Annotated in this window: 57 protein-coding genes and 1 other RNA gene (2 of these 58 cut by a window edge); 34 read left to right on the top strand and 24 right to left on the bottom strand. The window is 63.3% G+C overall.

Going from position 1 to position 54,929, the window contains the following annotated elements:
* The 4 genes from QPW08_RS11940 to QPW08_RS11955 form a co-directional block, all read left to right on the top strand.
* Positions 1–470: the 3' end of a hydrolase gene (locus QPW08_RS11940; RefSeq protein ID WP_284126035.1), read on the top strand. It extends 730 nt beyond the left edge of the window; the window shows 470 of its 1,200 coding nt (coding positions 731–1,200); the start codon falls outside the window, past its left edge; the stop codon is at positions 468–470.
* On the top strand, positions 467–1,483 hold the full coding sequence (locus tag QPW08_RS11945) for an arginine N-succinyltransferase (RefSeq protein WP_284126036.1): 1,017 nt from the start codon (positions 467–469) through the stop codon (positions 1,481–1,483). Before QPW08_RS11940 ends, QPW08_RS11945 begins: the two co-directional genes overlap by 4 nt.
* Positions 1,484–1,592: 109 nt before the next feature.
* A complete protein-coding gene (locus QPW08_RS11950; protein ID WP_284126037.1) occupies positions 1,593–2,843 on the top strand; it encodes an N-succinylarginine dihydrolase in 1,251 nt (416 codons plus the stop codon).
* 119 nt (positions 2,844–2,962) lie between these two features.
* A complete protein-coding gene (locus QPW08_RS11955) occupies positions 2,963–3,217 on the top strand; it encodes a hypothetical protein (protein ID WP_284126038.1) in 255 nt (84 codons plus the stop codon).
* Between the two features lie 45 nt (positions 3,218–3,262).
* Here QPW08_RS11955 and ssrA read toward each other — a convergent pair.
* The 3 genes from ssrA to mscL all read right to left on the bottom strand — a co-directional run bounded on the left by ssrA (position 3,263) and on the right by mscL (position 4,889).
* Positions 3,263–3,618: a transfer-messenger RNA gene (ssrA, locus tag QPW08_RS11960) on the bottom strand.
* Positions 3,619–4,320, bottom strand: a complete 702-nt coding sequence (locus tag QPW08_RS11965; RefSeq protein WP_284126039.1) for a CPBP family intramembrane glutamic endopeptidase — start codon at positions 4,318–4,320, stop codon at positions 3,619–3,621.
* 137 nt (positions 4,321–4,457) lie between these two features.
* Complete coding sequence (gene mscL, locus QPW08_RS11970; protein ID WP_284126040.1) at positions 4,458–4,889, bottom strand: large conductance mechanosensitive channel protein MscL; 432 nt, start codon at positions 4,887–4,889, stop codon at positions 4,458–4,460.
* A 133-nt stretch (positions 4,890–5,022) separates the two neighbouring features.
* On the opposite strand from mscL, the gene QPW08_RS11975 reads away from it, so the two are divergent.
* The 6 genes from QPW08_RS11975 (at position 5,023) to QPW08_RS12000 (ending at position 9,333) form a co-directional block, all read left to right on the top strand.
* The gene (locus QPW08_RS11975; protein ID WP_284126041.1) at positions 5,023–5,628 is read left to right on the top strand and encodes a LemA family protein; all 606 of its coding nucleotides are present in this window, start codon (positions 5,023–5,025) and stop codon (positions 5,626–5,628) included.
* Positions 5,625–6,434 (top strand): TPM domain-containing protein, encoded by an 810-nt coding sequence (locus tag QPW08_RS11980; protein ID WP_284126042.1) that lies wholly within the window; start codon positions 5,625–5,627, stop codon positions 6,432–6,434. Before QPW08_RS11975 ends, QPW08_RS11980 begins: the two co-directional genes overlap by 4 nt.
* A complete protein-coding gene (locus QPW08_RS11985) occupies positions 6,434–7,237 on the top strand; it encodes a TPM domain-containing protein (protein WP_284126043.1) in 804 nt (267 codons plus the stop codon). The genes QPW08_RS11980 and QPW08_RS11985 overlap by 1 nt, the downstream gene beginning before the upstream one ends.
* 3 nt (positions 7,238–7,240) lie before the next feature.
* Positions 7,241–7,915 carry a TPM domain-containing protein gene (locus QPW08_RS11990; protein WP_284126044.1) on the top strand — a complete coding sequence of 225 codons (675 nt, stop codon included), beginning with the start codon at positions 7,241–7,243 and terminating at the stop codon, positions 7,913–7,915.
* A 93-nt stretch (positions 7,916–8,008) separates the two neighbouring features.
* Entirely contained in the window at positions 8,009–8,551 is a 543-nt protein-coding gene (locus QPW08_RS11995; RefSeq protein WP_284126045.1) for an NUDIX hydrolase, read from the top strand.
* Entirely contained in the window at positions 8,551–9,333 is a 783-nt protein-coding gene (locus QPW08_RS12000) for an SDR family oxidoreductase (RefSeq protein WP_284126046.1), read from the top strand. The genes QPW08_RS11995 and QPW08_RS12000 overlap by 1 nt, the downstream gene beginning before the upstream one ends.
* Before the next feature lie 195 nt (positions 9,334–9,528).
* Here QPW08_RS12000 and QPW08_RS12005 read toward each other — a convergent pair whose 3' ends face one another.
* The gene (locus QPW08_RS12005; RefSeq protein WP_284126047.1) at positions 9,529–9,741 is read right to left on the bottom strand and encodes a PspC domain-containing protein; all 213 of its coding nucleotides are present in this window, start codon (positions 9,739–9,741) and stop codon (positions 9,529–9,531) included.
* Positions 9,738–9,857, bottom strand: coding sequence for a recombination protein F (locus QPW08_RS12010; protein WP_284126048.1), 120 nt, complete (start codon positions 9,855–9,857; stop codon positions 9,738–9,740). The genes QPW08_RS12005 and QPW08_RS12010 overlap by 4 nt, the downstream gene beginning before the upstream one ends.
* A 376-nt stretch (positions 9,858–10,233) precedes the next feature.
* Here QPW08_RS12010 and recF point away from each other — a divergent pair, with 376 nt between their 5' ends.
* Positions 10,234–11,319, top strand: a complete 1,086-nt coding sequence (recF, locus tag QPW08_RS12020) for a DNA replication/repair protein RecF (protein WP_284126050.1) — start codon at positions 10,234–10,236, stop codon at positions 11,317–11,319.
* Between the two features lie 103 nt (positions 11,320–11,422).
* Here the strand turns inward: recF and QPW08_RS12025 are convergent, their stop codons facing one another.
* Entirely contained in the window at positions 11,423–12,154 is a 732-nt protein-coding gene (locus QPW08_RS12025) for an arylesterase (RefSeq protein ID WP_284126051.1), read from the bottom strand.
* 14 nt (positions 12,155–12,168) lie between these two features.
* Here QPW08_RS12025 and QPW08_RS12030 point away from each other — a divergent pair, with 14 nt between their 5' ends.
* Complete coding sequence (locus QPW08_RS12030; protein WP_284126052.1) at positions 12,169–12,891, top strand: ABC transporter ATP-binding protein; 723 nt, start codon at positions 12,169–12,171, stop codon at positions 12,889–12,891.
* Positions 12,888–15,413: an ABC transporter permease gene (locus QPW08_RS12035; RefSeq protein WP_284126053.1), complete on the top strand. Its 2,526-nt coding sequence runs from the start codon at positions 12,888–12,890 to the stop codon at positions 15,411–15,413. Before QPW08_RS12030 ends, QPW08_RS12035 begins: the two co-directional genes overlap by 4 nt.
* Positions 15,414–15,476: 63 nt before the next feature.
* Here QPW08_RS12035 and QPW08_RS12040 read toward each other — a convergent pair whose 3' ends face one another.
* Positions 15,477–15,881 carry a DUF805 domain-containing protein gene (locus QPW08_RS12040; protein ID WP_284126054.1) on the bottom strand — a complete coding sequence of 135 codons (405 nt, stop codon included), beginning with the start codon at positions 15,879–15,881 and terminating at the stop codon, positions 15,477–15,479.
* 162 nt (positions 15,882–16,043) lie between these two features.
* Positions 16,044–18,638: a TonB-dependent receptor gene (locus tag QPW08_RS12045; protein ID WP_284126055.1), complete on the bottom strand. Its 2,595-nt coding sequence runs from the start codon at positions 18,636–18,638 to the stop codon at positions 16,044–16,046.
* A 233-nt stretch (positions 18,639–18,871) separates the two neighbouring features.
* Here QPW08_RS12045 and QPW08_RS12050 point away from each other — a divergent pair, with 233 nt between their 5' ends.
* From QPW08_RS12050 to QPW08_RS12060, 3 genes are all read left to right on the top strand, one after another.
* On the top strand, positions 18,872–19,306 hold the full coding sequence (locus QPW08_RS12050) for a phage tail protein (RefSeq protein ID WP_284126056.1): 435 nt from the start codon (positions 18,872–18,874) through the stop codon (positions 19,304–19,306).
* A 99-nt stretch (positions 19,307–19,405) separates the two neighbouring features.
* Positions 19,406–21,229, top strand: coding sequence for a translational GTPase TypA (gene typA / locus QPW08_RS12055; protein WP_284126057.1), 1,824 nt, complete (start codon positions 19,406–19,408; stop codon positions 21,227–21,229).
* Positions 21,230–21,371: 142 nt separating this feature from the next.
* A complete protein-coding gene (locus QPW08_RS12060; RefSeq protein ID WP_284126058.1) occupies positions 21,372–21,563 on the top strand; it encodes a hypothetical protein in 192 nt (63 codons plus the stop codon).
* A 59-nt stretch (positions 21,564–21,622) separates the two neighbouring features.
* On the opposite strand, the gene QPW08_RS12065 is transcribed toward QPW08_RS12060, so the two are convergent.
* Positions 21,623–22,399 (bottom strand): SDR family NAD(P)-dependent oxidoreductase, encoded by a 777-nt coding sequence (locus tag QPW08_RS12065; protein WP_284126059.1) that lies wholly within the window; start codon positions 22,397–22,399, stop codon positions 21,623–21,625.
* Between the two features lie 68 nt (positions 22,400–22,467).
* Here QPW08_RS12065 and QPW08_RS12070 point away from each other — a divergent pair, with 68 nt between their 5' ends.
* Positions 22,468–23,457 (top strand): DUF4424 family protein, encoded by a 990-nt coding sequence (locus QPW08_RS12070; RefSeq protein ID WP_284126060.1) that lies wholly within the window; start codon positions 22,468–22,470, stop codon positions 23,455–23,457.
* 103 nt (positions 23,458–23,560) lie between these two features.
* Positions 23,561–23,911: a hypothetical protein gene (locus QPW08_RS12075; RefSeq protein ID WP_284126061.1), complete on the top strand. Its 351-nt coding sequence runs from the start codon at positions 23,561–23,563 to the stop codon at positions 23,909–23,911.
* A 104-nt stretch (positions 23,912–24,015) separates the two neighbouring features.
* On the opposite strand, the gene QPW08_RS12080 is transcribed toward QPW08_RS12075, so the two are convergent.
* Both QPW08_RS12080 and QPW08_RS12085 read right to left on the bottom strand, forming a co-directional pair.
* Positions 24,016–24,732: a zf-HC2 domain-containing protein gene (locus QPW08_RS12080; RefSeq protein ID WP_284126062.1), complete on the bottom strand. Its 717-nt coding sequence runs from the start codon at positions 24,730–24,732 to the stop codon at positions 24,016–24,018.
* Positions 24,729–25,220 carry an RNA polymerase sigma factor gene (locus QPW08_RS12085; RefSeq protein ID WP_284126348.1) on the bottom strand — a complete coding sequence of 164 codons (492 nt, stop codon included), beginning with the start codon at positions 25,218–25,220 and terminating at the stop codon, positions 24,729–24,731. The genes QPW08_RS12080 and QPW08_RS12085 overlap by 4 nt, the downstream gene beginning before the upstream one ends.
* A gap of 79 nt (positions 25,221–25,299) precedes the next feature.
* On the opposite strand from QPW08_RS12085, the gene QPW08_RS12090 reads away from it, so the two are divergent.
* The 5 genes from QPW08_RS12090 to QPW08_RS12110 all read left to right on the top strand — a co-directional run bounded on the left by QPW08_RS12090 (position 25,300) and on the right by QPW08_RS12110 (position 30,375).
* Positions 25,300–26,547: a S8 family serine peptidase gene (locus tag QPW08_RS12090; protein ID WP_284126063.1), complete on the top strand. Its 1,248-nt coding sequence runs from the start codon at positions 25,300–25,302 to the stop codon at positions 26,545–26,547.
* 116 nt (positions 26,548–26,663) lie between these two features.
* A complete protein-coding gene (locus QPW08_RS12095) occupies positions 26,664–27,551 on the top strand; it encodes a hypothetical protein (RefSeq protein WP_284126064.1) in 888 nt (295 codons plus the stop codon).
* 235 nt (positions 27,552–27,786) lie between these two features.
* A complete protein-coding gene (putP, locus tag QPW08_RS12100; protein ID WP_284126065.1) occupies positions 27,787–29,259 on the top strand; it encodes a sodium/proline symporter PutP in 1,473 nt (490 codons plus the stop codon).
* Between the two features lies 1 nt (position 29,260).
* Complete coding sequence (locus QPW08_RS12105) at positions 29,261–29,629, top strand: VOC family protein (RefSeq protein ID WP_284126066.1); 369 nt, start codon at positions 29,261–29,263, stop codon at positions 29,627–29,629.
* Positions 29,630–29,706: 77 nt separating this feature from the next.
* The gene (locus QPW08_RS12110) at positions 29,707–30,375 is read left to right on the top strand and encodes an extensin family protein (protein ID WP_284126067.1); all 669 of its coding nucleotides are present in this window, start codon (positions 29,707–29,709) and stop codon (positions 30,373–30,375) included.
* Between the two features lie 3 nt (positions 30,376–30,378).
* On the opposite strand, the gene QPW08_RS12115 is transcribed toward QPW08_RS12110, so the two are convergent.
* The 8 genes from QPW08_RS12115 to QPW08_RS12150 all read right to left on the bottom strand — a co-directional run bounded on the left by QPW08_RS12115 (position 30,379) and on the right by QPW08_RS12150 (position 37,190).
* Positions 30,379–30,999 (bottom strand): response regulator transcription factor, encoded by a 621-nt coding sequence (locus tag QPW08_RS12115; RefSeq protein WP_284126068.1) that lies wholly within the window; start codon positions 30,997–30,999, stop codon positions 30,379–30,381.
* A gap of 186 nt (positions 31,000–31,185) precedes the next feature.
* Positions 31,186–31,926 carry a proteasome-type protease gene (locus QPW08_RS12120; RefSeq protein ID WP_284126069.1) on the bottom strand — a complete coding sequence of 247 codons (741 nt, stop codon included), beginning with the start codon at positions 31,924–31,926 and terminating at the stop codon, positions 31,186–31,188.
* A 35-nt stretch (positions 31,927–31,961) separates the two neighbouring features.
* Positions 31,962–32,777: a transglutaminase family protein gene (locus tag QPW08_RS12125; protein WP_284126070.1), complete on the bottom strand. Its 816-nt coding sequence runs from the start codon at positions 32,775–32,777 to the stop codon at positions 31,962–31,964.
* Positions 32,777–33,721: an alpha-E domain-containing protein gene (locus QPW08_RS12130; RefSeq protein ID WP_284126071.1), complete on the bottom strand. Its 945-nt coding sequence runs from the start codon at positions 33,719–33,721 to the stop codon at positions 32,777–32,779. The genes QPW08_RS12125 and QPW08_RS12130 overlap by 1 nt, the downstream gene beginning before the upstream one ends.
* A 13-nt stretch (positions 33,722–33,734) precedes the next feature.
* Positions 33,735–35,162 (bottom strand): circularly permuted type 2 ATP-grasp protein, encoded by a 1,428-nt coding sequence (locus QPW08_RS12135; RefSeq protein ID WP_284126072.1) that lies wholly within the window; start codon positions 35,160–35,162, stop codon positions 33,735–33,737.
* 56 nt (positions 35,163–35,218) lie between these two features.
* Entirely contained in the window at positions 35,219–36,004 is a 786-nt protein-coding gene (locus QPW08_RS12140; protein WP_284126073.1) for an esterase/lipase family protein, read from the bottom strand.
* 65 nt (positions 36,005–36,069) lie between these two features.
* Positions 36,070–36,657 (bottom strand): DUF3617 domain-containing protein, encoded by a 588-nt coding sequence (locus tag QPW08_RS12145; protein WP_284126074.1) that lies wholly within the window; start codon positions 36,655–36,657, stop codon positions 36,070–36,072.
* Entirely contained in the window at positions 36,657–37,190 is a 534-nt protein-coding gene (locus QPW08_RS12150; RefSeq protein WP_284126075.1) for a DUF3617 domain-containing protein, read from the bottom strand. The genes QPW08_RS12145 and QPW08_RS12150 overlap by 1 nt, the downstream gene beginning before the upstream one ends.
* A gap of 110 nt (positions 37,191–37,300) precedes the next feature.
* Between QPW08_RS12150 and uvrB the strand changes: the two genes are divergently transcribed.
* Positions 37,301–39,484 carry an excinuclease ABC subunit UvrB gene (gene uvrB, locus QPW08_RS12155; protein WP_284126076.1) on the top strand — a complete coding sequence of 728 codons (2,184 nt, stop codon included), beginning with the start codon at positions 37,301–37,303 and terminating at the stop codon, positions 39,482–39,484.
* Here the strand turns inward: uvrB and QPW08_RS12160 are convergent.
* Positions 39,481–40,029: a hypothetical protein gene (locus QPW08_RS12160; protein ID WP_284126077.1), complete on the bottom strand. Its 549-nt coding sequence runs from the start codon at positions 40,027–40,029 to the stop codon at positions 39,481–39,483. The two genes, uvrB and QPW08_RS12160, sit on opposite strands and share 4 nt — an antisense overlap.
* A gap of 129 nt (positions 40,030–40,158) precedes the next feature.
* Between QPW08_RS12160 and QPW08_RS12165 the strand changes: the two genes are divergently transcribed.
* Both QPW08_RS12165 and QPW08_RS12170 read left to right on the top strand, forming a co-directional pair.
* Positions 40,159–41,655 carry a S10 family peptidase gene (locus QPW08_RS12165; protein WP_284126078.1) on the top strand — a complete coding sequence of 499 codons (1,497 nt, stop codon included), beginning with the start codon at positions 40,159–40,161 and terminating at the stop codon, positions 41,653–41,655.
* Positions 41,655–42,215 (top strand): hypothetical protein, encoded by a 561-nt coding sequence (locus QPW08_RS12170; protein WP_284126079.1) that lies wholly within the window; start codon positions 41,655–41,657, stop codon positions 42,213–42,215. The genes QPW08_RS12165 and QPW08_RS12170 overlap by 1 nt, the downstream gene beginning before the upstream one ends.
* On the opposite strand, the gene QPW08_RS12175 is transcribed toward QPW08_RS12170, so the two are convergent.
* Positions 42,166–44,241, bottom strand: coding sequence for a protein-disulfide reductase DsbD family protein (locus QPW08_RS12175; protein ID WP_284126080.1), 2,076 nt, complete (start codon positions 44,239–44,241; stop codon positions 42,166–42,168). The two genes, QPW08_RS12170 and QPW08_RS12175, sit on opposite strands and share 50 nt — an antisense overlap.
* Before the next feature lie 47 nt (positions 44,242–44,288).
* Here QPW08_RS12175 and QPW08_RS12180 point away from each other — a divergent pair, with 47 nt between their 5' ends.
* Positions 44,289–45,503 carry an FAD-dependent monooxygenase gene (locus QPW08_RS12180; protein WP_284126081.1) on the top strand — a complete coding sequence of 405 codons (1,215 nt, stop codon included), beginning with the start codon at positions 44,289–44,291 and terminating at the stop codon, positions 45,501–45,503.
* A gap of 9 nt (positions 45,504–45,512) precedes the next feature.
* On the opposite strand, the gene QPW08_RS12185 is transcribed toward QPW08_RS12180, so the two are convergent.
* From QPW08_RS12185 to hemC, 3 genes are all read right to left on the bottom strand, one after another.
* Complete coding sequence (locus tag QPW08_RS12185) at positions 45,513–46,424, bottom strand: hypothetical protein (RefSeq protein ID WP_284126082.1); 912 nt, start codon at positions 46,422–46,424, stop codon at positions 45,513–45,515.
* Positions 46,425–46,490: 66 nt separating this feature from the next.
* Positions 46,491–47,081 carry a uroporphyrinogen-III synthase gene (locus QPW08_RS12190; RefSeq protein WP_284126083.1) on the bottom strand — a complete coding sequence of 197 codons (591 nt, stop codon included), beginning with the start codon at positions 47,079–47,081 and terminating at the stop codon, positions 46,491–46,493.
* A gap of 86 nt (positions 47,082–47,167) precedes the next feature.
* Positions 47,168–48,097 (bottom strand): hydroxymethylbilane synthase, encoded by a 930-nt coding sequence (gene hemC, locus QPW08_RS12195; RefSeq protein ID WP_284126084.1) that lies wholly within the window; start codon positions 48,095–48,097, stop codon positions 47,168–47,170.
* Positions 48,098–48,142: 45 nt separating this feature from the next.
* Between hemC and tsaD the strand changes: the two genes are divergently transcribed.
* From tsaD to QPW08_RS12230, 7 genes are all read left to right on the top strand, one after another.
* The gene (tsaD, locus tag QPW08_RS12200) at positions 48,143–49,177 is read left to right on the top strand and encodes a tRNA (adenosine(37)-N6)-threonylcarbamoyltransferase complex transferase subunit TsaD (RefSeq protein WP_284126085.1); all 1,035 of its coding nucleotides are present in this window, start codon (positions 48,143–48,145) and stop codon (positions 49,175–49,177) included.
* Complete coding sequence (locus QPW08_RS12205) at positions 49,174–50,169, top strand: NAD(P)H-dependent glycerol-3-phosphate dehydrogenase (protein WP_284126086.1); 996 nt, start codon at positions 49,174–49,176, stop codon at positions 50,167–50,169. Before tsaD ends, QPW08_RS12205 begins: the two co-directional genes overlap by 4 nt.
* 35 nt (positions 50,170–50,204) lie before the next feature.
* A complete protein-coding gene (locus tag QPW08_RS12210) occupies positions 50,205–51,686 on the top strand; it encodes a lipopolysaccharide biosynthesis protein (protein WP_284126349.1) in 1,482 nt (493 codons plus the stop codon).
* Positions 51,687–51,771: 85 nt separating this feature from the next.
* Positions 51,772–53,574, top strand: coding sequence for a vWA domain-containing protein (locus QPW08_RS12215; protein WP_284126087.1), 1,803 nt, complete (start codon positions 51,772–51,774; stop codon positions 53,572–53,574).
* Positions 53,575–53,615: 41 nt separating this feature from the next.
* Complete coding sequence (locus QPW08_RS12220; RefSeq protein ID WP_284126088.1) at positions 53,616–54,356, top strand: OmpA family protein; 741 nt, start codon at positions 53,616–53,618, stop codon at positions 54,354–54,356.
* A 1-nt stretch (position 54,357) separates the two neighbouring features.
* Positions 54,358–54,495: a hypothetical protein gene (locus QPW08_RS12225; protein WP_284126089.1), complete on the top strand. Its 138-nt coding sequence runs from the start codon at positions 54,358–54,360 to the stop codon at positions 54,493–54,495.
* Positions 54,496–54,497: 2 nt separating this feature from the next.
* On the top strand, positions 54,498–54,929 hold the 5' portion of the coding sequence (locus tag QPW08_RS12230; protein ID WP_284126090.1) for a helix-hairpin-helix domain-containing protein. The gene runs 81 nt beyond the window's last position; 432 of the gene's 513 nt are visible here — the first part of the coding sequence; the start codon lies at positions 54,498–54,500; its stop codon lies off the right edge, out of view.

The raw sequence follows: 54,929 nt of genomic DNA on the forward strand, positions 1-54,929 counted from the left end.
GCCCGGTCAATCCGGCCAAGATCGAAGGCGGCGCGGCCAACAACGTCGTGCCAGACAACGCCGTGTTGCGCTTCAACATCCGACCCAGGGAACCGAGCGCAGGCGAACGTTTCGAAGCCGGGCTGCAGGCGCTGATGGCGCAGGTGCGCCAAGCGCATGAAGTATCCGTCGACCTGCATGGCGGCGTCACCCGTCGTCCCAAGCCCGTCGATCGCCGCGCGCAGAAACTGTTCGATCTCGTGCGCGACTGCGGCGCGGAGCTGGGCCAGCATATCGACTGGCAATCGACCGGCGGTGTGTGCGACGGCAACAATATCGCTGCCTGCGGTGTACCCGTGGTCGACACCATGGGCGTCCGCGGCGGCAAGATCCATTCACCAGACGAATTCATGATCGTGCCCAGCCTGAGCGAGCGAGCGGCCCTCTCGGCCCTCGTCCTGCACCGGCTGGCATCGGGAGAAGAGCTTTGAGTTTTCGCCTGCGCGCCGCGCGCCTCGACGATATCGAACCGCTATATGAAATGGCCAAGCTGACAGGAGGTGGTTTCACCAACCTGCCGGCCGACCGCGATGCGCTCAGCGCCAAGCTCGAACGCTCGGCCAGGGCTTTCGCCAATGAAGGCGACGAGCTGTGTGACGAGCAATTCGTGCTGGTGCTGGAAAATACCGAAACCGGCGCGGTGCGCGGGACCTGCCAGATGATGACCCAGGTCGGGCAGCGCTGGCCGTTCTACAGCTATCGCCTCAACACGCTGACGCAGTATTCGAACGAGCTCGACCGAACCGTGCGGGCCGAACTGCTGAGCCTCGTCACCGACCTCGAAGGGTCCAGCGAAGTCGGCGGGCTTTTCCTGCATCCTAATGAGCGTGCCGGGGGCCTCGGACTGCTGCTGGCGCGCAGCCGCTACCTGTTCATTGCCATGCACCGCAGCCGCTTCGCCGACCGCATCCTGGCGGAACTGCGCGGGATCATCGACGAGCGTGGCGGTTCGCCGTTCTGGGACGGGGTGGCCGGGCGCTTCTTCGGGATGAGCTTCCAGGAAGCGGACTATTTCAACGCCATCAACGGCAACCAGTTCATCGCCGATTTGATGCCCAAGCACCCGGTCTATGTCGCCATGCTGGACGAGGAAGCGACCAAGGTCATCGGCCTGCCCCACCCCACCGGCCGCGCGGCGATGCGGATGCTGGAGAACGAGAACTTCCGCTTCGATGGCTATGTCGACATCTTCGACGGCGGCCCGACCATGATCGCGCGGACCGACGATGTGAAGAGCATCGCCGAAGCGCGCCCGACGGCGGTTTCAAGCACCGAACTCGACATCGGCGAACGCGCCATCATCGCCACCGGTACGCTCACGACCTTTCGCAGCGCCTATGGCATGCGCGATTTCCAGGACGACGGGAGCGTGCACATCGACGCGCGCAGTGCCGAAGCGCTGGGCGTCAAGGCAGGCGACGAAGTGTGGAGCGTGGCGCGCTAAGGTTTCTTTCGTCATTGCGAGGAGCGCAGCGACGAAGCAATCCAGAGACGGAGCGGACGAAGCCCTGGATTGCTTCGCTTCGCTCGCAATGACGGAATAGGGTAAGGCTATGCCGCTGCAAGAAATCAACTTCGACGGCATCGTCGGCCCCTCGCACAATTACGCTGGCCTCAGCCTCGGCAATATCGCCAGCGCCAGCCACAAGGGCGATCCGAGCTATCCGCGCGCGGCGGCGCTGCAGGGCGTGGCGAAGATGCGCGGCAACATGGCGCGCGGGCTGGCGCAGGGGTATTTCGTGCCGCTGCCCCGCCCCAACGCCTTGCTGCAAGGGCGCCTCGCGCTCGACGGAACCGAGGCACCCGCGTTGCGCGCTGCGCCATGGTCCGCCTCGAGTATGTGGACAGCCAATGCCGCGACAGTCAGCCCCGCGCCCGATACGCGGGACGGCAAATGCCACCTGACGCCGGCCAATCTCGTTACCATGCTCCACCGAGCGCAGGAATGGGTCGACACAGCGCGGCAGTTGGTCGTCGCTTTCGCCGACAAGGATCACTTCGTGATGCATTCCATCGTGCCGGAGACCTTTGGCGATGAAGGTGCGGCCAACCACATGCGCCTTTGCGAAGGGCACGGCAGCCCCGGCGTCGAAGTGTTCGTCTATGGCAAGCCGGGCGGGAAGTTCCCCGCCCGCCAACACGAACAGGCCAGCCGCCTCGTCGCGCGCTCGCACTTGCTCGATCCTGCGCGCTGTGTCTTCATCGAGCAGAACCCGGCTGCGATCGAGGCCGGCGCATTCCACAACGATGTCGTCTCAGTCGCCAACGAACGCGTCCTGTTCACCCACCAGGAAGCATTTGCCGACCAGCAGGCGGCCTACGACGCGATCCGCGCAGCTTTCCCGGCGCTGGAAGTGGTCGAAGTGCCCTCCAGCGCGGTGAGCCTCGCTGAAGCGATCAAGACCTATCTCTTCAACGCGCAGCTGCTGACCCTGCCCGATGGCAGCATGGCGCTGATCGTACCCGAAGAGTGCCGCGAGAGCAGTGCAGTGTGGAACTGGTGCCAGTCGATGATGGCCTCCAACGGCCCGATCCGCGAAGTCATCCCCGTCGATGTGCGCCAGTCGATGGCCAATGGTGGCGGCCCGGCCTGCCTGCGGCTGCGGGTAGTGGCGGACCCCGCCACTGTCGATCAACGCTTCATGCTCAGCGAAGCGCGGGCCGAGCAGCTGGAGAAGGTCATCGCCGAGTGGTGGCCGGAACAGATCGACCCCGCCGATATCGGTAATGAGGCGTTGGCCGATGCAGTTGTGATGGCCCGTGCCAAGCTGCTGGAATCGCTTGACCTCAGCATTCTGGGTTAACGCGCTTGCTGCTCCGTCGGCAGCGTTTACAATCGCTCTTACGTTAACCATTGCATCCCGCAGCACGCCGTAACTGGCACGCTGGTTGCAGATACACCTGTTAACGATTGAGAGGGTCCATGTTGCGCAAAGTCGGCCGGTTGTTCGTCATCAAGAATCGCTTCGAAGCGTTCCTGATCATCTATGCCCTGGCTCTCGGCGCAATGGAGCGCGGCTCCGCCTATCTCACGCAATTTCCCGGCACCGGCGGCCAGCTGCTGTTCTGGGCCTGCAGCGGCGCGGTGTTCCTGGCCGGCGCGAAGATCCTCGACGCCCTGCGCTACGAACGCGAACGGGCGGAGAGCGAGCGGCTCACAACCGAGCAAACCGTCTGAAGGATTGGGTGGGGAGATTCTGTTGCTAGCCTCTCCCCGGGGCCCCGGTATCCGTTCTGTTGCCCGGTCGGTCCAACCGCGCTTTAGCTTTGTAACTTCAGGGCGTTAGCCCATCGGGTTACGCAGCGAGAGCGAGTGCTTCGTTATCGTTGGCACTTGTGTGTTTTGAACAGTTTTACGGGGTACTCAGCCCGGGTGAAAACAATGCCTTTCAACACACGTCGATCCTAGTTCGGCCCCGTCAGGAAACGCCATCAAGCATCTGCTTTCAGGCGCTTTTTGGTGGAGCCGCCGGGTACTGCCCCCGGGTCCGTTGTGTCTATTACACACCGCAGTTTATCACCATAGCCCGCCGAAACGAGCACGTCTGATATAGGCGATTTCACCTTAATGTGAAGTGATCAGCTGAGGAAACGCGACGTCTGGGCGATCGAGTTTGCAATGCCGTGCGCAAAAACCAGCGGCAGGATGTTGCGTCTGCCGATCCAGATGTAGATCAATCCGAACAGCAGCCCGATCAGGCCGGTCACGATCGCGCCATGCATCCCTTGATAGTAATAATGCCGATAACCGAAGAATATCGCTGCGAGTACGACTGCCGCGATACTGGCTCCGCGCGACCCGCCTAGCGCCGCTTCGCCATTGGTGATGATGAATGCGCGGAACAACAATTCTTCAAAGAATGATCCGTGCGTCCAGACCAATGCCATGACGGTGAGATAACCGACCAGGCTGCCCTTGACGAAATCGAACCTTCCGCTCGCTCCGATATCGGGGAAGAAATGCCCGGCAATTGCACTGCCACCTCCTGCAACAACCAGGAAAACACCGAAGATCGCTGCTGTCAGGCCAAACGTCTTGAGCCAACTTTCCGGCCAACGCAGCCCAAGATCACTCCAGGAAGAACCCCGCCGGAACAGCAAGAACGTGGCGACAACCATCGCCGAGAAGGTCGAGGCAGGGCCGGCATATACAACGGAAATGGGGAGCAGGCTCTGCTTTACCCCGACCAGCACTGTGATGACGACCAGCAGGTCGATCAGCGCGCCGGACCTAGTCGGAACCTCTGCCCCAACACTCATCGTCTTGTTTGTCATAGCCATGCGCTCGCCCTAGGCCCAATGGCTCCAATCGTGTGTGCCTCTATGCAGACAGTCGTGCACGGGCGACCAACGACTGGAAAATTGCGACACGGCAGGATGAATTGCCCGGCGACCATGCTGCCACCGGGCCCAACGGCCTACTTCTTCAGCAGGTCGCGAATCTCGGTCAGCAGCTCGGTATCGGTCGGGCCGGCCGGCGCTTCTTCCTCGGCAGGCTTTTCGAACTGAGCCTGCACCTTGTTGGCATAGCGCACCAGCAGGAAGATGATGAAAGCGAGGATCACGAAGTTGATGATCGTCGTCAGCAGCGCGCCATAGCCGATCATGGCCGCGCCCGCTTCCTTCAGCGCGGCATAATCGGTGGTCGACCCTTCATAGCCTTCGGGCACACTCAGCAGGATGAAATTGTTGGCGAAGTCCGCTCCGCCGAACAGATATCCAACCACCGGCATGATAACATCGCCCGTCAGCGAGGTCACGATTGTACCGAATGCCCCGGCGATAATCACCGCCACCGCCAGGTCCATGACATTACCCTTGGCGATGAACTCCTTGAATTCGTTCAGCATGTTGCACTCCCCTTGAATTGTATGCTGCCCGTCTGTCATGACGTCTCGCAATTGCCAAGGGCTGACGTTGTAACTTGAACCGATGCGCGACTGTCCTATATTGGCAACACAGTAATTTTCTGGGGAGACTCCAATGAACCTTCGCTCCGCGTTTCGCTCGGTCATCCTTGGCCTGGGCGCGCTTTCGCTTGCTGCTTGCGGCATCAACTCGGTCCCGACCAAGGAAGAGGCCGCCAAGGCCAAGTGGGCCGATGTCGAAGCCCAGTTCCAGCGGCGCGCCAACCTCATCCCCAATCTCGCCGAGGTTGCCAAAGGTGCGGGTGAAAACGAGCGCGCCATCCTGACCGAAGTGACAGACGCTCGCGCCCGTGCGACCAGCGTCAACGTCACCGCCGACGATCTTGGCGATGCCGCGAAGATGGAAGAATTCGCAGCCGCGCAGGCACAGATGAGCCAGGGAATCGGACGCCTTCTGGCGAGCTTCGAGGCCTATCCCAATATCCAGTCGACTCAGGCGTACCTCACGCTGCAGAGCCAGCTGGAGGGGACCGAGAACCGCATTGCGGTGGCCCTGCGCGACTATAACGAAGCGGTTCGCGACTATAACACCACCATCCGCACCTTCCCCGATACGATCGGGGCCAACATCATCCACGGCGCGGAACCGATGGTTCCCTACAAGGCGACTACGGAAGGGGCAGAGGAAGCGCCGCAGCTCGACATGACTTCCGGGAATTGATCCGCTTGAACCCTTTGCGCCAGCTGCTGGGCTTGTGGCTTTTCGCCCTCGCCACAGCCGCTGGTGCGCAGGATTTTCCTGAGCTTACCGGCCGGGTTGTCGATGCGGCGGAGATTTACCCTGACGGCGACGAACCCGCGCTGGTAGCCAAGCTCGAACGGGTAGAAATCGAAACCGGCAAGCAGTTCGTCATCGCCACAATCCCCGACCTGCAGGGCTATGACATCGCCGACTTCGGTTACCGGCTTGGGCGTCACTGGGGCATTGGCGATGCAGAGCGCAACGATGGCGTCCTGCTGATCGTCGCGCCGAACGAACGCAAGGTGAGGATCGAGGTCGGCTACGGGGTGGAAGGCGACCTGACCGACGCTTGGAGCGACTACATCATCCGGAGTGCCATCATACCGGAATTCAAAGCTGGCGACCTGCCCGGTGGGATCGATGCCGGTGTCGACGGGATCATCGCCCGCATCGCGCCAGAGGAAGGGGTAGCGCTGGCGTCATCACCTCCCGCGAAAGATGACGACGACATTGGTACACTGGCCTTCATTGTCGTGATGTTCGTACTGGTGTTCGTGATGCCGTTTGCACTCTTCGTCGTTCCGCTGATGATCTTCGCCAAGCTCTATCCAAAGCGGTACAAGAAATGGAAAGCCAATGCGGCCAAGTCACGCGCGCGGGCCGTGCGTGTCCGCGCCGGCGGATCGTCGCGGTCGTTCAGCAGCAGCCGCAGTTTCTCGAGCAGCAGCAGTTTCTCCGGCGGCGGCGGATCGTTCGGCGGCGGTGGATCGAGCGGGAGTTGGTAATGCAATTTGTGTTGAGAGCCCTTGCCCTGTGCGCGCTGGTCTTCAGCGTACCGGCGATGGCGCAGAATTTCCCTGAACTGACAGGGAGGGTTGTTGACCAGGCAGATATCATTCCCGCCGATGTAGAGGCCCGGCTGGAAGCAAAGCTGGAGGCGCTGGAGGCCCAGTCCCAGCGGCAACTCGTCGTCACGACGATCCCCGACCTGCAAGGTTATGACATCTCCGACTACGGCTACCGGTTAGGCCGGGAATGGGGCATCGGCGATGCGGAGCGCAACGACGGCGCCCTGCTGATCGTCGCGCCCAACGATCGCAAAGTGCGGATCGAAGTCGGCTATGGGCTGGAAGGCTATCTCACCGATGCGCTGTCCTCGCTCATTATCCAGAACCAGATCCTGCCACGTTTCCGCGATGGCGACATGCCGGGCGGGATTGTCGCCGGGACCGACAGCATTATCCAGCAGCTGCAACTGCCGCCGGAAGAAGCGCAACGTATCGCGGCGGAGGCCAGCCAGTCGCGCAAGAGCGATGGCGGATTTCCCATCGGCGCGCTGATCTGGCTGGGCTTCATCTTTTTCTTCTTCATCCTGCCGATGTTCTCCGGGCGTGGGCGGCGCAGGCGCTATCGCAGCGGCGTTGGTGGCGTGGTCGGCGACATCATCCTGTGGGAAGCCGGCAAGGCAATCGGGCGCGGCATGTCGGGCGGCGGGAGCAGCTGGGGCGGCGGTGGCTTCAGCGGAGGCGGCGGCTTTTCCGGCGGCGGCGGTTCATTCGGAGGCGGCGGCGCCTCAGGGGGTTGGTAAGACATGGCGTATTTGACTGAGGCGCAACACACGATCGTCACCAGCGCGGTGGCAGAAGCAGAAGAAACCACCTCGGGAGAGATCGTGACGGTGCTCGCAGACCGGTCGGACGGCTACTCCGATGTGATCCTGCTGTGGGCGGCGGTCATATCTTTCTCTGCGATGAGCCTGTTCGCGCTGTTCCCCCAGCCTTTCACTGACTTCTACGACGGGCTGTTCGGCGGATGGGAGCATGAATGGACCACCGGTGAACTCGCCAGCTTGACCATTGCGCTCGGCCTGATCGCCTTTGCGGTGAGCTGGGCGCTGCTGGCTTGGAACAGGCTGACCTTCCTGTTCGTCCCCGGACCGTTGAAAACCGCCCGGGTTCACGCCCAGGCGGTCAAACACTTCAAGGTCGGGGCCGAGCGCCGCACCACCGGTCGCACCGGGATCCTGATCTACCTCTCCATGCGCGAACACCGCGCGGAGATCGTCGCCGACGAGCCAATTGCCGAACTCGTCAGTGCCGATGTCTGGGGTGAAGCGATGGCCGACATGCTTGTGGAGATCAAACAGGGCAAGATCGCCGAAGGCATGGCCGCCGGCGTGCGCGATGTCGGCAAGGTGCTGTCCGAACACTTCCCGCGCAGCGACGATGACGAGAACGAGTTGCCGGACAGGCTGATCGAGGTGTGATCCCCTCTTGACCCGTTCGTCCTGAGCCTGTCGAAGGGCCTCGGACCAAGCCAATCGTACTTCGACAAGCTCAGCACGAACGGATTTCTTAGAATGGACCCTGATGCCAACCTGCCCGAAGAGATCATGTGGCAGGGCAAGTTCGTAACCGCCAAGCGCCGCGGCCGGTGGGAATATGCCGGTCGCGCGCGGGGTATTCGCGCCGCAGCGATCATCGCTATCGATGACGAAGGACATGTGATCCTCGTTGAGCAATACCGCGTGCCGCTGGGCAAGATGTGCCTCGAGATTCCGGCCGGCTTGATCGGCGACCACGAAGGCGAGGAAGACGAGGATGCCACCTCCGCCGCCATCCGCGAGTTGGAGGAAGAGACCGGCTATCGCGCCGAACGGATGGAGGTCCTGGGCGAATTCTATTCCAGCCCCGGCATGGTCAGCGAAGCCTTCACCCTGTTGCGTGCGCACGGGCTGATCAAGGTCGGCGAAGGCGGCGGCACAGAAAGCGAGGACATCACCGTCCACCGCGTAAAGTTCAGCGACCTGCCGCAATTCGTTGCAGAGTGGCGTAAACGCGGCCACGGGGTAGACGTACGCATTGCCATGCTGATGGCACCACAGTTTTTGGGAGAGATTTGATGGCGGGACGTGTTGCGGGGAAAATGGCGCTGGTAACCGGTGCCGCGCAGGGCCTCGGCGAAGCGCATTGCAAGACGCTGGCCGCCGAAGGCGCGAAGGTATTGTGCACCGATATCAATGGCGATGGCGCGGCAGAGACTGCCGCCGCGATCAACGCCGAGCATGGTGAAGGCACCGCCTGGTCGATCCAGCATGATGTGACCGACCGGGCGCAGTGGGATGCTGCGGTCGAGCTCGCACGCGACGGCATGGGCGGGCTCAATGTCCTCGTGAACAACGCCGGCATCGGCGTTGGCGGGAATATCGAGACCTGCAAGTTCGACGACTGGAAGCGCTGCTTCGCGATCAATGTCGATGGGATCTTCCATGGCTGCCAGGCGGCGCTGCCGCTGATGCGCGAGCATGCGCCCGGCTCGATCGTCAACATCAGCTCCATCGCCGGGCTGATCGCCAGCGACACCATGCCGGCCTACAACTCGTCGAAGGCGGCGGTGTGGATGTTGTCGAAGTCGATCGCGCTGCATTGTGCCAAGAATAACATGCAGATTCGGTGCAATTCGGTGCACCCAACCTTCGTCGATACGCCGATCCTCGACGGGACGGCCCGCAATCACAATCTCGACAAGGGTGTGCTGATGGAGAAGCTGGCGCGGCAGATCCCGCTCAAATTCGTCGGCGAGCCGAGCGATATTGCCAATGCTGTGCTGTATCTGGCAAGCGATGAGAGCCGTTTCATGACCGGGGCGGAGCTCAAGCTCGACGGCGGTATCTCGGCTATGTAATTTGCTCTCGCGGCAATTCGCTTCGCGAATGCCTCCGAGGGGGCGGCCTACCGGCCGGCGCGCGGTCGCGCTTTGTGGATCGTTCCGATCCAGAGCATTCCAGGCAAAAAAGGAGGGGCGGTTAGGCCCCTCCCGGTTTCTTTCGATTGTGAGCGCAGCTGGCCCTGAAACCGGGTTCAGCTACCGTCGCCGCGCTCAGTCGGCGATCAGGGCAATGGCGGCGTAGACCAGGATCAGCGATCCGAAGCCGATCAGCGTGCCGGCAACGAAGCCGATGCGGACCAACATGGGGTCCCAACCGAAGTAGCTGGCGATGCCGGAGCACACGCCCCAGATCTTGCCGTTGGTGCGGTCCAGCCGGAAACTCTTGGCCGGCGGACCGCCCCGGTTCTTGCTGATGTCATTCATGCGATAACTCCTGCGGGGGTGCCCGGGATGATGGCGAAGGCCATCACGAGCGTGGAAATTGCGAGGGCGGAGGCGGCTGCGAACAGTCGGGCTCCAGTGGCTTCAATATCGAACATGGGGGTGTTCCTTTGGTGGGTTGGTCAGCCGATCTGGCTTAGGCAACGAGGCCGGGGGTGGCGGGAACGATCGCGGTAGCCATGGCAACTGCCGAGATGGCGACGGCGAAAGCGGCGGCGAAAACACGGTTGAAATCGAGGGTCATTGGGTATTCCTTTCGTCTCTTGTCTCTTTTGCGGGACCATCCCGCTGGACACCCGATACAATGCATGGGGTGTGCCAGTTTTGAAAAACCCCAGAATTCTGCCGTTTCTGCGTGTTACGGCCTGTTACCTCTTGTTCACCAAACCGAAAGGTTGGGAATTTTTCCCAACTGGTGGGATTGGTATTTTTCGTGGCACTCTCCTGCGCTCCAAGCTAACCGCTTGAGCCTCCATGGCGCTCGATCGCATCACCCTGTCCGACTTCCGCAATCACGCTACCTCCCAGCTTGAGGAGACAGCGCGGTTCAACCTGCTGGTGGGCGAAAACGGTGCCGGGAAGACCAATATCCTTGAAGCGCTATCCCTGCTTGCGCCGGGTCGCGGATTGCGCCGTGCCGCCCTGCCCGACATGGCGCGCAGTGTGGGTGCGGGCGGCTTCACCGTCGGGGCACGGCTGACACCGGGCGATGGCGGTGAGCCTGTCCAGCTCGGCACGCAAGTCGATCCTGCCCGGCCCGGCAGGCGCAGAGTGCGGGTCAATGGCGCGGAAGCGAGCGCGGTTTCGCTCGGCGAATGGCTCGCGGTGGGCTGGCTGACCCCGGCGATGGATGGCATCTTCATGGGCGCTGCGGGCGACAGGCGGCGCTTTGTCGACCGCATGACGCTGGCGATCGATCCCATGCACGCCCGCCACGCCAGCCGCTATGAGAGCACGCTGCGCGAGCGGAACAAGTTGCTGTCTGACGAAGCGCCGCCCGACCCGCTTTGGCTCGATGGCATAGAAGCGCAAATGGCCGAACATGGCAGCGCCTTGGCGCAGGGTCGTGCGCGCATGGTCGGAGCATTGGTGGAAACCCTGGGCCAGCAACCCGACCAACCCTTTGCCCGACCCGTGCTTGCCATCGCGACGGAAAGCCCGTTCGAGCGCGACGCCTTGCAAGCGGCATTGCTTGCCAATCGCCAGCAGGATCGGCGCGCAGGGCGCACGCTGATCGGCCCGCATCGCGACGACATTACTGTTACCATGGCCGGCAAAGGCGCGGTTGCAGCCAGTTGTTCGACCGGCGAGCAGAAGGCGATGCTGATCGCGATTACCCTCGCCCATGGCGAACTCGCGTCGCGCGGGCGGCCCGGCGTGCTGTTGCTCGACGAAGTTGCCGCCCATCTCGACCCGGTCCGACGCGAAGCGCTTTTCGAGCGGCTACGCGAAACCGGCGCTCAGGTGTGGATGACGGGGACTGAACTTGCCCCGTTCGAGGCGATCCAGGGCGAAGCGGCGGTCTGGCGAGTCAGCGAGGGGTCGCTGGAAAAGCTATGAGTCCCAGCGCAGGCGGGGAGCTCAGGCAGGTTAAGTACCGCAAGTGTTCGACCAGGCGGACTGAGGCCTCAGCCTGCGCTGGGGCTCACCACGTTGCTGAGCCTTACTCCTTCGGCAGCGCGGCCACCACTCCATCCATCGTATCGCCCACTAGCACTTCGATGCCTTCCTCGGTGGGGTGGATGCGGTCGTCCTGGATCAGCTCGGGCTTGCCGGCCACCGCTTCGACCCAGAACGGGATGAACGCCGTGCCATATTGCTTGGCCAGCGCCGGGTAGAGGCCGTTGAATTGCTCGACAAAGTCCGCCCCCATGTTCGGCGGAGACTGCATACCCATCAGCAAAACCTTGATCCCGCGCGACTGCGCTTCCTTGATCATGGCTTCGAGGTTGCTGCGGGTTTCGCTTGGGGAAAGCCCGCGCAGCAAATCGTTGCCGCCCAGTTCCAGGATCAGCAGGTCGGGCACTCCCTCCTGAGCGTCGAGCGTGAACTGGAACCGCTGCAGGCCCGCGGCGCTGGTATCGCCGGAAACCCCGGCATTGCTGACCCGCGCGTTGATACCCTGTGCCCGCAGGGCCCGCTCCAACTGCGCCGGATAGCTCTCTTCCTTGGCCACATTGTAGCCCGCAAACAGGCTGTCCCCGAAAGCAAGGATACGCCGTTCGGGACCCATAACGGGGACTTCTGCGTTAGTGGGCGAACCCGCCTCTGCGCGCTCGGGCTGTTCGGCGACCGGGGCTTCCGAGCCACAGGCTGCCAACGCCAGCGCAATGAGGGGAATCGACCAACGACCTAAGGGCTTCGCCCACTTACCTTGTTCCATATATTCCAACATGCCATCGGATTGCTGTGACTGATACCCCTAACGCGCCCTCCCCCGGCAACGGTTCCCGCACCCTCGCCATTTCCGCCCGCAACCTGACCCTGACGCTGGGTCAGGAAAAACATCCGGTCGAGATCCTCAAGGGCATCGACCTGGATGTGAAGCAGGGCGAAGTGCTCGCGCTGCTCGGACCTTCCGGTTCGGGCAAGAGCTCGCTGATGGCGGTGCTTTCGGGGCTGGAGCGCGCCACCGGAGGCACGGTGCAGGTCGCCGGGGCCGATTTCAGCGGCATGGACGAGGATGGCCTCGCCAAGGCGCGCCGCGGCCGCATCGGTATCGTGCTACAGGCGTTCCATTTGCTGCCGACAATGACCGCGACTGAGAATGTCGCCACCCCGATGGAGCTGGCCGGCGAGAGCGACGTCCGCGCCCGCGCCAAGGCCGAACTCGAAGCGGTCGGCCTCGGCCACAGGCTCGACCACTATCCCACCCAGCTTTCCGGCGGCGAGCAGCAGCGTGTGGCCATCGCCCGCGCCACCGCGCCGCGCCCAGAACTGATCTTTGCCGACGAACCGACCGGCAACCTCGATGCCGCGACCGGGGCCGAGATCATCGACATGCTGTTCGCTCGCCGGGAAGAAACCGGCGCGACGCTGGTCATCATCACCCACGATCCCAACCTTGCCGAACGTTGCGAGCGGATCATCACACTCGGCGACGGCGTCATCGCGACCGATAGCGCCGCATGAGCAGCGCAACCTTGCCCTGGTCCACTGCCTGGAAGCTGGCGCGGCGCGAGCTGTCGCTGCGCTTCAAGGGCCTGCGGCTGCTGCTGGTATGCCTGTTCCTCGGCACCGGAGCACTCGCCGCCATCGGCACGCTGACCGCTGCGATCGAAGGCGAGCTGGCCACGCGCGGGCAGGAACTGCTCGGCGGCGACCTGGAGGTCGAGATCTGGCAACGCAGCCCCAATGACGAGGAACTGGCCGCGCTCAAGAGCCTTGGCGAAACTTCGCTCGGCACCCGCATGCAGGTCGTCGCGCGCAAGGGCGAGCGCACCGCGCCTGTCGGCCTGAAGGCCGTCGAAGACAACTACCCGCTTTACGGCGCGCTGACGCTCACCGATGGCCGCACGGTCGGGCCCCCACCTGCGGGCGACGCATGGGTCGGCCAGGGCGCCATGGACCGGCTCGACATCGAAGTCGGCGATACGTTCGAGCTCGGCACGCTCACGCTCAAGGCTGCAGGCGTGATCGAGAATGAGCCCGACAAGCTTTCGGAAGGCTTCCAGCTTGGCCCCACCGTCATTACCAACCTCCAGACACCCTATGACGCCGGGCTGATCCAGCCGGGCGCGATGTACCAATCCAAGACCCGCATCGCCTTCGACAATCCGAACCGTGACGTGGAGGCGGTGCGCGAAGAGTTGGCCGAGCAGTTCCCGCTGTCCGGGTTCGACTTCCGCGACCGCGACCGCGCCAGCCCCGGAGCGGACCGTTTCGTCGGGCGGATGGGCGAATTCCTCACGCTGGTCGGCCTCGCCGCACTGGTGATCGCGGGGATCGGCATTGGCGGTGGTGTGTCTTCTTATCTCGAAGCACGGCGTTCCAGTATTGCCACTCTCAAGGTATTGGGCGCGACCAGCGGCGATATCGCTCGGATCTACGCGCTGCAGATCGGCCTGGCCGCGCTGATTGGCAGTGTTGCGGGGCTGGTCGTGGGGCTGGCCGTCACACCGCTGCTGGCGGTCGCGCTGGACGGGCTATTGCCGGTTGCGACCGGGTTCACGCTGGAGCCTTCCGCCCTGCTTCTCGCCAGCGCCTATGGGCTGCTGGTAGCGCTGGTGTTTGCGGCAACCCCGCTGCTGCGCGCCCGTCGTTTCCCGGCGATGGCGCTGATGCGTTCTCGGGTCGCCCCGCTTGGGCGTGACAAGGCAGCATGGCTATGGGTTGGCGGGGGGCTGATCGGCATCGTCGCGCTAGCCCTGTTCACGTCGCGCGATCCGCTGTTGGCTGCGGGATTTCTTGGCGGAGCCGCCGGGATGCTCGCCCTGCTGGCGCTGCTGGGATGGGGTATCCGCACGCTCTCGACGCGTGTGGGTCGCCCGAGCAATCCGCTGGTCCGCAATGCGCTCGCCAATCTCAGCCGTCCGGGCAGCTCGACCGGAGAGCTGGTAACCGCGCTGGGCTTCGGCCTCTCCGCTTTCGTGCTGCTGGCCGGGATCCAGAGCGCCATCGACGGCAATATCCAGAAGCGTGTGCCGCAGGAAGCCCCCGACTATTTCGTGCTCGATATCCCGCGTGACCGGATCGGCGAGTTCGAACAGATCGTGTGGGCGCAGGATGAAGCGGCGGTGATCCGCGCTGTCCCGGCCATGCGGGGCTCGATCACGGCATACGGTCCCCGCGACAACATGACCCGCGTCGCCGACCTCGAGCAAATCCCCGACGGCGCGTGGGCGCTGCGCGGCGAGCGCGGGCTGACCTATGCCGACGAAGTCCCGCCGGGCAATTCCATCACCGAAGGCGAATGGTGGGGCCCGATGTACCAGGGCGAACCGGCCGTCTCCGTCGACGCCGAATTTGCCGAGGCCATCGGCCTCAAGCCCGGCGACTACATCACCATCGCCCTGCTCGGGGTCGAACGCACCGTGCGCGTGGCGAGCCTGCGCCAGATCGACTGGGAGAGCATGGGCTTCAACTATGTGCTGGTGTTCAGCCCCAATGCCATCGCCGATGCCCCGCATAATTTCGCCGCGACCATAGAGTTCGTCGGCGACGCCCCTACCGGACCCCTGCTGCGCGAGCTAGTGCAGGCCTTCCCCACGGGCTCGGTGATCGAAGTCGGCCAGGTGCTGGTGCAGGCACGCACAATCCTGTCGCAGGTCGGCATCGCCACGTTGGCGGCTGCTTCCGTCGCGGTCCTTGCGGGCCTCGCCGTGCTGCTGGGTGCGATCGCCGCCGCGCGCGCCGCGCGCACCTATGACACGGTCGTGCTGCGTGTGCTCGGGGCCAGCCGCAACCAGGTGCTGGCGATGCAGCTGATCGAATATGTGCTGCTGGCGGCGATCCTCGCCGTGGTAGCGCTGGCTATCGGCACCGGCCTCGCCTGGCTGGTGGTGACCCAGCTGTTCGAGTTTGACTGGCTGCCAGACTGGACCGAAATCTTCGCCGTGCTTGGCGCCGGGCTGGCACTAGTGATCGGCTTCGCGCTGGCCGGTTCGCTGCCGCTGTTGCGGGCGAAACCGGCGCAGGCGCTGAGGGCGCTCTGATACTGCACAAGAAAAGGGGGCCAAGCGGCCCCCTTCCCTGTCACATCCGATAAACCTGTCAGGCTATTCGAATACCGTCGGGTCAGCAGCGCCCTTCGGATCCGGGCCGAACCGGTTTTCCCCGCGCGTACCTTCGAGGCACATGAAGACCAGCACGATCAGCCCGCCGACCAGCGGGATAAAGCCGAGCAGGACGAACCAGCCCGATTTGTCCTGGTCATGGAAACGGCGCACCTGCACCGCAAGGCCGGGTATGAAGGTGGCCAGGGCAAAGATGACCAGTGCGATCATCCAGATATTCATTTCCGGCTCGGCATAAGGATCGTCCATCTCGGCCATCCCGCCACCGAGCATCCACAGCACGATGTAGACGATCATCACGAACAGGAAGAACATCCAGTATTCTTTCCGCCGTGATCGCCCCGAAAAATCGGCATAACGTTTATACGGCAGGAACATCCATTCCATAGTATTTCTCCCCCCAAGGTGATTGGTGCGGGGAGACTGCCCCGCTTGAACCGCTCTTGGCAAGAGGCAAAAAGAAAAAGGGCCCGCATTGCTGCGAACCCTTTCCCTTTGTTTACCGCCCGCCGCTTCCCGCGCGGCGAGCCGTGACGATCCGTCGGAAGATCAGAACTTGAAGCGGACAACACCGCCCCAGGTGCGCGGCGCGCTCGGGTAACCCGAGACCGTGCCGGCCTGCGCCACACCGTCGAACACCGTCAGGATGTACTGCTCGTCCAGCAGGTTACGGGCATAGACGCCCACTTCGATGCCGTTTTCGAGCGCCAGCGTCATCGACGCATTGACCAGGTTCACTTCGCGGCGGAAGTTGTTCGGGCCAAAGGTCGGCAAGCCGTTGTTGATGTCGGTGTTGCTTTCGTGAGCGAAGTCGACGCGGCTGATCAGGCGCGTGCCGCTGTTGCCGAATTCGTGCGTGTAAGTGGCCGAGGTCGCGATGTTGAACTCGGGGATGCCGGCCGGGGTCTGACCCGACAGGTCGCCCACCGGGCTGCTCACGAAGCTGTCAAACAGCGGGTCGAGGTAGGTCATCGCGAAGGTGAAGACCAGGCCGTCAGCCGGCTGGATGCGGGTGTCGAGCTCGAAACCCTTCACCGACTGCTTACCGGCGTTGTTGAGCTGGAAGCCCGTGCCGGTGAACAGGAACGACTGGAAGCCCTTCAGCGTCTGGTCGAACACAGCGAGGTTGACGTTAACGCCGTCCCACTGGCCCTTGAGGCCGATTTCGTAGACCACCGCCTCTTCCGGGCCAGCGAAGCGCGAACCGGTGGTGAGGTTAGCCACACCCAGGCCGGCATCGCGGATCGGCGATGACGGGGCCAGGATGCTCGAGTTCAGCGGACCCGGGATGTAGTCGCCGAACACCGGACGGCTGTCACGCGAGAGGTTGATCGAGCTCGCCTTGAAGCCGGTCGCGTAGCTGGCGTAGACATTGATGGCATCGCTGACCTGGTAAGCGACGCGCAGCGTGTAGGTGAAATCGTCGTCCCGCGTGCGGCCGTCTTCCACGCCGTTGGGCGTGGTCAGGAACGGCGGCTGGAACTGGAACGGACGCAGGCCCAGCAGCGGGTTGGCCGCCGGGTTCTGAGCCAGGGTAGCGATCTGGGCAAAGATCGGAGCCGACGCCGGGTTAGTGGCGAAGCCGTTGATCACAGCCGGGGTCACCTGGCTCGCCGGGATAGCCAGCGCCTGAGCGATACCGCCAACGATGAAGGCATCGACCAGGTTGATATTGGCCAGCTCGTCAAACGCGGTACCAGCGAGCGCGAAGTCCTTCTTGTCCTTGGTGTAGTTGAAGCCGGCGGTGAACACGAGGCCGTCGACCGGCTCGAAATCGAGCGTGCCGAAGACCGACCAGCTGGTGTTGTCCATGCTGTAGGCTTCAGCCGTCAGCGGTCCAGCCGAGAAGATGCTGTTCTGCGGCAGGCCAAGCGCTGCTTCGACACCGTTGAAGACCAGCGGGTTGCCGGCCAACAGCGAGAAGAACGGACGAGCATCGGGGCCGGTCGTCAGGGCGCTGTTCTGCGTGATCGATTCGTCGAAGTAGAAACCCCCGAGCAGGAAGTTGAACGGACCGTCGAAGTCCGAAGTCAGGCGCAGTTCCTGCGTGAAGGTTTCGACCTGCTGGTCGCGCGTTTCGCTGACGATGTCGGCGCTGGTGAAGTCGACGTCCTGGTCGACGAAGTTCTTCAGCTCGCGGTAGGCGGTGATCGAAGTCAGCGACAGCGCGCCGAACGAGTAGTCAGCCTGCAGCGAACCACCATAGTTCTCGACCTTGTTCACTGGAACCTGGTTGAGGAAGATGTCGTAGCTGAAGAAATCGGTGTTCAGCGCACCGCCCACGGCAAACACGGCCGGAGCGGTGGGGCCGGCCACCAGCGTGCTTACGACGCAGCAGCTTTCGTCGATCTTCGAGTAATCGGCGATGGCGCGGATCTTGAGGTCGTTGTTCGGTTCGAACAGCAGCTGGCCGCGCGCGGTCCAGCGGTTGCGGTCGTTCACGTCTTCATTGAGGTTGACGATGGTGCCGTAGCCGTCGCGCTTGTTGTAGCTGCCGTCGACCGAGAAGGCGATGGTATCGGTCAGCGGGCCGGTAACGTCGCCCTTGACCTGGATGTTGTTGTAGTTGCCGTAGCTGGCTTCGACCGAACCACCGAACTGGAACTGCGGCTCACGGGTGATGACCGAGATCACACCGGCCGAGGCGTTCTTGCCGAACAGGGTCGACTGCGGACCGTTCAGGACTTCGATACGCTGGACGTTGGCGAGGTCGTTGAGCGACGATGCCGAACGCGAGCGGAACACGCCGTCGATGAACACACCGACCGACGGCTCGATGCCGAAGTTGTTGTCGCCGTTGCCGAAGCCACGGATGATGAAGGTCGAGGACGACGAGTTCTGCAGCTGGCTGACGCGCAGCGACGGAGCGACCGTTTGCAGGTCGAGCACGTCGCGGATCTGCGCCTGCTCAAGGGTTTCACCCGAGGTCACGGAGACCGAGATCGGGGTTTCCTGCAGCGTCTGTTCGCGCTTGGTGGCGGTCACGACGATGATGTTGTCGTCAGCGACAGCATCTTCAGCTTCTTCGTCCTGCGCGAAAGCGGCAGACGGGGTAATAGCGATAGTGGCAGCGCCGGCCAGCAGGCCCAGACGCGCAAAGCGACCACGCGAAGCGGCAGCGCCCTTCGTAGCATTCAAGTTCATGGAATAGATTCCTCTTCCTGAGCGGATGCAAGAATACGGGGGGAGGAGGGTGCAACCGCTAGCCGCGCGCAATTACTGCGCCCGATCTAACACCTCAAGCAGAGCTTGGGTTTCCGCGAAGCTAGAGCAGCACTTGTTGCAGTGCGGTCACAGTAGAAAATCAGGCGTTTCTGGACATGTGCGGAGATTTTGCGGCTATGGGTCAGATCGGTGAGTCAAACCGGAGGGACAGCATGGCTCGATTCAAGACTATCATCGCCGCAGGGGCAGCATTGGTTGCTGCAACGGCACTGCCGACTTCGACAGCAGCACAATCGGGCGACAGATATCTCGGCGAGATCATTATGGTGGGCATGAATTTCTGCCCGCGCGGCACGCTGGAGGCGGATGGCCGCCTATTGCCGATCAGCCAGAACACCGCGCTCTTTTCCCTGCTCGGTACCATGTATGGCGGCGATGGCCGGACGACCTTCGCCCTGCCCGACTTGCGCGGCAGGGTTCCTGTCGGCCAGGGCCGTGGTCCTGGGCTCGATCCCGTTCGGCTGGGCGAAAAACGTGAAGGGGGCGCAGCGGCGGCGACTGAGAATTCGGCTGGTAGAGCCGGCACCGCCAAACTCGGCCTGCGTTTCTGCGTGGTGGCGCAAGGAATGTATCCCTCGCGGAACTAGAGATAACGCACAGCGCTTGCCCGCGCACGCACACTCGGCTAGGGGCGCTCGCGAATTGTTGCGGCGCACAATGGCGCGCATCCCTAACCAGAGATCACAATGTCCGCAGACCTTCGCAACGTGGCGATCATCGCTCACGTCGACCACGGCAAGACCACGCTTGTCGACCAGCTGTTCCGCCAGTCCGGCACTTTCCGCGACAACCAGCGCGTGGAAGAACGCGCGATGGATTCGGGCGACCTCGAGAAAGAACGCGGGATCACCATCCTTGCCAAGTGCACTTCGGTCGAGTGGAACGGTCACCGCATCAACATCGTCGACACGCCGGGCCACGCCGATTTCGGCGCAGAGGTCGAGCGGATTCTCTCCATGGTCGACGGTGTCATCCTGCTGGTCGACAGCGCCGAAGGCGCGATGCCGCAGACCAAGTTCGTCACCGGCAAGGCGCTGGCGCTAGGCCTTCGGCCGATCGTGGTTGTCAACAAGATCGACCGCCCCGATGGCCGCCCGCAAGAAGTGCTCGATGAAGTTTTCGACCTGTTCGCTTCGCTCGACGCCAATGACGAGCAGCTCGACTTCCCGTCGCTGTGGGCTTCGGGCCGCGATGGCTACGCCTCGGACGACGAGAACGCGCGCGAAGGGACGCTCGATCCGCTGTTCCAGCTGATCGTCGACCATGTCCCTTCACCCGGCCTCGACACCGGTGGCAAGTTCAGCTTCCTCGCCACCCTGCTCGACCGCGACAATTTCATGGGCCGCGTACTGACCGGCCGGGTGCAGTCGGGCACGATCAAGCTCAACGATCCGATCCACGCCATCGACCGCGACGGCAAAGTCATCGAAGCCGGTCGCGCGACCAAGCTGATGAGCTTTCGCGGCCTCGAGCGTGTGCCGGTCGAAAGCGCCCAGGCGGGCGACATCATTGCGTTGGCGGGCCTCGAGAAGGCGACCGTTTCGAACACCATCGCCGATCCATCGGTCACCGAACCGATCGAAGCGCAGCCGATCGACCCACCGACGCTGGCCATGCGCTTTGCCGTCAACGACAGCCCGCTGGCGGGCCGTGAAGGCGACAAGGTCACCAGCCGCATGATCCGCGACCGGCTCAACCGCGAAGCGGAAACCAATGTCGCCATCCGCGTCACCGAAAGCGAAGACAAGGACAGCTTCGAAGTCGCCGGGCGCGGCGAATTGCAGCTGGGTGTCCTGATCGAGACCATGCGCCGCGAAGGTTATGAACTCGGTATCAGCAGGCCTCGCGTGCTCTATCGCGAAGAAGACGGCCAGCGGATGGAACCGTACGAGACTGTCGTTATCGACGTCGATGACGAGCACTCGGGCACGGTCGTCGAGAAGATGCAGCGCCGCAAGGCCGAACTGGTCGAAATGCGCCCCAGTGGCCAGGGCAAGACCCGCATCACCTTCTCCGCCCCGTCGCGCGGCCTCATCGGCTATCACGGCGAGTTCCTCTCCGACACGCGCGGCACCGGCATCATGAACCGCCTGTTCGAGAAATACGGCCCTTACAAGGGCCCCATCGAAGGCCGCCAGAACGGCGTGCTGATCTCGATGGTCCCGGGCGAAGCCGTGCCCTACGCGCTCAACGCGCTGGAAGACCGCGGCGAGCTGTTCATCGGCGGCGGCGCCAAGATCTACGAAGGCATGATCATCGGCGAAAACGCCAAGCCCGACGACCTCGAAGTCAACCCGATGAAGTCGAAGCAGCTGACCAACTTCCGCTCGACCGGCAAGGACGACGCCATCCGCCTCACGCCCCCGCGCGTGATGACGTTGGAGCAGGCCATCGCCTATATCGACAATGACGAGATGGTGGAGGTCACCCCGCAGAGCATCCGCCTGCGCAAGGCGATTCTCGACCCGCATGAGCGGAAACGGGCGAAGCGGGCGATGCAGGACGCCTGAGTTCAGATAAATTCGCGTCAGAAATAAGTATTCTCTTGGCGATTCGGAGAAAAGGACTTTCTTCGATTGCAATGATCTGCGTCACAGACTCGAAAAATACTCTTCTGCAGTTTCGGCTTCCCAATAATCTAGGAGACCGACAGTGACTGACGAACCAGAACATGGCACGAAAATCACCAACGATTCCAAGGAAGCCGCCGACAAGGTTTCAGAATCGGCTTCGAAACTGGCCGATGCCGTGATGAAGGGTGACGCCGGAGAAGCCGTGAAGCAAGCAGCCAAAGTCGTTGGCTATGGCTCGCAAGCGGCAGGGCACCTCGTCGAAGGCAACTGATCGCACACCCGGGAAGGCGGGGCTACAGGCTCCGCCTTCCTGCCTGGCTGGAAGGTCGATTACCCTCCGAAGAAATTCGGCTGTCCGTTCGATGCGGTGACTCCACCATCGACAGGCAACAGCACGCCGTTGACGAAGCAAGCATCCTCGCTCGCGAGGAACAGCGTGGGGCCGGCAATTTCCTCAGGCTCGGCTGGGCGGCCCAGCGGCATGCGGTTCGCGAGCATCTTGAGCGCGACTTCGCTCTCCGTCACACCCGTGGTCATGTCCGAACGAGTCATCGACGGGCAGATCGCGTTGGCACGTACGCCTTGCGAACCGAATTCCAGCGCCATCGCGCGGGTGAGGTTGCACACCCCTCCTTTCGACGCGTTGTAGATGCCCAGCCCCCAGTCGCCGCCGAGGCCGGAAACACTGGAGATGTTGATCACATTGCCCTTCGCCGCGAGCAAGTGCGGAAAGGCTTCGCGCGTGAGGTAAAGGATGCCCTTGAGGTTGATGTCGATGATCCGGTCGATATCCTCGTCCCTGGCTTTGCTCAGGCGACCGGAGAAGCCGACCCCGGCATTGTTGACCAGCACGTCGAGCCCGCCGAATGCCTCGACCGTCTTGCTGACGATCTCCGTCGCGAAGGCGGAGGACGACACATCGCCCGGCACCGCCAGTGCGCGCTCACCGAGCGATTCCACCACCGCGTCGCAATCCGCCTGCTTGCGCGAGTTGATGACGACATTGGCACCCTCGGCATGGAAGCGGCGGGCTATGGCCTCGCCGATCCCCATCGATGATCCGGTTACGATCACGGTCTTGCCAGCGAAACGGTTGGCGTAGGTCATGGTGGCGCTCCTCTCATGTATGCCCCGTGGCTCTTGCCTGCAAAGCCGCTTGGGCGCAAACTCTCCCTATGCGCTGGAACCTGACCCTGGCCGCTATCGCAGCTGCCCTCGCCGCCCCTGCAATCGCCAATGACAGCGAGGCCGAATGGGCCGTCGGTGGGCTCGTGCTCAAGGCCAATGGCGATATCTCCATGGACAAGGAGGACCTCTACCTCTCCGCCGAGGAAGTGCGGGTCGACTATGTCTACACCAACCATGCGAGCGAAGATCGCGATGTGGTGATCGCTTTCCCGCTACCGGCGCTGCCGCTGCAAGACGGCTGGTACGACTACAACTACCCTGACTGGGATTGGCTGGGCTTCGAGACCCGGGTGAACGGCGAAAAGGTCGGCTATGAAGTGCATGATCGCGCCATTATCGGCGCGCGCGATGTCACTGACCTGGTCAAAGCCGAGGGCCTGCCGCTCGAATGGTTTCGCGACGGCAGCCCGGCCCAATTGCTTGAGGGGATGGACGGCGCCCGGCGCGAGCATCTCGTCAAGCTCGGCTTGCTGCGCCAGGCCGAGAGCTGGCTCGAACCCGCCTGGCAGGTCCAGCGGCATTACCTGCGCGTGCAGACTTTCCCTGCCGGCAAGAGCGTGCGGGTCTCGCATCGCTACAAACCGCTCACCGGCGGTAGTGTCGGCGGCGCATTGATGCCTGAAGTGCGCAACAACCCCGAATGGAGCCCGCTTCCCGAATACCGCCAGCGTTATTGCGTCGACGACAGCATCCTCGCCGGGCTCGACCGCCGCATGAAGCCGAGCAAACCGGGCCATGTGGTCTATTATTCAGAGACCTGGCTTGGCTACGTCCTTTCCAGCGGTGCGAACTGGCGCGGACCGATCAAGGATTTCCGGCTGGTGATCGACAAGGGCTCGACCGACAATCTCGTCAGCTTCTGTATGGACGGCGTCACGAAAATCGGCCCGACGCAGTTCGAAGTTCGCCGGACCGATTTCGAACCAAAGGGCGATCTCGACGTGCTCATCCTGCAGTTCACTGAAGTGGAGGATTGACCCTGCAGAAAATGCGCCTGCCGTTGGATTAAATCCGTCGCGGCATCCGTTTCCTGTTCAACCGGACCTGAGAGGGACCCGGTCCCGAACAAGGAGACACACGATGAAACTGACCAAAGCCACCATTGCCATTGCTGCCCTCGCCGCCGGCACCGCCGCGCAGGCCGCGCTGCCGATGCTCTATGAAGAGGCGGCCGCGCGCGAAGAGGAAAAGCTGATCATCAACTATCCGATCGCCGGCATCGAGAATGCGCGCTGGTTTGATTACCGCATCGACATCACCGAGGCTCAGAAGGAGCTCAAGAGCGACTTGCGCAAGGCCAGCGACACCGAAGACCTGCGCGACGCGTGGGAGGAATACGGTCGCGAACTCAAGCACGAGCGCATCGACTACATCGAAGACATGGCCGAGAAAGGCTACCGCATCGGCGAAGTCACGGTGATCCAGAACTGATCGCAAGAGCCTGCAAAGGGCCGCAGGAAAGGGTCGGGTGAAAGCCCGGCCCTTTTTCTGTGTTTGTGCATGGCGGTGAACGACTGAAGATGGTGGGAGGCGACCTAACGCCACCCCTTCTCCTTCGCCTCAACCTCCGCCGCAGCATCGAGCGCACCGCCGGCCGCCATTTCCTGCACGGCGATCATCAGTTCGGTTTCGCTGCCGGCCTGGCGGTAGTCGGTGGATTGCGCGCCATCGAGACCCAGCTCGCGTTCGATCTTCCAGCCGGTGTCGTCGCGGCAGGCGATGCCGCCGGCGTCAGCACCACGGAACGCCCGGCAGTACTGGCCGTCAGCATTCTCGAAGCTCAGCAGGATCCGGGTTTCCGCATCCACCGACTGTTCGGCCACCAGCTGGGTGTCGAGCGCGGCAGCGAGCTGCGTTCCGGCATAGCCCTCGCGCGCACCGTTGCCTTGCCAAGGCTGCCACAACGCCAGCACCAGCGAAGCTGCCAGTGCCGGGCCTGCAATCGGGGCCCACCGGCGGGCCATCGGGGCAAGCCCGCGCTTCTGCCGTTCGGCTGCAAAGCTCACGACGTCCGCGTCTCCACCGGAGGTTTCTTTTTCCTTCGGCTGCAGCATGGTCGCCAGGCTCTCCGGCACGGGCTGGTCGAGCACGGGTGCGAAATGCGCGCCCAGCGTGTCCTTCAGCGCGCGATGCTTGGCAACGAGGTCGGCCAGCGCCGGGTCGGCCGCGATCGCTGCTTCCACCCGCGCCTTGTCCTCGCCGGACAGTTCGCCATCAGCATAGGCAGCGATCATTTCGTCGGTGACGGTCATGGTGCCTCCTCCGATAGCAGTTCCAGCAGCGCATCGCGTCCGCGGACCAGCCGCGAATTCAGCGTCCCGACCGGGCAGCCGACAATCTCTGCCGCTTCCTTGTAGGCATAGCCTTCGACCATCACCAGCAACACGGCCTCGCGCTGGTCTTCGGGCAATTGCTGCATTGCGCGGTCCACCATGGTCAGCTCGACATGCGCTTCCTGCGCCCCGTCGGAGCCGACCGAGAGGCCGGCCTCCTCGTCCACGAAGGTCTGCGAGCGGCGGGCACCGCTGCGTTTCTCGTCGATGAAAATATTGCGCATGATCCGGTACATCCAGCTGTCGAGCCGGGTCCCCTCCTGCCACTGGTCGCGGCGGGTCAGTGCCCTCTCGATGGTCATCTGGCACAGATCGTCGCCATCGGCGTTCGACCCGGCAAGCCCGATGGCAAACCGCCGCAAGCGCGGCAGCAGCTCGAGCACTTGCTGTTCGAACGTCTGGCTCAGAATTCGTGCCTTTCCATGGATGAAACGAGCGCCCCCGTGCGTTTAATCCATGCTTAATGCGAATAAAGGGATAGAAACAATGATGCGTATGGTGCTGCCCACATTACTGGCCACGATGATTGTCGCGAGCCCGCTGGCAGCACAATTGCTGCCGCAGGTGCAGGTGCCTGATGTCGGTGGCACCGTTGGCGGCGTGACTGAAACGCTGGATCAGACACTGGAGGGTGTCGACGAGACCGTGCAGCGCGAGGCACGCAGGCTGCTCCGCACCCGGGACCGCACACTTGATCGCCTGCTACGCCGCAACCGCGACAGTATCGCGCGCGACGTCAACGGCGACCTGGCGCGCAAGGGCGAACTGCTGGCGATGGGTGTCACGGCGCAGGATCAGGCCGCGATAGACGATGCGGGTTTTCGGGTGCTTTCGACCGAAACAATCGAAGGATTGGGCCTGACCATTACCCGGCTGGCACTTCCCGACGATCTCGACCTGGCCGAAGCCGAAGCACTTGCCCGCGAGCTCGGGATCGGGACGCAGATCAGCGCCGACAATTTGCACTACCAGTCTGGCGCGCGCATCATGACCGTCTCTTCCGCTCCCGTCCCCGCCACTGTACGATCCGCCGCCAGCATCGGCGTCGAGGTTGGGATGATCGATGGTGCCACCGGGCCATGGGTTCGGCCGACCGCTGCCAAAGGTTTCGCCCAAGGCGCTCCCGCCGCCTCGAACCACGGCAGCGCAGTCGCCTCCTTGCTCAAGGGTGCAGGTGTTGCGCGGGTCAGGGTCGCAGATGTCTATGGCACCGATCCGGCTGGCGGCAATGCGCTCGCCATTGCGCGCGGGCTCGGCTGGCTGGTTGCGAGCGGGAGCGAGGTCGTCACCATCAGCCTTGTCGGGCCAAGGAATGCCGTGGTGGAGCAGGCCATCGCCGCCGCTCAGCGCAAGGGCGTAGTGATGGTCGCTGCAGTCGGCAATGACGGCCCCGCTGCCCCACCCGCTTACCCGGCCTCTTATGATGGCGTGGTCGCAGTGACCGGTGTCGATTCCCGCAACCGCGCCTTGATCGAGGCTGGCCGCGCATTGCACCTCGATTACGCAGCACCAGGTGCTGATGTCTTTGCGCTCGACGCCCAAGGGACATTCACCAAGTGGCGCGGGACGAGCTTCGCCACCCCGCTCGCTGCCGCCCGCCTTGCTGCAGCGATAGAGCGCGGCGGCAACTGGCGGACCGTGCTCGATCGCGAAGCGCGGGATCTCGGTCCAAAGGGACCCGACGCGACTTATGGCCGCGGCCTGTTATGCGGCGATTGCGCCCGAAAGAAGTGAGAAAATCCAGAAAAGTTCGCTGCGGCATGAATTAAACCGCGCGCGCCACCCGTTTTCCTTTCGAGCGAGCCAAGAACACCCCCGGCTCGCCCCTGAAGTGACGAAAGGAAACGGACATGAAGAAGTTTATTCTCACAGCAAGTGCGATCGCCCTGATCCCGGTTGCCGCACAAGCCCAGCTGCTCGGCGGGCTTGGTGGTGGGCTCGGCGGCGGGCTGGGCGGCGGTCTTGGCGGCACGCTCAATTCCACAGTCGGCTCGACCCTCGACAGCACGACCCGCACGGTGCGCGGCACGGTCGACGGAACCGCTTCGACTGACGGCGACCAGTCGGTCAACGCTCGCGATGGCAGTGTTTCGGCCAATCGCAGCGCCAATGGCTCGCTCGCGGCGACCACCGCCAGCCTCGCCGACCTGCCGATCCCCGCAATGGCCTCGGCCAGCGGCAATGGCTCGGCAAACGGCAACGCCAACGCCCAGCTTATCGGCACCGATAGTGTGACAGGCGCAATTGCCCCGGTGACTGGACAGGCGCGCAATGTCGCGGGCTCCGCAGTTGGCACTGCACGTTCGACTGCCCAGGGTGTGGCCAATTCGGCTCCCATGCCCGGCCTGCCGAACCCCGGCCTCCCCAACCTTGGCGGCAGCGCCAGCGGTCAAGGTTCTGCTTCGGGCAATGGTTCGGCTTCGCTGATCGGCAACCCGCTGGCAGTGGCTGGCAGCGCTGCTGGTAGCGCAAGCGGACAAGGCAATGGTGCCGCCACGGTGTCGCCCGGCATGCCGGTGATGACCCCCGGCGGCGCGTCGCTCGGCCAGGTTCGCCAGATCGTGGCCGATAACCGTGGCCAGGTGCAGCAGCTTGTCGTCCAGCAGGGCAATGTAACCCGTACCTTGCCCGCGGGTATGTTCACCGCCAGCGGTAACGCGTTGGTCGCCGGCGAGGCGCAGGGCAGCGCCTCCAATGCCGAACCGGCTCCGGCGGCAGAAGACACGCCTGCAAACTAATCCGCGACACCCTCCCCGGGGCTTGCTGACCCTACCGGCCTCCACTCGGAGCAAGCCCTACCCCAAAGAGGCGGACCTTTCCTCCAAAGGTCCGCCTCTTCTCGATGTTGAAGTCTTTCAATCCGCGTCGAAGTGGCGAAACATCCCTGCCCTCACTTTCCGCTTCGTCTCAAATCCTTGCGAATTTCCGCAGTGCTGTGGCCTTTGCCCCGCCGCCCTGTTACCTCGCCGCCCCATGAAGACCGGAACGCTGATCTCGCTCGCCGCCTATTTCATCCTCATGCTTGCCATCGGGCTATACGCATGGCGCAAATCGACCGAAGATTCAGAAGGCTACCTGCTGGGTGGCCGCAATCTGCACCCGGCCGTTGCCGCGCTGTCAGCCGGGGCCTCCGACATGTCCGGCTGGCTGCTGCTGGGCCTGCCCGGCGCGCTCTATGCCAGCGGGCTGGTCGAGGCCTGGATCGGGATCGGGCTGTTCGTCGGCGCGCTGGTAAACTGGATCGTGGTCGCCCCACGCCTGCGCCAGCAAACCGAGGACATGGGCAATGCGCTGACCATCCCCGAATTCCTCGCCAACCGTTTCCCCGAACGCGCCGTGGCGCTGCGGGTCATCTCCGCCATCGTCATCGTGGCGTTCTTCAGCGTCTATACCGCAGCCGGTCTGGTCGGAGGGGGCAAGCTGTTCGAAACCAGCTTTGCCGGGCTGTTCGGCGATGTCGGCATGAGCGACTATGCCCTCGGCTTGTGGATCACCGCCGGTGTCGTGCTGGCCTACACCATGGTGGGAGGGTTCCTGGCCGTATCGCTGACGGACTTCGTGCAAGGCTGCATCATGGTCTGCGCGCTGGTGCTGATGCCGCTCGTCGTGATGTTCGGCGAAGGCGGCAGCGCGGGCCAGTCGCTGACGGAAGTCCAGCCCGGCTTCCTCAGCCTGTTCGGCGGGCTGACCTTCATCGGCTTCCTGAGCGCAGTGACCTGGGGCCTCGGCTATTTCGGCCAGCCGCACATCATCGTCCGCTTCATGGCGGTGAAGAGCGTCGCAGCGGTCAAGACCGCACGCACCATCGGCATGACATGGATGGGGGTATGCCTGCTAGGCGCGCTGGGCGTGGGGCTTGCCGGTCGCGCCTATGTCGAGCGCAATGGGTTAGTGGTCGAGGATCCGGAGACGATCTTCATCGTGCTCGCAGACCTGCTGTTCCACCCACTGATCACAGGCTTCCTGCTCGCCGCGCTGCTGGCAGCGATCATGAGTACCATCAGTTCACAGTTGCTGGTTGCCTCGAGTTCGCTGACGGAAGATTTCTACCGCCTGTTCCTGCGCAAGGAATGCAGCGAACGCGAAGCGGTCAATGTCGGGCGGGTCAGCGTGTTGCTGGTGGCGCTAGTGGCAATCGGTATTTCATCCGACCCCGATAGCCAGGTGCTTGGCCTTGTTTCCAACGCCTGGGCAGGCTTCGGTGCCGCTTTCGGACCGCTGATCATCCTGTCGCTGACGTGGGACAGGATGAATGCCAATGGTGCTCTCGCCGGGCTGGTTACCGGTGCCCTGGTCGTTGTCGGCTGGATTGCGCTGGGCTGGAACAGCGCGTTCATGGGCGGTCCGGGTGTCTACGAGATCATCCCGGGTTTCGCCGCAGCATGGCTGGCGATTGTTGTGGTAAGCAGGAGCGGGACAAAGGCACCGGAACCTCAGGAGGCGTAATATGGCAAAGGTAACAGGGCTCGGCGGAGTTTTCTATGTCGTGAAGGACCCTGAAGCGACGCGCGCCTGGTATCGCGAAACGCTGGGCGTCGATGGCGAATACGGACCACAGCTGAACTGGTCCGAAGAAACCGGCGACAAGCCCTATTCCCTGATCAGTCACTTTTCTGACGACCAGTATCTGAAGCCCGGGAAGGGGGGCTTCATGATCAACCTGCGTGTCGACGATCTCGACGGCATGGTCGAGCAGATCAGGGCCAAGGGGGTGGATATCCTCGACAGTGTGGATGAAGGCTATGGGAAGTTCGCCTGGGTGCTCGATCCCGACGGCGTGAAAATCGAGCTCTGGCAGCAAGTCGAGGCACCCTGAGGCAGGGCGGCAGGGCGGCACGACGAACGGGGCCGCCCTTAGGATCCTGTTAACCCTGTTTTGCCACACTCGCGGCCATGCGCCGCTTCGCTTGCCTTGCCATGCTTGCTCCGGTCCTGGCCGGCTGCAGCCTGCTGCCCGGCGGCGGCACAGAGCAGCGCACATCGCGAGCCCCGGCGCAATCGCAAGCGGTCGCCATCAGCGCTCAAGGTCGGCGATGCCTGGCGGAGCTAGGCGCCACAGGATCGCGCTTCTCGGCCCTTCCCGACAAATATTTTGGCGCTGGGTGCTCCACCATCAACGCTGTCACGCTTTCAAGCCTGCAAGGCGACCGGTCCAATCTCGATATTGCCAATCTAGGCCCTGTCACCTGCCCGACCGCAGAAGCGCTCAGCGGCTGGGCCCGCTACGGGGTAGACCGCGCTGCCCGGCAGATTCTCGGCAGTCCGCTCAGGCGGATCGAGACGATGGGCAGCTATGCCTGCCGTAATGTTGCGGGGTCCTCGCGCCGGTCGGCACACGCCACGGCCGAAGCGATCGATGTCGCCGCTTTCATACTGGAAGATGGACGCAGGATCAGTGTCCTGAATGCATGGGACGGTGGCACCCGTGAAGAGCAGCAGTTCCTGCGTGTCATCCAGCAAAGTGCATGCAAGCGATTTGGTACGGTTCTCGGTCCGGAGTACAATGCCGCCCACCGAGATCATTTCCACCTCGAATGGAGCGATACGAACTTCTGCCGCTGAGGCCTAACCCATCGCAGGCGGTTCCATTTGTGCTTCAATACGCAGCCGCACCGCTTCTGCCGCATGCCGCGCCCCCAGCTTGTTCATCATGTTGGCGCGATGGATCTCGACCGTTCGTGGACTGATATCGAGCTCGCGTGCAATCGCCTTGTTGCTGCTGCCTTCTGCCAGCCACTCGAGCACTTCGCGCTCGCGACCGGAAAGCGATGCGATGCGGCCGCGGGCTTCAACCATGCGCCGCCTTTCTGCCGTCTTCCGGCTAGCTTCATCGCCGATCAGTTCGAGCATGGTGGCAAGGCGTTGCCGCTCGACCGGGAAAGGCAGGTAATCCAGTGCTCCCGCCTTGATCGCTGCGACAATTCGCCCTGTCGTTGGAGTCATTCCGGTTGCGACGAGCGGCAGCCAGATGCCTCGATCAGCCAATTGCTCGAGCACTCCGGCGATGACCCCGGGACTGCGTCCATCCCGGGCGAAGATGATACCATTTCGCGGGGAATGCTGGATCAGCTCGGTGACATTGGCATAGACTTCGGCATGGTGGCCGAGATCGAAAGCGGCGCGCGCCAGTTCAGCCCGATTTCGGACATCCCCATCGACACAATGCAGGATAAGTCGTTGTTCCATGCGCAGCAGGATGTCGCATGTTTCGAAACTTAGCTGACAGGATAAATCCAAACCAGAGTGGGTTGAGGAGTAAAGTATTCTAAGCTAGCGACTTTTCAGCGCTTTTCGCCATCCGTTTCCGACAATTTCTAAGTAGAATATCTCTCCGTAAAAGAACGATACGGTCATTTTCCTAGATATTTCTACCTATTTTTCGAATTCAAACTTGGGCAGCGAATGAAATGCACTCTTCAAGGCATCACCCCAACTCGAGGAAATAGCTTGGAAATAGGGATCCTCGGCGGTGATGCGTTGTGTTTGGGTCGGTTCAAAGGCATCACGCTCGATCACCATCAGGTCGAGCGGCATGCCCACTGAAAGGTTGGCCTTCAACGTGGAGTCAAAGGACACCATCAACAGCTTGATCGCATCTTCGAAGCTCATGTCGCGATCATAGGCGCGCAGCAAGATTGGTCGCCCGTACTTGAGCTCCCCGATCTGGAAGAAGGGCGTATCGCTGCTGGCTTCGATGAAATTGCCTTCAGGGTAGATCAGGAACAGGCGCGGCTCCATGCCCGCGATCTGGCCAGCGAGGATCATCGAAGCGGTGAAGCGGGTTCTTACAGTGTCGCCATTGGCCTTCTGGCGGGTATCGATTGTCTCGCGCAGCAGGCGACCGACTTCGGTGGCCACTGTGAACATCGTCGGCATGCCCAACAGCGAATTCTCGCGGTCGTCCGGCGCCTTGGTCCGCTCTTCCAGCTTGCTCACGACAGCCTGCGTAGTTGCGAGGTTGCCAGCTGAAAGGACTGTCAGGCAGCGCTCGCCCGGCACTGTCCAGTGGAACATCTTGCGGAAAGTGGAGATGTTGTCGACGCCCGAATTGGTGCGGGTGTCACTCATCAACACCAGCCCTTTTTCCAGCACCATGCCGACGCAATAGGTCATTCGATCAATTCCCGAATCATCTTGTCGGGATCGCCCTACTGCTCAATCGTTTGCTGTTCCACCGCGACTTGCACCTGCATGCCTTCGGCTCGTCCGCCAAGGCTGATACCGGTCACAGGCGCCGCATCGCGATAGTCGCGCCCGGTGGCTACCCGGATGTAACGACGATCCGGGCTGATGCCGTTGGAGATGTCGAAGCCAACCCAGCCGAGCCCTTCGACATGCGCTTCGGCCCATGCGTGGGTCGCATCCTGGTCGACCCGGTCATTCATCATCAGGTAGCCGCTGACATAGCGAGCCGGGAATTCGGCCGCGCGCGCGGCGGCGATGAAGATATGGGCATGATCCTGGCAGACACCGCTGCCCTGCTCGATTGCCTGCTCGGCGGTTGTGCGCACCCCGGTCTCGCCGACCCGATATTCCACCCGGTCACGAATGGCTGCGGACAGCTTATGCAGATAGTCGAGCGGCTCACCGGTATCGTGATCAACGTCGCGCAGGAAGGCTCGCAGTTTCGCACCCGGCGCCGTGAGGGGGGTCTGGCCCATGAAGCTCCACAGCGGCAAGTGCCCGGAATGGCGACCGATTACCCCGGCGTTGTCTTCGGTTTCGACAATCCCGGTGCATTCGACCGTGACATGCCGCGCCTCTTCCTCGACCGCGATCAGCGTCACTGTGTTGTGATGCTGGTCTTCGTATTCGAGCTCTGGCCGCGCATTCTCATAGCGCATCGCCCAGTCGATGATCTTCTGGCCCTGCGTCGACTTCGGGGTCAGCCGCAGCCGCTGCAACCCGTGCACGGCCGGCTCGGTATAGGTGTAGAGCGTCGTATGACGGACAGAGAGGCGCATCAGGCGTGGAACCGGTAGTCTTCGCCGATCGCATTGGCGATACGGGCATTGGTGTTCATGAAATCGATCAGGAACTGGTGCAGGCCCTGGTCAAAGATGGCATCGACAGTGAGGTCAGTCAGCCGCATGTCGGATTGTCGCATGAGCTCATTGCTTTCACCTTCCCGCTTGTGGATGCGGGCCAGCGCCATAAGCTCGTCGCGCAACGCATTATGGCAAAACGCGAGGCTGCGCGGGAAGCGTTCATCGAGCACCAGGAAATCGACGATGCCCCGCGCTTCCATTTGCCCGGCATGCAGCCAGCTGTAAGCGCGATCGCCGGCAACCGAGCGGAGCACATTTTCCCATTGCCCGCTGTCGAGGCTAGATCCGACATAGGAGAGCGACGGCAGCAGCAGGTAATACTTGATATCGAGGATCCGCGCTGTGCTGTCACCACGCTCCAGGAAGGTCCCGGCCCGGGCGAAGTGGAAACCTTCGTCGCGCAGCATGGAGCCTGCCATTGCCCCATGTGCCAGCGTGCCCGCGCGCCGGATCGAGGCGAGGACATTCCCGACTTGCCCCTGGCTCACCGGGCGCGCCAGCAGGTCCCTGATCTGCATCCAGCTTTCATTGACGACGGTCCACAGTTCCCCGCTGATCGCGTTGCGGGCAGAGCGGGCATTGGTCCGCACACCGTCGATCATGTCCATCACGCTGGAGGGATTGTCCTTGTCACGCAGGATAAAATTCCACGCATTCTGCCCTTCGTAGTTGTCGAACTTGGCATCGAAGGCTGCACTACGCCCAGCGGTCTGGATGATCGAACGCCATTCGGCCTCCGAGGACTCGATGTCACGGGTCAGCGCCATACGCAGGCCAGCCTCAAGCAAGCGCGCTGTATTCTCCGCCCGCTCGAGATAGCGGAACATCCAGAACAGGCTGTTGGCTGTCCGGCCTAGCATGATGGGGCCCCACTCATTCCTTGAGCACCCATGTATCCTTGGTGCCGCCGCCCTGGCTGGAATTGACCACCAGCGAGCCCTTCTTCAGCGCCACGCGGGTAAGGCCCCCGGGTGTGATCTCGATCCCGTTGGGATTGACCAGCACGAAGGGGCGCAAATCGACGTGGCGGGGGGCAAGCCCCTTCTTGGTAAAGATCGGGCAGGTCGACAGCGATAGCGTCGGCTGGGCGATGTAGTTGGCCGGATTGGCCTCCAGCTTCTTGCGGAATTCCTTGATCTCGCGCTTCGAGGCAGTCGGGCCGATCAGCATGCCATAGCCGCCCGAGCCATGAACCTCCTTCACCACCAGCTCATCGAGGTTGTCGAGCACGTATTTGAGGCTCTCCTTGTCGGCACAGCGCCAGGTCTCGACGTTGGGCAACAAGGGTTTCTCACCGGTGTAGAATTCGACGATCTCAGGCATGAAGCTGTAGATCGCCTTGTCATCGGCCACCCCGGTCCCGGGCGCGTTGGCGATCGTGATCCGGCCGGCGCGATAGACGTCCATGATACCCGGAACGCCCAGCACGCTGTCGGGATTGAAGGTCAGCGGATCGAGGAACTCGTCATCGACGCGGCGATAGATCACATCGACCGGCTGGTAACCGCGCGTGGTGCGCATGGCGACCCGACCATCGATCACTCTCAGGTCGCTGCCTTCAACCAGTTCCGCCCCCATCTGGTCGGCCAGGAAGGCATGCTCGAAATAGGCAGAATTGTAGATACCCGGGGTCAACACCGCGACTACAGGCTTGCCGCTGGCACAATCGGGTGCGCAGGCGGCCAGGCTGCGGGCCAGCCTGCGCGGATAGTTCGAGACTGCCTCGACCCCGACCCGTGTGAACAGTTCAGGGAACATGCCCATCATGGTCTCACGGTTCTCCAGCATGTAGGAGACACCTGAAGGCGTGCGCGCATTGTCTTCCAGCACGAAGAAATCGTCCGGCCCGGTTCGGACGAGGTCGATACCGACAATATGCGTGTAGACCCCGCCCGGCGGAGTGAAGCCGACCATCTCCGGCAACCATGCCGCATTGTTGCGGAACAGCCGCTCCGGGATCCGACCGGCGCGAATGATCTCCTGCCGGTGATAGAGGTCGTAGAGGAAAGCGTTGATGGCGCTGACGCGTTGTTCGATTCCCCTGCTCAGCCGGCGCCATTCGGCTGCGGATATGATCCGCGGCACCATATCGAACGGGATCAGTCGTTCTTCCGCATCATCTTCGCCATAGACATTGAAAGTAATGCCGGTGCGGCGAAAAAGCCCTTCGGCTTCGACATTCTTCCGGCGAAGGAAGTCGCTTTCCTGCGCCTGGAACCAGGTGTCGTAGTCCCGATAGGCAGGGCGGACATTGCCCTCCGTATCGCAACGTTCATCGAAGTATTCGCCTGGACCGGCCATCAAGTCCCCGTCTTGGATAGGTCAAGGCTACCACCTTGCCTTGTCTAATCAAGGACTCAATCCCGATCTAGTTCCCTGGCTACGGCTTCGATCGACTCATGCGAGTGCGCGAAGCCCATATGGCCGCAGCGAAGTGCGATGGCGCGATCGCGCTCTCCCGGCTTCCCGCAGGCCGCGCGCGGATGGACGACCCCGTCATTGGCGCTCCAAAGCGCGACTGTTTCCACCGGCGGCTTTTCAGCCATCACCCCACCCACAGGGGGTTGTTCGACCCGGTGTCCGGCGACGAACTGGTAGATCCGCCAGGCATTGTTGGCCCGCGGAGAATAGGAAAACGGCGTACCCATGGTGATGACCTTCGCCACGGCCTGCGGCTGCCGCTTTGCCAGTTCGCGGGCGAACAACCCGCCAAGGCTCCACCCGACAAGCACGACCGGCTCCCCGGCACGGTGAAAAAGGTCGAGCAGGCGGGCTTCGAGGGCTGCGAGATTCTGTTCGGTTGGCCCCCAGTTGAAGCCCAACCCCCAGCGCTTGACGGCATGCCCTGCCCCCTCCAGCAGCTCGGCAAAATACCGCATGCGCGAAGGGCTTGTACAGAAACCGGGCAGGACCATGACGGTGCGCGGCTTCGCAGCCTTGGGCACGGCGTAGGCGCGAACATAGCGCGAATAGAACTTGCGCACCGGCCAGAACACTGTCGAAAGTTCGGCCAGCAGGTATTTGAGATGCGGCTTCGCGGCTGAATCGGGGTTGGCCTCGCGCGCCAACTCAAGGCGACGCGCCAGCTCTTCCCGCTCCAGCGGAAATGGAAAGTTCAAAGACGATGATGCGCGCGATGCCATGAGACCGTGACATTCTGCTGGCAGCCAAATGAACGCAATGCGAACGCTGCGGTTTGCGCTACCACCTATTCTTCAGCGACCTGCGCTTCAGCACCGTCCAGTTCAGCCTCTGAACAAGGTCCCAAGCGGTCGGATTTCACATCGAACTGCATCTCCATCGAGCCGCCCGGAATCATGCTGTTGCTCGCTTCAAGGTCCATGCTGGCATCGAAACCGGCGCTGGTGCTTGTTCCGCTCAAGCCGACTTCTGCGGAAACGCCCATCGGGCCGCTGCACGACAGGTTGGCATCGAACCTGATCCCGTCAACATTGAACCGGGTAAAGGCACATTCCTGGTCATTGATGCCTTCGCCAATCTGGCGGAGGACATCCTCAAACCCCTTGCTAGCCTCTGCCTCCGTCAAGCAACTCGGTTGCGGCTCGCTGGACAGGCCCTGCATTTGCTCGCGCATGCGGTCCGCCTGCGCAGGCGGGAGACCGGGCACATCGAAACTCACCAGCTTGGTGCTGGTGGCATAAAGGCCCGGCTCCGGCTTTTGCAGCTTGCCGGCCTGGGCGAGCACTTCTTCACCACTCAGCGGCTTTTCCTGACCGCAGGATACGGCGCAGAAAGCCGCCAAGGTGACGCAGGCAATTCGCACATCAGAGCGCATTATGCAGGACAATCCCCGACCCGCTCCTGCTTCATGTTCATTTCGATGTTGGCATCACCAAGCTGCGGGATCTTGCCCTGCATCTTCATGGTCAGGTCGGACTTGGTGGGGCTGACGTCGCCATTCATTGTGATGTTCATGGTGCCGCTGCTCTCATCTTCGCAGGTCATCGCCATGTCGATCGTGCCGCCGTCCATGTCCATCTTCGTGATCTTGCAGCTATCGTCCTGCTCGCGGGTGAGCGCTTCTTCGAAGCCCTTGTCCGCCTCTTCCTGGGTCAGGCAATATTCGATGGTATTGCTCATGGTCTTGCCGAGCATTTCGAGCATTTCGGGCGGCGCGCCGGGGATCTCGGCGGTCTTGAACGTCATGCTCATCTTGTACTGGCCGGGCTCCGGCTTGATGTTGGCGCTGGCCATTTCCGCGCGCGCTTCCTCGGCGCTGATCTCGCCATCGCCATCGGTATCGGCATCACCACTGGAGCAGGCCGATGCGAACAGCGCCAGTCCGGCCACCATTGCAAGTTTCTTCATGTGAAAATCCCTTCCCTATCGTCGTTTCCGGCGACCGCGCATGTTTGCATCGGAGGCTACGGCCAAGCGCCCCACTTCACAATGCCCTTGTGGACGGCCATATCGCGCAGATGGCAGAATTGGTGATCAGACGCGGGCTGGACGAGCCCGACACAGGAGAAGATTTTACACCGCACCGCCCTGCGCGGCCGGAAAAATCGCTGCCGGGCAAGCGGTTCGAGCTGGTCAGCGACTACGAACCGGCGGGCGACCAGCCGACTGCTATTGCCGAACTGGTGCAGTCCGCCGGAGAAGGCGAGAAGACCCAGACGCTGCTGGGTGTGACCGGCAGCGGCAAGACCTTCACCATGGCCAAGGTCATCGAGACCTTGCAGCGCCCGGCGCTGGTGCTCGCGCCCAACAAGATCCTCGCCGCCCAGCTCTATGGCGAGTTCAAGAGCTTCTTCCCGGGCAACGCGGTCGAATATTTCGTCAGCTACTACGACTATTACCAGCCCGAAGCCTACGTCCCGCGATCCGACACGTATATCGAGAAGGAAAGCTCGGTGAACGAGGCGATCGACCGCATGCGCCACTCGGCCACCCGTGCACTGCTGGAGCGGGACGATGTCATCATCGTCGCCTCGGTCAGCTGCCTCTACGGTATCGGCTCGGTCGAAACCTATTCAGCGATGATCTTCGACCTCAAGTCCGGCGAGACGATCGACCAGCGAGAGCTGATCCGCAAGCTCGTGGCGCTGCAATACAAGCGCAACGATACTGCCTTCGCCCGCGGCAGCTTCCGGGTACGCGGCGACAATCTCGAGCTGTTTCCCAGCCACCTGGAAGACACCGCCTGGCGCATCAGCTTCTTCGGTGACGACATCGAAGAGATCAGCGAGTTCGACCCGCTCACGGGCAAGAAAGGCGACACGCTGGAGAAAGTGCGGGTCTACGCCAATTCGCACTACGTCACCCCCGGCCCGACGATGAAACAGGCGACCGAAGCCATCAAGTTCGAGCTGCAGGAACGGCTCAAGGAACTGCACGAAGAAGGCCGCCTGCTGGAGGCGCAGCGGCTGGAACAGCGGACCAATTTCGACCTGGAGATGATCGCCGCCACCGGCTCCTGCGCGGGGATCGAGAACTATTCCCGCTTCCTGACCGGACGCCTGCCGGGCGAACCGCCGCCAACCTTGTTCGAATACTTGCCCGAGAACGCGCTGCTGTTCGTCGACGAGAGCCACCAGACGGTGCCGCAGATCGGCGCAATGGCGCGCGGGGACCATCGCCGCAAGCTGACGCTGGCCGAGTACGGCTTCCGTCTGCCGAGCTGCATCGACAACCGCCCGCTGCGCTTCAACGAATGGGACGCGATGCGCCCGCAAACCTTCTGCGTTTCCGCGACGCCGGGCGGGTGGGAGCTGGAGCAGACCGGTGGCGTCTTTGCCGAACAGGTCATTCGCCCCACGGGCCTGATCGACCCACCGGTAGAGATCAAGCCGGTCGAGGATCAGGTGCAGGACTGCATCCAGGAGTGCCTCGAAACCGCCAAGAAGGGCTACCGCACGCTCGTCACCACGCTGACCAAGCGCATGGCGGAAGACTTGACCGAGTTCATGCACGAAGCGGGTGTTCGGGTCCGCTACATGCACTCCGATGTCGAGACGCTCGAGCGTATCGAGCTGATCCGCGACCTGCGGCTGGGGGTCTATGACGTGCTGGTGGGCATCAACCTGCTGCGCGAAGGGCTCGACATCCCCGAATGCGGGCTGGTCTGTATCCTCGACGCCGACAAGGAAGGCTTCCTGCGCAGCGAAACCTCGCTGATCCAGACTATTGGCCGCGCCGCGCGCAATGTGGATGGCCGCGTGATCCTCTATGCCGACCGGATCACTGGCAGCATGGAACGCGCGATGGCGGAAACCGAACGCCGCCGCGAGAAACAGCGCGAATACAACGAGGAACACGGGATTACCCCGCAGACGATCAAGCGCCAGATCGCCGATATCGTCGCGCATACTGCCTCGCAGGACGGCGTCACTGTCGACACCGGCGATGATGAGCGCAACAACCTCGTCGGCCACAACCTGCGCGCCTATATCGAGGATCTCGAGAAACGCATGCGTGCTGCTGCCGCCGATCTGGAGTTTGAGGAAGCCGGACGGCTCAGGGACGAAATCCGCCGGCTCGAGAACGACGAGCTTGGCCTTGGGGATGCAGAGAAGAAGGCACCGCTTGTGGGCCGCAGCAACGAAGGCAAGCCCGGCACCCGCAAGATGAGGTATGGCAAAACGCAGCGTAAGATGCGTTAGCCGTCTTCTGATTCCCTCCGCACGAACAGCTGGTGGTTGCCCTGCACCCAGGTTTCACCGCCGTCGGTCGAGCGTTCCATCTTCGATTCGAAACGGTCCTCACTGGCATTGAAGCGCGTGAAGCGCAGTTTGAGCGTGGTGCCATCGGGCATCTCCACTACCGGCGTCTCGCGCGTTTCGCTGTCTTGCGAGCCGGTCATTACCCAGAGCTGGCCGTCCGGCCCGACCGAAACCATCTCGATCTCGTTTGTCGAATCGCGCAGGTAGAACAGCAGGCCGGAAGCCATGTTGAATTCGGGGATCGTGCTCATCCCCTTCACGACCTTGTCATCCATCACCCATTCAAAGGCATAGATGCCGGGGAAGGAACGGCCCGGTGTTCCGTCGGCGCGGTAGAATGTCGTGGTGACATCCCATGTGCCGATCACGTTCCGCAACTGCGCCAAGGCAGGACTGACGGACGCTTCCTCCGAAGACGGTTCTTCGGCAACCGCATTCGCAGGCGTAGCCAATGACAGGATGGCGGCGGACAAGAGCAGGCGCATGATCGGTATCTCCCCAGTCCGCCCGATAGCAACGGAAGTACTCCACCACACCAAAGCACCGACGAATAGGCAATCTCGTTCGACACTGGCCGATTTACCTGCGCTTGCGGCTTTGCCATAGGGGCGCACATGACACATCGCATCCTGTTCGCCGCCGCAGCGCTCGCTCTTTCTTCCCCCCTCGCCGCGCAAGACAAACCTCAGGTTGAAGCGGCCAAGCCGGCCAAGATCGACCCACAGGTCCGCACTCGCGACCTCGCCGGCACTTTCGGTGGACAGCGCGTCAGCTATCGCGCGACAATCCAGGAAAACGTGCTCAAATCCGACGATGGCAAACCCGAGGCAGTGATTGTCACCACCAGCTATGTCCAGAACCCGCGCGACACCTCGCGGCCGGTGTTCTTCATCTACAATGGCGGCCCCGGTTCGGGCTCGGTGTGGCTGCAGATGGGCGCGTTCGGGCCCAAGCGAGTGGCGATCCCCAGCGACGCGCGCGACGATGGCGCCCCGCCCTATCCGCTGCTCGACAATCCCGACAGCCTGCTCGACGTTGCAGACCTCGTTTTCATCGATCCGCCGGGGACAGGCTTCAGCTATCTCACCAAGGGCACCGACCCGAAAAAGTACTACGGCCTCGAAGCCGATGCGAAGGCGGTCGCCACGGTCATCCGCCGCTGGATCAACGACAATGGTCGCTGGAACAGCCCCAAGTACCTTGGCGGCGAAAGCTATGGCACCACCCGCACCGCCATGGTCGTGAGGGAGCTGGAGGGCGGGACCTATAACGACGTCGGCCTCAACGGGCTGATCCTGATCTCGACGATCCTCGACTTCGCCGCGCGCGAGCCGACGCCGGGCAACGAGATGGCCTATATCGTCACCCTGCCCAACATGGCGACGGCAGCGTGGTTCCATGGCAAGGCCGAAGCACCTTCAGCCGAAACCATTGCCGAAGAGGCACGCCAGTTTGCCATCGGGCCGTTCGCGACTGCGCTGCTCAAGGGGCAAGACCTGCCCGCCGACGAGCGCGCAAGGGTACGCGCCGAACTCTCGCGCCTGACCGGCCTCAGCGAGACCTACCTCGAACAGGCCGACCTGCGTGTAACCTCGCAGCGCTTCTACAAGGAGCTGCTGCGCGACCGGGGCCTCACCATCGGCCGCCTCGACAGCCGCTACACCGGGCAGGACTTTGACAACGCGGGCGAAACGCCTGACGCCGACCCGAGCTTCTATGGCATCGACGCGGGCTATACTGCCGCGATCAACGCCTGGTCGCGCGAGACGCTCGGCTTCGAGACCGACCGCGAATACCAGGCCATTGGCAGCGATCCCGGGCGCAATTGGGAATGGTCGCTTTCCGGGCGCGGGCGCGGAGCCTATCTCAACGTCGCGCCTTTCATCGGGCAGGCCATGCGACAGAACTCGGGGCTGCGTACCTTCGTAGCCCAGGGCTATTATGACTTTGCCACGCCGTTCTTTGGTGCAGAGCTATCGCTCAACCGTACCGGTTTCCCGCAAGACCGCATCGAGTGGAAGTACTATGGTTCAGGCCACATGATGTACATCCGCGACGAAGACCGATCGCAGCTCTCGCGCGACATCCGGGCGTTCATCAGGGCGCGATGATGGGCCGCTGGCTCGCCGCACTTCCGTTGGTGGCGCTCGCCGCGTGCCAACCACCGGCGGCGGAAGACTATCTCGAGCGTGGCAAGGTCACCGAAGCTCTGCCGCAAGCCTCCGCGCCCTTGCCATCGCCCGACACAACCGGCGCCGTGTGGGCACCGAGCGATATCGACGAGCGCTTGCTCTATGGCGTGCCGGGCGAAACTCCACTTCTGGCGTTCCAATGTGAGCGCGGGGGAGCCATCGCACGCCTCGCTTTCACGCGGTTCGCACCGGCAGATCGCGAGGCACAGGCGATGATGGCAGTTGTCGGCAATTTCCACGCCCTGCGGCTACCGGTGGACAGCACCTACAACGGGCGGGCGTGGCTGTGGCAGGGCTCGGTCGAAGCCGATCATCCCGACCTTGAAGCGATGACCGGTCAGAAGGAATTCGAGGCGACCATCCCTGGGGCCGGCAGTGTAGAGCTCAAGCCCAGCCCACTGGTGCGCAGTCTGGTGAACGCCTGCCGTGCTACTCCTGAGGACGAGGAGCCTGACGAGGACGCTGAGCCAGCTCGATAAGGCTGTCGGGCGTCAGCACCTGCGGCAATTGCTCGGGTTCGGCTGCGCCCGGCTCGTACCACAAGTAAAGCGGTACCCCGGCCACGCCGCGCTCGGTAAGGAAGGCGGTGATCTCCGGCTGGCGTAGCGTCCAGTCGCCGCGCAGGGTGACGACGCCGGCCTTGTCGAACGCCTCGCGGGTCGCTTCGCGCTCTATCGCGACGCTTTCATTGACCTTGCAGGTGACGCACCAGTCGGCAGTAAAATAGACGAAGACGGGCGAGCCTGAAGCGCGGACTTCGGACAGATCGGCATTTGTGAACGGTATCGATTCCAGCGCACTGGCACTTGCGGCCCTTTCTGTCCGTTCAAAAGTATTGACGGCCAGCAGCGTCACTCCGATGGAATTCGCGATCATGGTAAGCGCCAGAAGTTTCCGCGCCGGATGGCCGGCAAATTTCGACCCAAGCAGAATGGTCAGAAGAACCGTGATTGTAACTGCCAGAATCAATGCAGCCAGCGCGAAGGTGGTTCCTCCCATCCGCCACAGCAACCAAACCAGCGCCAGAGCCGTCAGCCCCATCGGGATCGCCATCGCCTTGCGAAAGGTTGCCATCCACGGCCCCGGCCTGGGCAGGCGGCTACGCAGTGCCGGGACAAAACCCAGCAGCAGGAACGGCAACGCCAGCCCCACCCCGAGCGCAGCGAACAGCAGCACTGCCAGTGGTGCAGGCAGCAGCAGCGCCGCGCCCAGGGCTGCCGCCATGAACGGCCCGGTACAGGGCGTCGCAACGAATGCCGCCAGCAGACCGGTCGCAAAGGCCCCACGCGGCGTGCTGCCGCCGGAAATCGAAAGCCCGGGCAGCTCGAACAGACCCAGCAGGTTCGCGGTGATCAGCACCGCCAGCGCGAGCAACGCCACCACCACCGCCGGTTCCTGCAGCTGAAACGCCCAGCCAACCTGCTCGCCCGCAGCGCGCAGCGCCAGCATCACCGCGCCAAGCGCGAGGCACGCCAGAACCACGCCGGCGGTATAGGACAACCCTTCCATCCGCGCTTCGTGCTCGCCTTCCCCGGCGCGGGCGAGGCTGAGCGCCTTGAGGCTGAGGATCGGGAACACGCAGGGCATGACATTGAGCATCAGGCCGCCCAGCAGCGCTCCTCCCAGCAACAACCAAAGCGGCGGCACATCGTCTGCCAGCGCCATCAGCCGCGTCCCGCCGGAGGGAACTTCGCCAGGCTCGGCTACGAAACGCAGGCCCGCTCCATTGCCGAGCCTGAGGATGCCATCGACCTGGCCCGGTCGGTCACCCTTCAGTGCCAGCGGGATTTCCGCCACCAGCCAGTCGCCCGTGCGGCGGAAACCCTGCGCCTGCGCATAGTTCACCAGATCGCGATTGCCGATGAAGACATGCGGCTCGCCCGGATCGACGCCTGCCGGCAGCGGGATCGCCACCCGCAACAGCCACGCCGTCATGTCAAACCGCGCCGGGCTATCGATCAGCGGCGCGAGCGCGCTGCGCCAGCGGGTAAAATCGGCGCTGGGGGCGGCACTGCCCGCGCCCACCGGCGCGTTCACCTGCATGGTCGCGTCCTGCGGAACGCAGATCTCGTCGGTACAGGCGAGGTAGAAGGCCTCGAGGCCGACTTGCAGCACCGGTCCGCCTGCATAGCTCTTGTCGAGCCTGAGCGGCAGCAGGACGGCGTAATCGCCTTCGAAGATGTGGTTCATCAGCCCGTCTATGACCAGCGTCTGGGGCACCGGATAGCGCGGCTCGCCAACGCTCACGCCTTCGGGCAGCGTCCATTCGAGCTGCATCGGCAGGCCGGCATCGCCGGGGTTCTTCCAGTAGCCGTGCCATGCGGGAGAAACCGGCGAGAAACGGATCGCCAGAGTGGTCTCGCCGCCGGGCGCGACCGGACCTTCCACCACCAGCGAAGCGCGGATGTTCTGCTCCTGCGCGCGCGTTGGTTGTGTCACCAGCAGTGCCAGCAGGAACATCAATCCGGCCAGCACCCGGGCAAAGGTCGATCTTGCGAAAGTCATCACTAAGGTCCTATCGCGCCATCTAGTTGCAGACTCAAAGGGAATCCATGGCCGAGACACGCGATCTCCTGATCCTGGGCGGCGGGCTCGTCGGCATGACGCTGGCGTTGGCGGCGGCACGGCGCGGCTTTTCCAGCCATGTCATCGACCGGGCAGACCCGGCCTCCGTCACCGCGGAAGGCTTCGACGGGCGCGCCACCGCAATCTCAACGGCGAGCTGGAACCTGTTCCGCAACATCGGCTTGGCCGAAACGCTGGAGCCGCATGGCTGCCCGATCGACAGCATTGCGGTGAGCGACCAGATGAAGCCGGGCCAGATCGACTTCCAGCCAGAACCGCATGAGGACTCGCTCGGGCGGATGTTCGCCAACCGCACCTTGCGGGTGGCCCTGTTCGAAGCTGCCAAGGCCGAACCGCTGATCGACTGGATTGCCCCGGCGGAGATCGTCACTCGCGAGCGCGACGCCTTTGGGGCGACCGCCACGCTGGCGGACGGGCGCGTGCTCAAGGGCAGGTTGATGATCGCTGCCGAAGGGCGCGGTTCGCCGACGCGCGATGAGGAAGGGCTCAACCTCGCCAAGTGGGACTACAGCCACCGCGCCATCATCGTCGGGCTGGATCATGAAAAACCGCATGAAAATGTCGCGTGGGAGATTTTCTATCCGGACGGCCCCTTCGCGCTGTTGCCGGTGCTCGACGGACCGCAAGGCCAGCACCGCAGCGCGCTGGTGTGGACGGTGGACGAGGCCGATGCGGCGGGCGTGCTCAAACTGTCAAACCGCGCCTTCCTCGCTGAAGTCGAGAAGCGCATGGGCGGGATGTTCGGGGCGATCAGCCTCAATTCGAAGCGTTCTTCCTACCCGCTCAGTTTCCAGCATACCTCCAAGCTGATCGGCGAGCGGCTGGCGCTGGTAGGCGATGCGGCGCACGGGATGCATCCGATTGCTGGGCAGGGTTTCAACCTTGGCCTGCGGGATGTGGGCGCGCTGGTCGAGGTGCTCACCGAAGGGCGCCGCCTGGGCCTGGACCCGGGCGATGCCGGGATGCTGAAGAAATACGAGGAATGGCGCGCGCTCGATGCGCTGATGGTGATGAGCGCGACCGATGGTCTCACCCGCCTGTTCGGGCTCCCGGGCAAGGCAGCCTCCGCCATCCGCCGCTTCGGCATGGCCGGGGTCCAGCGCACCGGCTGGCTGAAGGACTTCTTCATGAACGAAGCGCGCGGCGTGACTGGCGAGCGGCCCGAACTCCTGCGCCACTGACGATCGGGATCAGCGCTCCGGCGTGACTTCCTGCACCGGGCTCGGCGCGCCGATCTGGTTGCCCGCTCCGTCACGCAAGCGACCCTGCTCCAGCAATGCGGCGGTTTCGATCAGGTCGAGCGCGCGCTGGGCGGCAGCGTAGCGGCGCGTGTCGGCAATCCACTTCTCGGCTGCAGGAGCGCCGGGCATGTTCTGCACTTCCTCGATCGCCGATTCGTAGCGCCCACTTTCTAGGAACAGCCGTGCCCGTTCCATCCGCCGCATCGGTTGCGGCGACGGCGATGTTTCGCGCCGGACGATGAACAGCTCGCTGAGTTCGCGCCGTAGCTTGTCGAAGCTCGGCTCTTCGCTGGCGTTGCGCAGCTCTGGCTCGAGCCCTTCGAGCCGGGCAATCAGCTGGTCGAGCGTAACCGGGTCGCGCGACATCGAAATCACCGTGGAAACGGCATTGGGCCAGCCGTCGCCGAACCGCAGCCGCAACTGGTCGGCCAGGAAGCCGAGCTCGGCACCCTTCTCAATCGCGCGACGGGTAGCGAAAGCGATCAGCAGGCCTTCCGCCCGCGCCGCATTGCCAGCGGCAGCCTGCGCTTGCAGGTCGAGCCGGGTCAGGCGCTGCTCTGCGGCTGCGAGCCGCGCTTCGAGGCCACCTTGCTGCTCGGCCACCCGTTCCACCGCCTGGGCCGCTTCCTGCGCAGCTTCGGATGCTGCCGCGCTGGGCGTTGGCGAAGGCAGCACTGTATCAACAAGCGACTGCGGAACCGCTTCCTCTGTCTCTCTGGGCGAAGGTAGGCCACGTTCTGCCCCGCCAAAGCCGGGCCGCCACCACAAATAGCCCGCCACTGCGGCGCTGATGAGCAATGCCATCAGCGCAAAGGCGATAATCGCCCGGTAAGAGCTGGTACCCGTCGGCTCCGTCTGCACGTCGCGCTTTCCGATCCGTTTATTGACCCACCGCCACGCTTTTCGCGCGGTCTCACTTAACGAAACCTATCTGTTGCACAGCTCTGCAGCCAAATCCAACACTGCTGCGTCGCTTCGAGCAGTCGCAATGTGGACAGATTCCCAGCCTTTTCCCGCCATTTGCGCGATCCTGGGGGCCATCGCCGCCAGCACAAGGCCGGACCGGTCCAGCGCAAGTCGTTCACATTCCTCGGCAAAATGCCTTGCCATCTCGCCCGAATGTAAAATCACCACCGATCCGGCAACAAGCAGTCCCGCTTGCTGCGACGAGAGCGATAAAAATTTCGCGCGATAGACAATTTCTGTCGTTATTCGGACATGCGCAGGCGTTTCCAGCGTCAAATGGGTTTCGCCGGCCAGCCGCAGCAGCGATTGTTCGCGCTCTCCGAATGTTTCGATTACTGCCTGCAACCCTCCCTGCCCCACCGTCTCGACTGCCAGCCCTGCCTCACGCGCGGCCCTGGCTGTCGTCTCACCAACTGCATGCACCGGTAGATGGCGAACCTTGTCGAGCTCCGCCCCTGCATGGCGAATGGCGTTGGCACTACCGATCAACAAACCGTCGAATGGTGTCGACGGTGCCTTCCAGCTGACCGGCTCGACCTTGGCGAGCGGCATGCCTTTGGCTGCAAGGCCGCGCTCGAAAGCGGCAACAAGCGTCTGGGTTAGCCCGGGCTCCGGTCGCAGGACGAAGAGGGGGCGACTCAACCACCTCCTCCAAAGACCGCGCGAATGGCCGGGCTGGCGCGCTCCAGCATGTCCTCTGCCAGCGCCTGCAGTCCGGCGAATTCACCGATGTGGAATGTGCCCTCGCCGTCCACGCGCTCCTTGCCATCCGGACTAAAGATCGCAGCCCTGAGTTTTACGCCCTGGTCGGTCGAATTTGCCAGCACTGCCACCGGGCTATGACACGTGCCCTGCAGCGCTTCCAGCAAGCCGCGTTCGGCAAGGACTTCGGCTCGGCTATGCCCGTGGTCGAGCGGCGCGAGCAGCTTGCGCACCCGGGCGTCACCGGTACGACATTCCAGCCCGATCGCCCCTTGCGACGGGGCCGGCAGCCAGTCATGCTCGTCGAGTGCTGACCCGACCTCCAGCTGGCCAAGGCGCTCTAACCCGGCGGCGGCCAGCAGCGTTACATCGGCCTCACCCTCAGACAACTTGCGCAGCCGAGTGGCCACATTGCCGCGAAAGGTCACGACCTTCACATCGGGCCGATGATGCAGCATCTGCGCGGCCCGGCGCGGGGCGCTTGTGCCAACGACGGCATCCTGCGGGATCGCGGCGATGCTCTCGGCCCCCACCAGCATGTCGCGCTTGTCCGCTCGCGGCAGGATCGCGGCGATGGTGAGCCAGTCAGGCCGCAGCGTTTCGACATCTTTCATGGAATGGACGGAAACATCGATCTCGCCCGCGTGCAGCCAGCCATCGAGTTCCTTGGTCCACAGTGCCTTGCCGCCGACTTCGGCCAGCGGGCGGTCGAGCACCTTGTCGCCGCTTGCCACCACCGGGACCAGTTCGACCGCGTTTTCCGACCAGCCATGCGCTTCGCACAGTCGGCGGCGGGTTTCCTCCGCCTGTGCCATGGCAAGCGGGGAATTGCGGGTTCCTAGGCGGAGAACGGGCGTGTCTGTCATCGGCTGCGCTTGCCCTAGCGCGGCCTTCGTCTAAGGGGAAGCCGCATGGCTCTTGTGCTCGGCATAGAAAGCAGTTGCGACGAAACCGCAGCGGCGCTGGTGACGACGGATCGACAGATCCTCGCCCAGCGGATCGCGTCGCAGGACGAGGCGCATGCGCCTTACGGCGGTGTCGTGCCGGAGATCGCCGCGCGCGCCCATGCCGAACGACTGGCCCCGATGATCGAAGCGGTGATGGCCGATGCGGGCAAGGATTTCAGCGACCTCGACGCCATCGCTGCCACTGCCGGGCCGGGACTGATCGGCGGAGTGATGGTCGGCCTCGTCAGTGCCAAGGCGCTGGCGATGGCGGCGGGCAAGCCGCTGCTGGCAATCAACCATCTCGAAGGTCATGCGCTGAGCCCGCGCCTAGCCGATCCAGCGCTGGAGTTTCCCTATGCGCTGCTTCTGGTCTCCGGCGGGCATTGCCAGATCCTGATGGTCGAGGGAGTCGGGCAGTACCGCCGCCTCGCCACCACGATTGACGATGCGCTGGGCGAAGCGTTCGACAAGACCGCCAAGATCCTCGGCCTCGGTTACCCCGGCGGTCCCGCCGTCGAAAAACTCGCGCTGGAAGGCGATCCTGCCGCAGTACCCCTGCCCCGGCCGCTGGTCGGCAGCGGTGAGCCGCATTTCAGCTTTGCCGGGCTCAAAAGCGCGGTCCTGCGGGCGAAGGAAAGCGAGCAGCACGCAGATGCGGATATCGCGGCCAGTTTCCAGCAGGCCGCTGTCGACTGCCTGGTTGACCGTCTCGCTATTGCGCTTGGAAAGTCCGACTTGCCCAAGGCGCTGGTCGTCGCCGGCGGCGTCGCCGCCAACCAGCGTATCCGCAGCGAGCTCGAGAAATTTGCCGCCGAGCGCAGCATGCGTTTCGTCGCCCCGCCCATGGCCCTGTGCACCGATAATGCAGCAATGATTGGCTGGGCGGGCTGTGAGCGCCTACATATGGGGCAGGACGATCCGCTCGACTTCCGCGCGCGGCCGCGCTGGCCGCTCGATCCCAAGGCCGAGCCGGTGCGTGGAGCGGGGTATAAGGCATGAGCCACAGCGTAGCAGTGATCGGTGGCGGGGCCTGGGGCACGGCCCTTGCCCAGATGCTCGCCAGCGACGGGCGCGAGGTGCTGCTTTGGGCGCGCGAGACCGAGGTGGTCGAGGAAATCAACGCCAGCCACCGCAACACGCACTTTCTGCCCAGCGCGGAACTGTCTCCGACCATCAGGGCCACGGGTGACATGGCAAATCTCGCCGGCATTCCAGTCGTGCTCGTTGTGACCCCGGCGCAGCATACCGGGGCGGTCCTTCGGACCCTGCCCACACCTCCACGCGACCTCGTGCTGTGCAGCAAGGGGATCGAGCAGAGCTCTGGCCTGCTGATGAACCATGTCGCCGCCGAGGCATGTCCCGACAGCGAGCTTGCGATCCTTTCCGGCCCGACCTTCGCGCATGAAGTTGCGGCCGGGCTGCCGACTGCCGTCACGCTCGCATGCAGTGGTGGCGAGGAGCAATGGCAGCGGCTCAAACCCGTGATCGCGCGCCCGGCCTTCCGCCCCTATTACAGCGACGATGTGACCGGGGCGGAGATTGGCGGCGCGGTAAAGAACGTGCTCGCCATCGCTTGCGGCGTGGTCGACGGGCTGGGCCTGGGCCAGAACGCACGTGCGGCGCTAATCGCGCGCGGCTATGCCGAAATGCTGCGCTTCGGCGAGGCATTGGGGGCAAAGCCCGAGACGCTGGCGGGTCTGTGCGGCCTCGGCGATCTTGTGCTCACTTGCTCGTCTACTTCCAGCCGCAATTTCTCGCTCGGCAAGGCGCTCGGCGAAGGCCAGTCCGCTTCCGACCTTATGGCTGACCGCCGGACCGTGGCCGAAGGCGCGCATACCGCGCCGGTGCTGGGCGATATGGCTCAATCGAAGGGCATCGACATGCCAATCGTCGAGGCGGTCAATCGCCTGCTCGACGGCGCACCCGCTGCCGAAGTCGTGCAGCAATTGCTCGCCCGCCCCTTGCGCGCCGAACAGGGACCCGGCGCGTGACCACCGCTGCACCGCCAGACGACCATTCGGGCGACATGGCCGCGCTCGCCAAGGGCGGGCGGACCAATTTCATCGGCTTCCTGCTGCGGCTCCTGGCGCGGCTACCGTTCCTGTTTCTCGCCGGGCGGCTCTATGGTGCCGATGCCGTCGGTCGATTTGCCTCCGCGCTGATCGTGGTCGAGCTGCTGGCGCTGGTGTGCTCGATGGGTGAAAAGCGCGGGCTGGCCCAGCGCCTGACAGAAAGCGACGAGCCACAGGCCAACCTTGTGCTCGACGGATTCCTGCTGGCGCTGGTGTTCTCCGCCATTGTCGCGACGGTATTGTGGTTTTTTCCGGCACCGATGTTCCCCAACGGGATGAACAGCGAGCTCGACATCCTTCTGGTTGTCGCCATTCCCGGATATGCGCTGACCGAAATCGCACTGGCGGCGCAAGCCTACAAGTTCGATATCGCCACAACCGTGCGCGCGCGGGCCGTGGTCGAGCCGTGGACGATCTCCATCATGGCCGGGGTGTTCTATTTCTGGATTCCCGATTCCGGGCTTGCCTTCGCCTATATTGCGTCGATCTATGCCGGGCTGCTGACGGCGCTGTGGCCGTTTTTCAGGACCTATGGCGCGCCGAAAGGCTGGTATCCGCACCCCAAGCGGATGTGGTCAATGACCCGGCGGGCGCTGCCATTGGCAGGCACCGATGCGATCGAGTGGGGCACCCGGCGGCTCGACATCTTCATTCTCGGCTTCTTCGCGTCACCGGTAGCGGTCGGGATCTATTATATGGCGCAACAGGTCGCGAGCCTGCCGCAGAAGCTCAAGACCAGCTTCGAGCCGGTGCTGGGCCCCGTCATCACCAAGAACCTCAAGACTCGGAACTACGAAGCGATTGCGAAGCAGGTCTGCCAGGTCGGTTTCTGGATCATAGCGGCGCAGGCCGGGATCGCGCTCGCGCTGGGCATTCCAGGCGAAGCGGTGATGGGCCTGATCGGGCCGGAATTCGTCGGCGGTACCGGCGCGCTCGCCTTCCTGTTGCTGGCCGAAGTGGTGGCGGCTACCGCCGTCGTGTCCGAAGCGGCGCTGGTCTATGTCGCGCGGGTCCGCAATTTCTGGATCTCCATCGGCACCATCACGCTGCAAGGCGCGCTCACCATGGGACTACTCGAATTCATCAGGCGGTCGGACATGGGCGAAGGCTTCATGGCGGCCGGCGCAGCGATTTCACTGATGCTGGCACTGGGAATTGCTTCGCTGGTGAAGGCGATGCTGTTGGGCCGCATCCTCGGCCATTCGATCAACAATTGGCGCTGGGCGCTGGTGTGGGCGGCAGCCCCGGCGGTGGTGGTCGGATACTTCGCCACGCTGATGCCGGAATGGATCGAACTGATCGTGGGTATCCCGCTAATCCTCGGCACCTATGGCTATGTCATCTGGCATCGTGGCTTCGGACCGGAAGACCGGGTGCTTTTCCGCAAGAACATCAGCGGCAGCGGCGAAGACGAAACAGCAAGACCCCAAGCCTGAGCCATCCTGACAGCAGCATTCAGAACGCGTTCACGCGGCTGGTCGATGCTGGAACACGGGTTACAGATTTGGGGAGGACTGCCTGATGCGATTTGCCCGCTATGCCGCCGTGAGTGCGCTGTCCGTTGTGCTGGTGGGTTGTGCCAGCAGCTATGACACCGATGATGGGAGCGGTTCTATCGCTTCAGTGCCGCCAGCTCCGGCTCCTGCTCCTGCTCCTGCACCTCCTCCTCCCGCCGGGTATTCCGCCGATGAAGCGATTGTGGTGACCGGCACTCGGCTGCCGCAAAGGAATGTCGAGACCGCTACTCCCATCGCGGTCGTCCAGTCAGAAGAGTTCAAGCTCTCCGGTACGGTCAATGTCAGCAACGTCGTCAACAATCTGCCGCAAGTGGTCCCAGGGGCTTCGCAGCCCGCCCTGCCTGCGTTCCGTTATGTCCCGCCGGTCGTGGTACCCACCGATCCCGGCCGCGAACAGTATGACGGCGAGGAAGTTTCCCCGGTCAAGATTGCCGCGACGACCCCCGTCTCGACCTTCTCCGTCGATGTCGACACCGGTGCCTATGCCAATGCCCGCCGTTTCCTGACGCAGGGCCAGCTGCCGCCCAAGGCCGCCGTGCGGACCGAGGAGTTCATCAACTACTTCCGCTACGACTACGACCGCCCGCTCGACCGGGCCAAGCCGTTCAGCGTCAATTTCGATGCCGCGCAGACGCCGTGGAACGACAACACCCGCCTGCTGCGAATCGGGCTCGCCGGATACGACCTGCCGCCCGAAAGCCGCCCTCCCGCGAACCTCGTGTTCCTGCTCGATGTTTCTGGCTCGATGTACAGCGCCGACAAGCTGCCGCTGGTGAAGACTGCCATGCTCGGCCTTGCCAATCAGCTGGGCGAGAAGGATCGCGTCTCGATCGTGGTCTATGCCGGGGCCGCCGGGCTTGTGCTCGATGCCACCAACAACAAAGGCGAAATCCGCAACGCCATCAACAACCTCACGGCTGGCGGCTCGACAGCGGGGGGTGCGGGGATCCAGCTCGCCTACCAGATCGCCGAAGCCAACTGGATCAAGGGCGGCGTCAACCGCGTCATCCTCGCCACCGATGGCGACTTCAACGTCGGCGTTTCGAACCGCGACGCGCTGGTAGAACTGATCGAGAAGAAGCGCGAGACGGGCATCACGTTGACCACGCTCGGCTTCGGCCAGGGCAATTACAACGAAGCGATGATGGAACAGCTCGCCAACAAGGGTAACGGCAATTACGCCTATATCGACAGCGCGCTGGAAGCGAAGAAAGTGCTGGGAGAGGAGATGGGATCGACCATCTTCACCATCGCCAAGGACGTGAAGATCCAGGTCGAATTCAACCCGGCCGTCATCAGCCAGTACCGCCTGATCGGCTACGAGAACCGCGCCCTGCGCGATGAGGATTTCGACAATGACAAGGTCGATGCCGGGGATATTGGTGCCGGGCATCAGGTCACCGCGCTCTACGAAGTGGTCCTTGCTGGAGGCAAGGGTTGGGTGCCTGATCGCCGCTATGGCGACGCCTTACCTGCCTCGGCCATCGAGAAAGCCTCCGAAGCGGCCTATGTGAAGCTGCGCTACAAGATGCCCGATGGCGACACCTCGACGCTGATCGACTATGTCCTGCCTGCGGCCAAACTGCGTAGTGCCACCGCGCCAAAGGACGATTTTGCCTTTGCAGCGGCGGTCGCCGGGTTCGGCCAGAAGCTGCGCGGCGACCCGATGCTGGGCGGCTATTCCTTCGACCAACTGGCCAGGCTCGCAGGCAAGCAGAACGATTTCTACCGTCAGGAGTTCGTCAAGCTCGCCGCCGTGGCAGCTGGACTAGGCGAAGTCCCGCGCGAAGCGCAGGGCGGGAACTGAACCCCTTCCCTTTTGCGGGTGGGAATGGCTAGAGGGGCGGAGTGAATATCCGCCCTTCCATCCTGATCCTCGGTGGCGCGCTGCTGGTTGCCGTTTTGGCGCTGGTTGCAGCCAACCAGACGGCTGAGCCGCTGAGCGATTCGCTGGCCCAAAAAGCGCGGGCGGTGATCGCCAGCGAAGCGGCAGGCAGCGTAACCGCCGATTTCCGTTCGGCCCAGGGCTGGCCCAGCCGCCATGCCATGCTGACGCCCAAGGGCGATGTTGCCGAGACGACCCGCGCCCGCATCGCCCGCGCGGTGGCTGCAATCCCCGGCGTCGGAGGTGTGCACTGGACGGATGGGACAATGCTGGCCGACCCGGGCGAAGCACCGATGGAATCGCTGCGCTGCCAGGACGATGTCGCTGCCATCCTCGGTGCGCGGACCATCCGGTTCGAGGAATCGAGCGCTGACCTCGCCGCCGGCGGGACCGAACTGCTCGACGAAGTCGCGGCCGCCCTGCGCCCCTGCTTCGGAGCACGGATCGCCATCACCGGCCATACCGACAGCTCCGGAGACGAGCTGGCCAACCGCGAGCTATCCTTGCAGCGGGCAACAACGGTCAAGCGGGCGTTGGTCGCGCGTGGTATTCCCGAACAGAGCCTGCAGACCCGTGGCCTCGGGTCCAGCCTGCCCGTTTCGGGGCTTGACCCGGCAGACCCGGCCAATCGCCGGATCGAATTCCGCGTTGTTGCCAAGGTACAGGTTGCCCCCACTCCGATAGATACACCGGGACCGCGTTGACATGCCGATCTGGTTCGAACTCATCACGCTGTTGCTTTTCACATACATGATCGGCCTTGGTCTCGGCTGGCTGCTGTGGGCGCGTGCGCCGCAGCCGGGCGGCGAGCCGACGTACACATCAAACAAGGGAGACCTCTAGGCATGATCGAAATGATCGAAGCCAACTGGCCACTTTTCCTCGTCGCATTGCTGATCGGGCTTGCCGTAGCCTGGATTATCTTCGTCGGTTCGCGCCGGACAAAGATAACGCGGGAGAGCGACGGCGGGAGCGATGCTCCTGCTGCGCGCAACCAGGCGCTGATCGACGCACCGCCGGTCGCCGCTCCTGCTGTGCCGCCAGCTTCGCCGATGGGCGTCGCAGGTGCCGGCACCGTCGCTGCCGCTGCTGCGCAGGAAGCTGCGGTTGAGAATGCGGCAGGCGACGACCTGACCCGGATCAAGGGCGTCGGACCCAAGCTGGTGACGCTGCTCAACGAACAGGGCATCACCACTTTCGCGCAGGTCGCGGGCTGGAGCGATGCCGATATCGACCGCATCGACAGCCAGCTGGGCCGCTTCGAAGGGCGCATCCGC

This window comes from Parerythrobacter aestuarii, assembly GCF_030140925.1.
Lineage (GTDB): Bacteria > Pseudomonadota > Alphaproteobacteria > Sphingomonadales > Sphingomonadaceae > Parerythrobacter > Parerythrobacter aestuarii.

Bases quoted from the DNA above. Each gene is read 5' to 3' on its own strand.
- QPW08_RS11950 (WP_284126037.1), top strand. From the start codon at position 1,593: ATGCCGCTGCAAGAAATCAACTTCGACGGCATCGTCGGCCCCTCGCAC.
- QPW08_RS11955 (WP_284126038.1), top strand. From the start codon at position 2,963: ATGTTGCGCAAAGTCGGCCGGTTGTTCGTCATCAAGAATCGCTTCGAA.
- QPW08_RS11965 (WP_284126039.1), bottom strand. From the start codon at position 4,320: ATGGCTATGACAAACAAGACGATGAGTGTTGGGGCAGAGGTTCCGACT.
- mscL (WP_284126040.1), bottom strand. From the start codon at position 4,889: ATGCTGAACGAATTCAAGGAGTTCATCGCCAAGGGTAATGTCATGGAC.
- QPW08_RS11975 (WP_284126041.1), top strand. From the start codon at position 5,023: ATGAACCTTCGCTCCGCGTTTCGCTCGGTCATCCTTGGCCTGGGCGCG.
- QPW08_RS11985 (WP_284126043.1), top strand. From the start codon at position 6,434: ATGCAATTTGTGTTGAGAGCCCTTGCCCTGTGCGCGCTGGTCTTCAGC.
- QPW08_RS11990 (WP_284126044.1), top strand. From the start codon at position 7,241: ATGGCGTATTTGACTGAGGCGCAACACACGATCGTCACCAGCGCGGTG.
- QPW08_RS11995 (WP_284126045.1), top strand. From the start codon at position 8,009: ATGGACCCTGATGCCAACCTGCCCGAAGAGATCATGTGGCAGGGCAAG.
- QPW08_RS12000 (WP_284126046.1), top strand. From the start codon at position 8,551: ATGGCGGGACGTGTTGCGGGGAAAATGGCGCTGGTAACCGGTGCCGCG.
- QPW08_RS12005 (WP_284126047.1), bottom strand. From the start codon at position 9,741: ATGAATGACATCAGCAAGAACCGGGGCGGTCCGCCGGCCAAGAGTTTC.
- QPW08_RS12010 (WP_284126048.1), bottom strand. From the start codon at position 9,857: ATGTTCGATATTGAAGCCACTGGAGCCCGACTGTTCGCAGCCGCCTCC.
- recF (WP_284126050.1), top strand. From the start codon at position 10,234: ATGGCGCTCGATCGCATCACCCTGTCCGACTTCCGCAATCACGCTACC.
- QPW08_RS12025 (WP_284126051.1), bottom strand. From the start codon at position 12,154: ATGTTGGAATATATGGAACAAGGTAAGTGGGCGAAGCCCTTAGGTCGT.
- QPW08_RS12035 (WP_284126053.1), top strand. From the start codon at position 12,888: ATGAGCAGCGCAACCTTGCCCTGGTCCACTGCCTGGAAGCTGGCGCGG.
- QPW08_RS12040 (WP_284126054.1), bottom strand. From the start codon at position 15,881: ATGGAATGGATGTTCCTGCCGTATAAACGTTATGCCGATTTTTCGGGG.
- QPW08_RS12045 (WP_284126055.1), bottom strand. From the start codon at position 18,638: ATGAACTTGAATGCTACGAAGGGCGCTGCCGCTTCGCGTGGTCGCTTT.
- QPW08_RS12050 (WP_284126056.1), top strand. From the start codon at position 18,872: ATGGCTCGATTCAAGACTATCATCGCCGCAGGGGCAGCATTGGTTGCT.
- typA (WP_284126057.1), top strand. From the start codon at position 19,406: ATGTCCGCAGACCTTCGCAACGTGGCGATCATCGCTCACGTCGACCAC.
- QPW08_RS12065 (WP_284126059.1), bottom strand. From the start codon at position 22,399: ATGACCTACGCCAACCGTTTCGCTGGCAAGACCGTGATCGTAACCGGA.
- QPW08_RS12070 (WP_284126060.1), top strand. From the start codon at position 22,468: ATGCGCTGGAACCTGACCCTGGCCGCTATCGCAGCTGCCCTCGCCGCC.
- QPW08_RS12075 (WP_284126061.1), top strand. From the start codon at position 23,561: ATGAAACTGACCAAAGCCACCATTGCCATTGCTGCCCTCGCCGCCGGC.
- QPW08_RS12080 (WP_284126062.1), bottom strand. From the start codon at position 24,732: ATGACCGTCACCGACGAAATGATCGCTGCCTATGCTGATGGCGAACTG.
- QPW08_RS12090 (WP_284126063.1), top strand. From the start codon at position 25,300: ATGATGCGTATGGTGCTGCCCACATTACTGGCCACGATGATTGTCGCG.
- QPW08_RS12095 (WP_284126064.1), top strand. From the start codon at position 26,664: ATGAAGAAGTTTATTCTCACAGCAAGTGCGATCGCCCTGATCCCGGTT.
- putP (WP_284126065.1), top strand. From the start codon at position 27,787: ATGAAGACCGGAACGCTGATCTCGCTCGCCGCCTATTTCATCCTCATG.
- QPW08_RS12105 (WP_284126066.1), top strand. From the start codon at position 29,261: ATGGCAAAGGTAACAGGGCTCGGCGGAGTTTTCTATGTCGTGAAGGAC.
- QPW08_RS12110 (WP_284126067.1), top strand. From the start codon at position 29,707: ATGCGCCGCTTCGCTTGCCTTGCCATGCTTGCTCCGGTCCTGGCCGGC.
- QPW08_RS12115 (WP_284126068.1), bottom strand. From the start codon at position 30,999: ATGGAACAACGACTTATCCTGCATTGTGTCGATGGGGATGTCCGAAAT.
- QPW08_RS12120 (WP_284126069.1), bottom strand. From the start codon at position 31,926: ATGACCTATTGCGTCGGCATGGTGCTGGAAAAAGGGCTGGTGTTGATG.
- QPW08_RS12125 (WP_284126070.1), bottom strand. From the start codon at position 32,777: ATGCGCCTCTCTGTCCGTCATACGACGCTCTACACCTATACCGAGCCG.
- QPW08_RS12130 (WP_284126071.1), bottom strand. From the start codon at position 33,721: ATGCTAGGCCGGACAGCCAACAGCCTGTTCTGGATGTTCCGCTATCTC.
- QPW08_RS12135 (WP_284126072.1), bottom strand. From the start codon at position 35,162: ATGGCCGGTCCAGGCGAATACTTCGATGAACGTTGCGATACGGAGGGC.
- QPW08_RS12140 (WP_284126073.1), bottom strand. From the start codon at position 36,004: ATGGCATCGCGCGCATCATCGTCTTTGAACTTTCCATTTCCGCTGGAG.
- QPW08_RS12145 (WP_284126074.1), bottom strand. From the start codon at position 36,657: ATGCGCTCTGATGTGCGAATTGCCTGCGTCACCTTGGCGGCTTTCTGC.
- QPW08_RS12150 (WP_284126075.1), bottom strand. From the start codon at position 37,190: ATGAAGAAACTTGCAATGGTGGCCGGACTGGCGCTGTTCGCATCGGCC.
- uvrB (WP_284126076.1), top strand. From the start codon at position 37,301: ATGGCAGAATTGGTGATCAGACGCGGGCTGGACGAGCCCGACACAGGA.
- QPW08_RS12160 (WP_284126077.1), bottom strand. From the start codon at position 40,029: ATGCGCCTGCTCTTGTCCGCCGCCATCCTGTCATTGGCTACGCCTGCG.
- QPW08_RS12165 (WP_284126078.1), top strand. From the start codon at position 40,159: ATGACACATCGCATCCTGTTCGCCGCCGCAGCGCTCGCTCTTTCTTCC.
- QPW08_RS12170 (WP_284126079.1), top strand. From the start codon at position 41,655: ATGGGCCGCTGGCTCGCCGCACTTCCGTTGGTGGCGCTCGCCGCGTGC.
- QPW08_RS12175 (WP_284126080.1), bottom strand. From the start codon at position 44,241: ATGACTTTCGCAAGATCGACCTTTGCCCGGGTGCTGGCCGGATTGATG.
- QPW08_RS12180 (WP_284126081.1), top strand. From the start codon at position 44,289: ATGGCCGAGACACGCGATCTCCTGATCCTGGGCGGCGGGCTCGTCGGC.
- QPW08_RS12190 (WP_284126083.1), bottom strand. From the start codon at position 47,081: ATGCCGCTCGCCAAGGTCGAGCCGGTCAGCTGGAAGGCACCGTCGACA.
- hemC (WP_284126084.1), bottom strand. From the start codon at position 48,097: ATGACAGACACGCCCGTTCTCCGCCTAGGAACCCGCAATTCCCCGCTT.
- tsaD (WP_284126085.1), top strand. From the start codon at position 48,143: ATGGCTCTTGTGCTCGGCATAGAAAGCAGTTGCGACGAAACCGCAGCG.
- QPW08_RS12205 (WP_284126086.1), top strand. From the start codon at position 49,174: ATGAGCCACAGCGTAGCAGTGATCGGTGGCGGGGCCTGGGGCACGGCC.
- QPW08_RS12210 (WP_284126349.1), top strand. From the start codon at position 50,205: ATGGCCGCGCTCGCCAAGGGCGGGCGGACCAATTTCATCGGCTTCCTG.
- QPW08_RS12215 (WP_284126087.1), top strand. From the start codon at position 51,772: ATGCGATTTGCCCGCTATGCCGCCGTGAGTGCGCTGTCCGTTGTGCTG.
- QPW08_RS12225 (WP_284126089.1), top strand. From the start codon at position 54,358: ATGCCGATCTGGTTCGAACTCATCACGCTGTTGCTTTTCACATACATG.